Genomic DNA, 56,749 nt, shown 5'->3' on the forward strand with positions numbered 1-56,749 from the left:
GAATACATTTATTATTATAACAACATTCGTATTCAAACGAAACTAAACAACCAATCACCGATAAACTATCGGCAATTGGCTGTATAAAGGTGTTTTGATCCCTGTCTCAAAAACGGGGGTCAGTCCCATATAAAGGGGCTTTTTTGTTTTTCCTGATGGAGATTTCTCGCAGTAAAAATGATGAAACGGCTGTTTTGCGGGATTCATTAGCATGATCTGAACCGCTGAGGAATAGGATGATATAGAGGCTTTCTCATCAGTCTCACCATCTTTCAGTTTGATCTCATACACATGGGGCGGGAAGGGGTTCTTATTGAATGGGAAAAAGAAAAAATCGACTTAAAGCATGGCTGACAAGAACACTTGAAATCCCTCCAGACGTCATGATGGATCTTCCCCGTATTACGATGGTTGGCAGACTCCACATTTACATAGAGAACCATAAAGGGCTTTTGCTTTTCAGTGATCAAGAGGTAAGGCTGATGCTCAAACAAGGACAATGCATTATTTCAGGGAAAGATTTTGTGATTAAAACGATTTTGCCAGAAGAGATCTTATTAGAAGGGAAAATCGATGAGGTCCGTTATATTGATTCTTAACTGACGGAGGGGAGAAGTGTGAAGAATAAATGGTTCGCCTATTTTATTGGTAGAGTGGAAGTGGAGATCAAGGGAAACGGCATTGAGCGGCTCATCAATGAGTGCACGAGACAGGGGATCACAATGTTTCAAGTGAGCCGCCGTCAAGACAGCGTGCGCTTATTTATTCGCTTATCAGATGTACATGCCTTCAGAAAAGTACAAAGACATCATGAAGTGACATGTTCATTTCATCAAAAGAAGGGATTTCCGTTTCTTCTCCTATGGTCAAGGAAGAATATTGGGTTTACCCTTGGGATTGTGTGTTTTCTAGCGACGATATTGGCGCTTTCAAACATGGTGTGGAAAATTGATATTAAAGGAGCCAATCCAGAAACTGAACATCAGATGAGAAAGCATTTAGACGAGATTGGAGTGCAAAAAGGCCGTTTTCAGTTTCTAATGGGAACACCTGAGAAAATTCAAAAATCACTGACCGCCAATATTCAAAGCATTACATGGGTCGGCGTTGAACTAAACGGTACAACATTTCAAATGAAAGTTGTGGAAAAAAATGAGCCGGAAGAAGAGAAATATACGAGTCCTCAGCACATCGTTGCCAAGAAGAAGGCTGTCATCACGAGAATGTATGTGGAAAAAGGGGAGCCGCTTGCCGCGGTTGACGAACATGTGAAGAAAGGGCAGATGCTCGTCTCTGGTCTCATCGGCAGCGAAGACCAGCAAAAAACGGTGGGTGCTAGAGCGAAAATTTATGGTGAAACGTGGTACCGTTCTGAAGTTTCTGTCCCTCTTCGAACATCTTTTGATGTCTTTACGGGTAAAATGAAGACAAAGCACAAGCTCTCCGCATTTGGAGGTTCAATGCCATTTTGGGGCATTTCCTTTAAAAAGGATGATTTTAAGCAGCCAAAAACAGAAACAGAAGTTCACCCACTACATTTCTTAAACTTCCAGCTCCCATTTTCCTATGAAAAAGAAATGACACGCGAAAGTGAAAAAATAAATCGGACATACACAAATAAAGAAGCGGTTCAAGCAGGGATTAAAATGGGTAAAAAAGAATTAGAAGAGAAGCTAGGTCAAACAGGAGAGGTGAAAAGTGAAAAAGTTTTGCACGAGACAACAGGGAATGGTAAAGTTAAGTTAATCATCCTTTACCAAGTAATAGAAGATATTGTTCAACCAACACCTATTGTTCAGGGAGACTAGAGAATGACAGAACATTTACTTGAAATTCAACAAAAATTAGATAGCCCAAACGAAGCGATTGCTTTATTTGGAAATCAAGATGCTTATCTGAAACTGATGGAAAACGAGCTGAATGTCTCCATTATTACGCGCGGAGAAAAAGTGTATGTTTCTGGTCAGGAAGCATCAAGAGATACAGCGAGCCGTCTGATTACATCTCTCTTACATCTCATCCGAAAAGGAATTGAGATTTCTGAACGGGATGTCGTCTATGCCATTAAAATGGCGCAAAAAGACAAGCTCAATTATTTTGAAAATATGTATGAAGATGAAATTACGAAAAATGCTAAAGGGAAGTCAATCAGGGTAAAAACCATTGGCCAGCGGGAATATGCTGCGGCGATGAAAAAAGATGATCTGGTCTTTGGAATTGGACCAGCTGGAACAGGGAAGACGTATTTGGCAGTCGTCAATGCGGTACATGCACTGAAAAATGGACATGTGAAACGGATTATCCTGACAAGACCAGCTGTTGAAGCAGGAGAGAGTCTTGGCTTTTTACCAGGTGATCTAAAGGAAAAAGTAGATCCTTATTTAAGACCACTATATGATGCCTTGCATGATGTGCTTGGCAGTGATCATACGGAACGTTTAATCGAGCGCGGCGTGATTGAAATAGCGCCTCTTGCCTACATGAGAGGGCGGACACTCGATGATGCATTTGTTATTTTAGATGAAGCGCAGAATACGACGCCTGCCCAAATGAAAATGTTTTTGACGAGACTTGGGTTTGGCTCTAAAATGGTCATTACAGGAGATATTACACAGATTGATCTGCCGAAGGGCATGCAGTCTGGCCTTGCAGCTGCAAAGGACATGCTTGCAGAGATCAAGGGCATTTCATTTATTGAGCTAGACCAGACAGATGTGGTCAGACACCCGCTTGTGGCGAAGATCATCGGAGCATACGAAAAGCAAAAATGAACTTAGTGACCCGATCGTCTTCATCGGGTCATTTTGTTTCGATCGTGGTTTAAAGTAAAAAAGGAGGTACTTTCCTTGAGAAAGAATCAGAAAGACAGTAAGCGCAAAAGACTGCTGTCTAAAAAAGAACCTCAGAAAATGGAGCGCTCACGTTATTTAAATGTTTTGCTATACGCTGGTTTAGCAGCCATTCTATTCGTGGTGCTCTTCTTCCATGTAAAGCCTGAATCGCTCGACTTAGATTTATTTTCAGTGAGCGAACAGACCATCTATTCTCCATCAACCGTCGATGATCAAGAAGCGACAGAAGAAAAGAAGCAAGAAGCAACAGATCAAGTAGAGGATCAATATACACTCAAAAAAGCGTATTCTGACAATCGTGTTGACCTCATCTCCTCCCTTTTTGAAGCCATTAAAGAAGAGAAGAAAGCAGCTGATGAAAAAGAGAATCCGCCATCAGATAAAGAAATGGTCAAGCGTGTCAAAGAAAAACTCACATCAGATATGCAGGAGGCTGTTTCAGACCAATCCATCAAAGCACTGCTTCAGGCAAGTGACGAAAATCTCTCTTTTACTAAGGATTCCATCATCACAGTGGTGAATTCACTGATGAGTAAAGAAATCACAGCAGCGAAATTACAAGATGAGAAAAAACAAGTGAAAACAGAGCTTGAAAATAATTCAATTCCATCAAAATACTTAAATGCAGCAAAAGAAATCGGTGAATTTGCGATCATTCCAAACTATGTATTTGATCCAGTGGCTACAGAGAAGAAAAGACAAGAAGCAGCTGATAATATTCAGCCGGTTCAGATTAAGCAAGGGCAAATTTTAGTCGAAGAAGGAGAACTTATCGACCGGGAAGTGTATCGTAAATTAGAACTGACAGGCCTCTTAAACAGCTCCAATTTGATTAAGCCTGTAAGCGGTCTTATGATATTGATTGGTCTGTTTTTAGCAGCGATTATTCATTCACTTGAAACGAGGAAAAAATCGCTTGTTCATAAGAATAAGTCGTTGCTGCTCTACTCGCTTATTTTCACCATTATTTTAGTCATCATGGAAGTATTCAGTCTCTTCCAGGAAACGAAGTATACGACAATAGGTTATGTGGTACCAGTGGCACTTGGCACGATGCTGATCAAGCTGCTTATCAATGAGCGGCTAGCGATCTTCTCTGGCCTTGTATTTGCTCTTTGCGGCAGTATGATGTTTAATCAAGGGGTAACCGGCGTCTTTAACTATGTGATCTGTGCTTATTACCTTGTGAACGGGATGGCGGGCATTTTATTTTTGAGAAAGCATAATGCACGTTCAAAAATATTGCAGGCAGGGCTTTGGGTCGCTTTGGTGAATGTCCTTGTGGTTCTATCCATTACGCTGATCCAAAACTCCTCACCATCAGGGCTTGAAATCGGTGTGAACCTCATGATGGCGTTTGTGTCAGGGTTTGCATCATCTATTTTGGTCATCGGGTTAATGCCTGTGTTTGAGAGTATGTTCGGCATCCTTTCAACAATGAAGCTGATTGAATTATCAAACCCAAATCATCCGCTGCTCAAAAAGATTTTAACAGAGACACCAGGTACATATCATCATAGTGTCATGGTGGCAAATTTAGCGGATGCTGCATGTGAAGCAGTTGGCGCAAACGGTCTTTTAGCAAGGGTCGGCGCTTATTATCATGACATTGGGAAAACGAAAAGACCGCAATACTTTATCGAAAACCAAATGAACATTGATAATCCGCATGACAAGCTTTCTCCTCAGCTAAGTAAAAATATCATTATTGCCCATACGACAGATGGAGCTGATATGCTGAGAGAAAAGAAGTTTCCTGAAGAGCTTGTCGATATTGCAGAACAGCATCACGGGAAGTCACTGTTAAAGTTCTTTTACTATAAGGCAAAAGAGCGTGATGATCAGGTGACAGAGGAAGAATTCCGTTATCCTGGTCCAAAACCGCAATCAAAAGAAGCGGCAATTATTTCTGTAGCGGACAGCGTTGAAGCGGCAGTACGATCGATGCATAATCCAAATCCAGAGCGAATCGAAAAGCTCGTCAAAGGCATTATTTCAGATAAAATGCAGGATGGGCAATTTAGTGAATGTGATCTGACATTTAAAGAATTAAATATTATTGGTCAAACGATTTGTACAACATTAAAGGGGATTTTTCATTCTCGGATTGAATATCCAGATGCCCCGAAGCAGAAGGTGAAGTAAATGACATTGTTAATCGATTTAATAGATGAAACAGGACAAGTATCAAAAGAGCAGCTTGAAGAAGTGGAAAAGCTTCTTCAGTTCGCTGCAGATGCCCTTGAGGTCAAAGATCAAGCGGAGGTATCAGTGACGATCGTCTCGAATGAAGAGATTCATCAAATCAATAAAGAATACCGCGGGAAAGACGCACCAACGGATGTCATCTCCTTTGCACTTGAGGAAGAAGGAGAAGGGGAAATTGAAATCATTGGTGCTGATGATATTCCGCCTGTACTCGGCGACATCATCATTAGTGTGGACCGTACGAAAGAGCAGGCAGAGGAATATGGACATTCCTTTATGAGAGAGCTTGGATTCCTCACCATTCATGGGTTCCTTCATTTGCTCGGGTTTGATCATATGACAGAAGAAGATGAAAAAGAAATGTTCGCCAAACAGACAAAGATCTTGGATGATTATGGCCTTTCAAGATCTTCGTAAGAAAAGAAGGCCGCTTGCCCGTTTTTTTCGGAGTTTTTATTATGCATTTAGAGGAATATGGCGAACTTTCTTGAATGAACGGAATTTTCGATTTCACACAGTCGCAGCCATCATCGTGGTGATCTGCGGCTTTTGGTTTCACATTGAACCATACGAATGGATGATCGTTTTGCTTTTATGCGGGGGGATGTTTGCGCTTGAACTTGTCAATACAGCCATTGAACATACAGTGGACCTGATGACAGAAGAGAAGCACCCTCTTGCAGAGAGAGCGAAGGACGCTGCAGCAGGCGCTGTTTGCGTTTACGCCGCGATTTCGGTTATGATTGGGGTGATCATCTTCTTACCGAAGATCATGCAATAGAACAATATTACTATTTATTAACATTTTTAGAAATGGGCGTGAAAATGTCACGTGAATTATGTAAAATATAAATGTGACAGTGGGTCCATTTCTTCTGAAAGTGGGAACTAGGAATGAACAAACAAGAGTTGATTTCAGAAGCAGTTAAAGCAAGAGATTTTGCATATGTACCCTATTCAAAATTCAAAGTCGGTGCAGCATTATTGTCGAATGATGGAAAAGTGTATGGCGGCTGCAACATTGAAAATGCAGCATATGGCATGTGTAATTGTGCGGAAAGAACAGCACTTTTTAAAGCCTATTCAGAAGGCATCACATCGTTTCAAATGCTAGCGGTAGTGGCTGATACAGACCGGCCTGTTTCGCCGTGCGGCGCATGCAGACAGGTCATTTCAGAGCTGTGTGCACCTGATATGCCAGTGATTCTAACGAACTTAAAAGGACATATATACGAAACAACAGTAAACGAACTATTGCCAGGCGCATTTTCACCGGAGGATTTAAATGACTAACGAAAGCTTCAAATCAGGATTTGTATCAATTATTGGAAGACCAAATGTAGGAAAATCAACCTTTCTTAATCGTGTGATTGGACAAAAGATCGCCATCATGAGTGATAAGCCCCAAACGACACGAAACAAAGTGCAAGGTGTCTTGACAACAAACACGTCACAAACGATCTTTATCGATACACCAGGGATTCATAAACCTAAGCATAAGCTTGGTGACTTTATGATGAGAGTGGCTACAAATACACTGAAGGAAGTCGACCTGATCTTGTTTATGATCAATGCACAGGAAGGCTATGGCAAGGGTGATGAATTCATCATTGAACGACTCAAGCAAACATCTACACCGGTATTCCTAGTTGTCAATAAAATCGACCAAATTCACCCAGATGAGCTGTTCCTTTTAATTGATGAATACCGCACACGTTATCCATTTAAGGAAATTGTGCCAATTTCAGCTCTTGAAGGAAACAACATTGACACGCTTCTTCAGCAGATTGAAGGTTATCTTCCTGAGGGCCCTCAATTTTATCCGGCAGATCAAGTAACAGATCATCCAGAGCGGTTTATTATTTCTGAATTAATTCGTGAAAAAGTGCTGCATTTAACGAGAGAAGAGATCCCGCACAGTATTGCAGTTGCGATCGAATCCATTAAGCCAGATGAAAATGGCAAGATCCATGTTGCGGCGACCATTGTCGTAGAACGTGATTCACAAAAAGGGATCGTCATTGGTAAACGAGGCAGCTTATTAAAAGAAGTGGGACAAAAAGCGCGCAGAGATATTGAAGCACTTCTTGGTTCAAAAGTGTATCTGGAGCTTTGGGTAAAGGTTCAGAAGGACTGGCGTAATAAATCCACTCACCTTCGTGACTTCGGATTTAGAGAAGACGAATATTAAAAAATCGCTGCTGTTGTCATAAAATCTGACAATGGTGCGGTTCGATTAGTAAAAATTGTTTATCATGAAATGGAGGTAGCTTGGTCAAGATAAAATTAATATGTTGGATGTAGCGTTGCTGCTTCTAATAAAGAAAGGTGGGGTTTTTATGTTGAATTTTACATGGAACGTATTTTCACAAACAGGAAGCGTTGACACGTATCTGCTTTTCAAAGAGTTAGAAAAGGAGAACCTGGAAAGACCCGATGTACTTGAAGAAGAGATAGCACGATTTGATTTTCCAATCTTATAATTCTTGACCCCCTCCAATGCTCGGAGTGTAGACAAATGCTCATTAAAAGTGAAGGAATCGTCCTTAGAACAACAGATTATGGCGAAACAAACAAAATTGTCACGCTGCTCACTAGAGAACATGGGAAAATTGGCGTGATGGCAAGAGGTGCAAAAAAATCAAACAGCCGCCTGTCAGCCATAAGCCAGCCGTTTTTATACGGAACCTTTCTGATCCAATCATCAACAGGACTTGGAACGCTCCAGCAAGGCGAAATGATTGAAAGTATGCGAACCATTCGGGAGGATTTATTTTTGACCGCATATGCCGCATATATGACAGAGTTACTCGATAAAGGCACAGAAGAAAAAAAGCCAAACCCTTATTTGTTTGAGCTCCTGCTTCAATCTCTGCGTCATCTGAATGAAGGCACAGATGCTGATATTATCTTATTTATCGTAGAGGTCAAAATGTTATCAGTAATGGGAATGAAGCCTGAACTTGATCAATGTGTCCATTGTGGTCAAAAAGAAGGGCAGTTTCATTTCTCTATTAGAGATAACGGCTTCATTTGCCAAAATTGCTTTTCTAAAGATCCGTATAAACTGCCCTTATCCCCAGCAGCTGCAAGGCTGCTCCGTTTATTTCATTATTTTGATTTATCAAGGCTCGGTCAGGTTGATGTGAAACCGCAGACGAAACAAGAAATTCGTCAAGTGCTCGATCACTACTATGAAGAGTATTCAGGCCTTTATTTGAAATCAAAAAAATTCATGAATCAGATGGAATCCATGAAAAAGCTAATGGGCGGGGAAAACAAAAGTTGACATCTCCCATGACTTTTTGTAAGATCATCTAAGATAAAATATGTTGCATTGACAGAAAGAAGTACTTACGCAGAATTCATTAAAAGCGACCTTAGGGCGGTGTGAGCTAAGGATGGAGGCGTAACGAAAGGCATTCTTGAGCAACGTAAAACAAAGCGGCTGGATGCTACGACACCAGCAAATAGGGTGGAACCGCGGGAAAAACTCTCGTCCCTATGTTTGCAAGGAGCCTTGCGAGCATAGAGACGGGAGTTTTTGTGTTCTTTTGCGGGGTTCTCATCCCCACCCGCCATATCATAGCGGATGGTGTAGAAAAGATGGAGGTGCGATCATTGAATATTCAAGACATGATTTTGACGCTGCAAAAGCATTGGTCAAATGAAGGCTGCGTATTAATGCAGGCGTATGACACAGAAAAAGGTGCCGGAACGATGAGTCCATACACGTTCCTGCGAAGCATTGGCCCAGAGCCGTGGAAAGTAGCATATGTAGAGCCTTCAAGACGCCCGGCTGATGGCAGATATGGAGAAAACCCAAATAGATTGTATCAGCATCATCAATTTCAAGTGATCATTAAGCCGTCACCTGACAATATTCAAGAACTGTATCTTGAATCATTGAAAGCACTTGGTATTGACCCGCTGAAACATGATATTCGTTTTGTGGAAGACAACTGGGAAAACCCATCTCTAGGCTGTGCAGGACTTGGCTGGGAAGTATGGCTTGATGGGATGGAAATTACACAATTCACGTATTTCCAGCAAGTCGGCGGCTTAGAATGTAAGCCTGTTTCCGTTGAAATCACATACGGTATTGAACGTCTTGCTTCCTACATCCAGGACAAAGAAAATGTCTTCGATCTTGAATGGACAGACGGATTTACGGTCAGAGATTTATTCTTAATGGCTGAATATGAGCACTCTGTTTATACATTTGAAACATCTAATACTGACATGCTGTTTGAGTTATTTACGACCTATGAGAAGGAAGCGCATAGCCAAATGGACAAAGGGCTTGTTCACCCAGCATACGATTATGTGCTCAAATGCTCTCATACGTTTAACCTGCTCGATGCAAAAGGCGCGATTTCTGTTACCGAGCGAACTGGCTATATCGGAAGAGTGCGCCAGTTAGCCAGAAAAGTAGCCAAAACATATTATGAAGAACGAGAAAAATTGGGATTCCCTATGCTAAAAGAGGAGGCGGCTTCTCATGAATAAACAAGATGTATTACTCGAAATTGGCTTAGAAGAGATGCCGGCTCGTTTCATGCCGGAAAGCACAAAGCAGCTAGGTGAGAAAGTAAAAGCATGGTTTGAAACGCAAAATATTTCATTTGAAGATGTTGCTTTATTCAACTCACCAAGACGTCTTGCTGTACTCGTGAAAGGTGTCGCAGAAAAACAAGAAGACATCAAAGAAGAAGCAAAAGGCCCAGCTAAAAAGATTGCGAAAGATGCTGAAGGCAATTGGACAAAAGCAGCAGAAGGCTTTGCCCGCGGACAAGGTGCCTCAACAGCTGATCTCTATTTTAAAGAGATCAAAGGAGTGGACTACGTTCATGTCCAAAAGTTTCAAGAAGGAAAGCAAGTCAAAGACCTTCTGCCAGCGTTAGGTGAGATCGCCGCCTCATTAAGTTTTCCAAAGAACATGAGATGGGGAAGTAAAGATTTACGCTATATCCGTCCGATTAAATGGATTGTTTGTTTATTTGGAGAGGAGATTGTACCTGTTGAAATTGCTGGGGTGAAAAGCGGCCGTGAGACAAGAGGACACCGTTTCCTTGGTAGGGCAGCCACCATCGACTCGCCTGCTTCTTATGAGCAAACATTGCGCGATCAATTTGTCATTGCAGATTCAGATAAAAGAAAACAATCCATTACTAAGCAGCTAAATGCTCTATCTTCAGAAAAAGGCTGGGTCATTCCTGTTGATCCTGAGCTTCTAGAAGAAGTCAACGATCTTGTAGAATATCCAACGGTGCTTTCTGGTTCCTTTGAAGAAGAATTCCTTGCATTGCCGGAAGAAGTATTAGTGACCACAATGAAAGAGCATCAGCGCTACTTCCCTGTGAAAAATGAGCAAGGGGAATTATTGCCGCACTTTATTACGGTCAGAAATGGAAACAGTGAGGCGCTTGAAAATGTCGCAAGAGGGAACGAAAAAGTACTTCGTGCACGTTTATCAGATGCTGCATTCTTCTATAAAGAAGACGAAAAACTAGTCATTGATGACAATATTAAGAAGCTTGATAAAGTTGTATTCCATGAGAAACTTGGCACAATTGGCGACAAGCTAAAGAGAGTGACAGACATTGCGACCCGTCTAGCAGCGCATGTCGGTGCAGATGACGAAACGACAAAACGAGTGGCAAGAGCAGCAAGTATTTCGAAGTTTGATCTTGTGACTCAAATGGTCTATGAATTCCCAGAATTACAAGGAATCATGGGCGAGAAATATGCAAAAGCACTTGGCGAACATGAAGAAGTGGCAAAGAGCATCAACGAGCACTATATGCCGCGCTTTGCCGGTGATGAGGCGCCCTCCACTTTGATTGGTGCGATTGTGGCAGTAGCAGATAAGCTGGATTCTATTTGTTCCTTCTTCTCAATTGATGTCATTCCAACAGGCTCTCAAGACCCTTATGGACTGAGAAGACAAGCGAGCGGTATCGTTCAAATCCTGCTCGATCGTCATTGGAATATTTCATTTAAAGAGCTTTTGGCACTTGCTCAAGTAGAAGCAGAACATGAAGCTGCTCTGATTGAATTTTTGACACACCGTTTAAAATATGTCCTCCAAGCAGAGCATATCCGTCATGATGTTGTGGATGCAGTGCTGGATGTTGAAAATATTGAACCTTATGCAGTCGTGAAAAAAGCAGCTGTTCTTGAAGAGAGCGTGAAACAAGAAAGCTTCAAAGAAACGGCAGAAGCATTAGGACGCGTCATTTCAATCAGTAAAAAAGGGGAAGATGCAGAGATTCAGCCTGAGCTGTTTGAAAATGAGCATGAGCAAAAGCTATATGAGGCGTATCAACAAGTAGAGACAGCTGTCAAGGAACATGTAGCAGCAGGGCAATACAGCGCAGCACTTGAGGCGCTAGATACGTTAAAAACACCGATTGTTCATTATTTCGATCACACAATGGTACATGCGGATGATGAAAAGCTGAAGCGAAATCGTTTGGCGCAAATGGTCAAACTAGCCAAAGTCATTCAATCATTTGCGAATATGAACAATTTAATTGTAAAATAAATACCTAAGAACGGTTGCCTTTTTCGAAGGGCAATCGTTTTTTACTCATTTAATTCACGGTTTTTGAGTGGATTTTTGTTTCATTCGGACAAAGATGCGCTATAATATGATGAGTTATGAAAATGATATACATAAAGTAAAGATTCGCTCTCTCTATTTAAAGGTGGTGAGTACAATCGAGTTAAATAAACGGCAAGAGCAGATTTTACAGATTGTCAAAGAGAATGGTCCGATCACTGGAGAGCATATCGCCGATCGGCTGAACTTAACTAGGGCGACCCTCAGACCGGATTTAGCCATATTAACGATGTCAGGCTTTTTAGAAGCAAGACCAAGGGTCGGCTACTTTTTCACAGGAAAAACAGGCACGCAGCTTCTAGCAGATAAGCTGAAAAAACTTCAAGTAAAAGATTTTCAATCCATTCCAGTGGTGATACATGAGAATGTTTCAGTTTATGATGCGATTTGTACGATGTTTTTAGAGGATGTGGGCACATTATTCGTTGTGGATGATCACTCTATTTTAACAGGCGTGTTGTCAAGGAAAGACCTCCTTCGCGCAAGTATTGGAAAACAGGAGCTTCCATCTATCCCTGTCCATATTATTATGACAAGAATGCCGAACATCACCGTTTGCCGCAAGGAAGATTTCATTATGGATGTGGCGAAGCACTTGATTGAAAAGCAGATAGATGCACTTCCTGTTATAAAAGATACGGATAAAGGCTTTGAAGTGGTCGGCAGAATTACGAAAACAAACATGACGAAAATACTTGTTAGCTTATCGGAGAATGAAATAATCTAATTACAGAAGACTGCGAGGGGATGTTATGAGTAATCGCGTAATTTTTGTGGTATCAGATTCAGTAGGAGAAACGGCAGAGCTCGTGGTCAAAGCGGCACTTAGCCAATTTGATGGCGGCTCATCAGACCATTCAAATATTAGAAGAATTCCGTATGTAGAGGATGTCGGTACGATTAAAGAAGTCATTTCACTGGCGAAAGCAGATAACGGAATCGTCTGCTTTACTCTTGTTGTGCCAGAAATGCGCCAATTCTTAATTGAAGAGGCAGAAGCAAACGGAGTCGTTTATTATGACATCATCGGACCACTCATCGATAAAATGGAGACTGCTTATGGAAATGAAGCGAAACATGAGCCGGGGCGTGTACGTCAATTAGATGAGGACTATTTTAAAAAGGTTGAAGCCATTGAGTTCGCAGTGAAGTATGATGACGGCAGAGACCCAAGAGGCATTCTAAAGGCTGATATTGTGCTCATCGGTGTATCACGCACATCTAAGACACCACTATCTCAATACTTGGCGCATAAACGGCTGAAGGTAGCGAACGTTCCAATTGTTCCTGAAGTAGATCCGCCAGAGGAGTTATTTTCAGTTGATCCAAAAAAATGCATCGGTCTAAAAATCAGTCCAGACAAACTAAATCATATTCGTAAAGAGCGTTTGAAATCTCTAGGTTTAAATGATCGCGCAATTTATGCGAACATTGAGCGGATTAAAGAAGAACTAGAGTATTTTGAAAAAGTGGTGGACCGCATTAACTGTCAAGTCGTTGATGTATCGAATAAAGCAGTTGAGGAAACGGCAAATGTCATTCATCAAATGCTGACCAAAAGAGGTTCCGAATAAACTCAGGATGCTCCTCCTGGGTTTTTCCTATGGTGGGAAACGGGTAAACAAAAACAATGGCATATTTGCTGCATTTGTATTATAATAAAAAATTGTGATAAAATGATTGATTTTAGGTTTAAGTTAAGTCAAGAACGAATAAACTAATATTGGCAGAAGTCAAGTGATTCTGAACATAACTTTTCGACAAAATGAGTTTTACTGTTGTTTGCTATATGGGGGGAAAGTATGGTCTTTTTGCTTCTCTAAAGCAGGAATAAGGTGGAGGGATGGAGAATTAGTCACCTGAATGAACATAAACAAGAGAGGACGATTTATGTCGATGCAGATGCTTGTCCTGTAAAAGACGAAATCCTTTCTGTCGCATCTCAATTTCAAGTACCTGTGACGTTCATTGCTTCATATGAGCATTTTCAAACCAAAAGATCTCCACTTGAAGATTGGCGGTTTGTAGATACACATAAGGAAGCAGCGGATTTAGTCATTGCGAACTCAGCTGCCGCGCATGATATTGTCGTCACCCAAGACATTGGTCTTGCCTCCTTACTGCTTCCAAGACAGGTCATTGTACTGTCTGAAAGAGGACGGATGTACACAAACGAAACAATTGATTTTGATTTGGAACGCAGACATGTTTCCAGTAAACAGCGAAGAAAAGGTGTATATGGAAAAGGTCCCAAAAAGCTTTTAGAAGAGGATAAAAAGCGATTTATTGCGCAGCTACAAAAAATCCTGTCGAATCATGAAGGATTTTTGAATTAAAAGGCGAATAATGTACGACGGAGTGTTATAGGATGAGCAAACGTATACCAGATGAACTTTTGGAGCAAATCCAAAAAAACGCAGACATTGTCGAAGTGATTGGAGAATACGTACAGCTTAGAAAGCAAGGTCGAAATTACTTCGGTCTTTGTCCATTCCATGGTGAAAATACTCCTTCATTCTCTGTTTCAGCAGATAAGCAAATCTTCCATTGTTTTGGCTGTGGTGCAGGAGGTAATGTATTTTCGTTCCTCAGACAAATGGAAGGCTACTCATTTATTGAAGCCGTTTCACATGTTGCTGATAAGTACCATATTGATTTGCCTGATCATGTAGCAAATGCTCAGGTCAGCTCCTCACAGCAAGAGGACACTGCAGATCATAAAATGATTGAAGCGCATGAGCTTCTTAAGAAATTTTACCACCATTTGCTGGTAAATACAAAGGAAGGTCAAAACGCACTCGATTATTTACGGGCGAGAGGCTTTACGGATGAAACAATTGCCAAGTTTGAGATCGGATATGCTCTTGACTCTTGGGATTTCGTGACCAAGTTTTTAGAAAAACGAGGGTTTGATCCTGTGATGATGGAGAAGGCTGGTCTTTTGATTCAACGTGAAAACGGAACAGGCTTTTTTGACCGCTTTAGGGATCGTGTGATGTTTCCCATTCATGATCATCATGGGACAGTCGTCGCTTTTTCCGGAAGATCGCTTGGTGATCAGCAGCCTAAGTATATGAATAGTCCTGAAACGCCACTTTTTCATAAAAGTAAGCTGCTTTATCACTTTCATGACGCGCGTATGCATATACGAAAACGCGAACGGGCGGTTCTTTTCGAAGGATTTGCTGACGTCATTTCAGCTGTCACATCAGGTGTCGGCGAAAGTGTTGCAACAATGGGTACGTCTCTAACAGAAGAGCACGTAAAACTTCTCAGACGTAACGTAGAAGAGATCATTCTTTGCTATGACTCTGACACGGCCGGTTATGAAGCCACCATGAAAGCATCAGATTTGCTTGGAAAAAGAGGATGTAAAGTTCGCGTTGCCATGATACCAGATGGACTTGATCCAGATGATTACATTCGTAAATATGGCGGCGAGAAATTTAGGAATGACATCATAGATGCAAGTGTGACATTAATGACTTTTAAGATGAACTTTTTCCGTAGAGGAAAGAATTTATCTGATGAAGGAGACCGGCTTACTTATATGAAGCAGGTACTCCGAGAAATTAGCCGGTTAAACGGTTCCTTGGAACAAGAGATTTACATGAAACAGATTGCTGGAGAGTTCTCGATCTCACTTGATTCATTAAAAGAACAACTGGAGCTGTTTGAAAAACAGCAGCGGCAAGAAGCCAAAAGCACACAGGAAGAAAGCGGGCTTGAAAAACGGCGTGCACATCTGTCAACACAGGTAAGAAGAAAGCGTCTGCGGCCAGCATATGAAAATGCAGAGCGAATGCTGCTTGCTCATATGTTAAAAAGTGATGACGTGATCCGAAAAGTACTTGACAGAGTAGGTATTGAATTTAATATAGATTCTCACAGGGCGCTGGCCACGTACATTTATGCTTTGTATGAAGAAGGCAAAGAACCAACGCCGCAGCATCTGATGAACCGTATAGAAGATGATATTATCAATCAGCTTCTGACGGATATATTCATGATTCAAGTTGGAGACGAACTAAGTGAAGCTGAATTAAGTGATTATGTAAAAAAAGTGTTGAATCATCGGAATTTGTCAATGATAAAGGAAAAAGAACTAGAACGTGCAGAAGCGGAGAGGCAAAAAGATTTCTTCAAAGCGGCAACACTTGCAAAAGAAATTATTCAGTTGAACCGTTCGCTGAAGTAATACGTCTAATATTTATGACAAGACTTACGGCTGGCAATGAATCCTTTACGGGAGGAGCATAAGACCGCAAGCATCTTGCCTTCATCATTATTTATTTTATTCCTATTTGCTCATCTGTTTGATAAAGAGAGAAAAGCAGAGCGAAAGCAAATCGCAAGTTACTTTAGAATTCGTTGCAAGCTTTGGAAGGAGGGATCCATAATGGCTGATAAACAAGCCCACGAAACCGAAACTGAATTAACCTTTGAACAGGTGAGAGATAAGCTCACTGAAACGGGTAAAAAACGGGGCGTTTTAACATACGAAGAAATTGCAGAGCGTATGTCTAGCTTTGAAATTGAATCAGACCAAATGGATGAATACTATGAATACTTAGGCGAACAGGGTGTAGAGCTCATCAGTGAAAACGAAGAGACAGAAGACCCAAATGTTCAGCAGCTGGCTAAAGCAGAAGAGGAATTTGACCTGAATGATTTAAGCGTACCACCAGGTGTCAAAATTAATGATCCTGTTCGTATGTATTTAAAAGAAATCGGACGCGTCAATTTGTTATCTGCTAAAGAAGAAATTACGTATGCTCAAAAGATCGAAGAAGGCGATGAGGAATCAAAAAGAAGATTAGCGGAAGCAAACCTTCGTCTCGTTGTCAGCATCGCGAAACGCTACGTCGGTCGTGGTATGCTGTTCCTTGACTTGATTCAAGAAGGAAACATGGGTCTTATGAAGGCAGTTGAGAAGTTTGATTACCGCAAAGGATACAAATTCTCAACATATGCAACCTGGTGGATTAGACAGGCGATCACGCGTGCGATTGCCGATCAGGCCAGAACAATCAGGATCCCGGTTCATATGGTGGAAACCATTAATAAATTGATCCGTGTTCAAAGACAGCTTCTGCAAGACCTAGGCAGAGAACCAACGCCAGAGGAAATTGCTGAAGACATGGATTTAACTCCAGAAAAGGTAAGAGAAATTCTTAAAATTGCGCAAGAGCCTGTATCTTTAGAAACACCTATTGGTGAAGAAGATGACTCGCATCTTGGTGATTTTATTGAAGACCAAGAGGCGACATCTCCATCTGACCATGCTGCATACGAATTGTTAAAAGAGCAGCTTGAAGATGTATTAGACACGCTAACGGACCGTGAAGAAAATGTACTGAGACTACGCTTCGGACTAGATGACGGAAGAACACGTACGTTAGAAGAGGTTGGAAAGGTGTTCGGCGTCACAAGAGAGCGTATCCGCCAAATTGAAGCGAAAGCTCTGCGTAAATTAAGACACCCAAGCAGAAGTAAACGATTAAAAGACTTCTTAGAGTAGAAACTGGACGGATCTTGAAAGAGATCCGTTCTTTCTTCATCAAAAATGAAAACGCTTTTTTCAATCTGATTATATTTTACTGAATAACAAATGAATTTGCAACGTTCTTAGAGAAAAGATGTATAAAAAATACATCAAAATGTGCTGAAGGCTTCATTTCTCATCTTGCATCATTTTTGTCTAATCTGTGAACTTGACCAAAGTTTTGTATCATAATTCGTTTACTTTTTGTAAAATTAAAGTAGAATTAGAATTGTTTGCATAGTCTCAAAGGGGTTTTCACAAAGGGGAGGATGAAAGAAATGAAACGGAATCCACTTATACCATTCTTATTGATTGCCATTTTAGGTATTGGACTCACTTTTTTCTTATCAATGAAGGGGTTGAAAGATGAAGACAAAATCGCCTCTGGAGGCGAGGAGCAAAAACAAGAAGAGACAGCGAATGCGACGCCGGAAGAATTGTATAAGCAAAACTGTCTGAGCTGTCACGGGGAAAACTATGAAGGCGGCGCAGGTCCTGCATTAAAAGGCGTTGGAGACAAGCTTGAAGTGGCAGACATCAAGAAGAAAATTCAAGAAGGCGGCAACGGGATGCCAGGCGGGCTGATCCCGAATGAAAAGCTCGATGAAATGTCGGAATGGGTATCCAAAATTAAATAATGTTACGCAAAAAGCTCTTTTTCATCAGAAGAGCTTTTTTCATTTGAAAACGACTTTTAAAAAGTCCATAATTTATATAAGATAGACAAGTATGAACATTAAAGAAAAGTAGTGATACGTATGAATGAAATGAATTTATCAAAACGATTAAAAAGAGTCGCAGACTTTTTACCGCATGAGGCCGTCTTTGCTGATATCGGCTCAGATCATGCCTATTTGCCATGCTATGCGATCCTGCATCAAAAAGCAGTAAAAGCCATTGCTGGTGAAATTACTGAGGGACCGCTTCAATCGGCGAAGCAGCAAGTACATAGACTTGAATTAGATGACCAGATCTCGGTCAGAAAAGGCAATGGCCTTGAAGTTATTGAAAAGGGCGAAGTGAATGCTATCACGATTGCAGGTATGGGCGGAGCACTCATCGCAAGCATTTTAAATGATGGCAAGCATAAGCTCGCAGGCCATGAGAGGCTCATTCTTCAGCCAAATATCCATGCTCACCACATTCGTTTATGGCTCTATCAAGAGGGGTATGAATTGATGGATGAAGTCATTTTAGAAGAGGATGGCAAAATATACGAAATCATGATCGCAGAAAAAGGCGACAAAGATAAAGCCTATGAAGGGATGTCGATTGAAACAGGCATGCTAGTTGGTCCGTTTCTTGCGAAAGAGCAAAACGACGTCTTCCGGCGCAAGTGGATGCAAGAGCTTCAGCATATGGAGAAAATAGAAAGTCAAATTCAGCAGGCAGCGCGGGCAGAAGAGAATAAGGAGCGCCTTGAAGAGCTGCATGTAAAAATAAAGATTCTAAAGGAGGTTTTGACTGTTGGCTAAAACAGTAAACGGACATGAAATCATCCAATTATTTGAACAATTTTCACCAAAGGCATATGCCGTAGAAGGTGACAAAATCGGTCTCCAGATTGGGACGTTAAATAAAAAGGTAAACAATGTCATGATCACCTTGGATGTATTAGAGAATGTGGTAGATGAGGCGATCGAAAGAAATGTGGATCTCATTATTGCTCACCATCCACCGATCTTCCGTCCGTTAAAACATGTAGCGACAGATCAGCCAGCTGGACGGATCATTGAGAAATGCATCAAACATGATATTGCGGTATATGTGGCACATACGAATTTAGATGTGGCTGATGGAGGAGTCAATGACTTGCTTGCGGAGGCTTTAGAGCTTGAAGAAACAAGTGTGTTAGTCCCGACATATGAAGATCAAATCAAACAGCTTGCCCTGTATGTCCCGCAGGAATTTGAAGAAGCCATCCGTACAGCTTTAGGAAATGCAGGCGCAGGCCATATTGGCAACTACAGCCATTGCGCGTTTTCAAATGAGGGGACAGGCAGCTTTTTGCCATCAGAAGATGCGGATCCGTTCATTGGTGAGAGCGGTCAATTGGAATTTGTCAAAGAAGTGCGGATTGAAACCATTTTCCCGGCAAGTATAGAAAAACAAGTGATTCGTGAAATGATCAAAGCACATCCTTATGAAGAAGTCGCTTATAGTGTACACACGACAGATCTTCCTCCTATTCAAAAAGGCCTTGGCCGTATAGGGGAGCTAAGAGAGCCTATGACCCTTGGAGATTTTACACGATTTGTGAAGACAAAGCTGGATGTAAATGGTGCTCGCTTTGTAGGTGATCAGGACGCTGTTGTGAAAAAAGTGGCTGTGCTTGGCGGAGACGGAAATAAATACATTCATCAAGCGAAAAGAATGGGTGCTGATGTGTATGTGACAGGGGATCTTTATTTCCATGTCGCCCATGATGCCATGATGCTCGGGCTGAACGTAGTGGACCCAGGGCATTATGCAGAAAAGATTATGAAAGAGGGCGTAAAGGCGAAGCTTCAATCGCTATGTTCAGATAAAAAGTATGATGTACAGCTCTTTGTTTCTGAATCGAACACAAATCCATTTCAATTTATGTAAACAAAAAAACGTCAGAGCTGCTATGCTCTGACGTTTTCTTTATTTCTTTGTTTTCACGCGCGGTAGTATTTTCGAAAGAGGAACCGACCGTTCAATCTTCCAAGTTGCTTCATCATCCGGCTCGTAGTTTTCTAAGAAACGTATGACTTCCTTTGTAATAGGTGTTGGTGTTGAAGCACCAGCAGTAACGGCAACGGTATTTACGCCTTGCAGCCACTCCAGCTTGAGCTCACTTAGGTCACCAATACGGTAAGCCTGCGTTCCAGCAATCTCCATGGACACTTGTGCCAGACGGTTGGAGTTATTACTTTTTGGATCGCCGACAACAATGGTAAGATCAGCTTGGCCAGCTTGCTCGGAAACAGCTTCCTGACGTACCTGTGTCGCAAGACAAATTTCTTGATGGTACTCGACATGAGGGTATTTCTCTTTAATCAGCTCCATTAGATCGTGAACATCCCACTGAGACATCGTCGTCTGATTGGTGATGAGCAGTTTATCTGATGTTAAATCGAGCGCCTCAATGTCGGCTTCTGTTTCGACAAGATGCACCTTGTCAGGAGCTACTCCGACAGCTCCCTCTGGCTCAGGATGACCCTTTTTCCCAATATAAATAATGTCATATCCATCGGCTGTTTTCTCTGAAATGAGTTCATGTGTTTTCGTTACATCGGGACAGGTTGCATCAATGGTGATAAGGCCTTTTTCTTCTGCAATTTGACGAACCTCAGGTGAAACGCCGTGAGCGGTGAAAATGACTGTTCCGCTTTCAACCTGCTTTAAAATGTCCATGCGGTTTGGTCCGTCCAGTGTGTAGATCCCATCTTCTTCGAAGGCATCTGTCACGTGCTTGTTGTGCACAATCATACCTAATATATAAATTGGGCGTGGCAAGTTTTTATCAAGTGCGGCATTTTTAGCAATGACCATTGCATCCACAACGCCATAGCAATAGCCACGCGGCGAAATTTTAATTACATTCATTTATTCGTCCTCCTGTAGGGAAGTGCTTCTAGAGAAGAACAATATAAAAAGCCGTAAAAAACGGCTTTTTATCATTCTCTAGCTTCCATTATAGCCAAAGTAAGCGCATATATCAAAGATTGTTATACGCAGTGAACACTTCGCCGTTAAAAGATCACTAGACATATAGTTTTGGAACAGAACTGCCAGGTCTTTTTTTCGGTTTTGCTTCAGGAGCAGATGATGTGTGAGGAGCTGCTTTTTTGACCAGGATGTCCTCTGGTTCTTTGTTTTCTTCTATTTCATCATCTCGTGCTGCTTCTTCTTGCGGCACTTCTGTTTCCTCGCCGATCTCTTTAGGTTCTTCATCTTCGCCTGTTTCATCATCCGCACTGCCGAGCTGACTGTACAGCTTAATCATCGCAGGCAGATTTCTTACTAAAGGACCGTATTGCTGAATCATTGGCGTAAATTGCTGCGCCATACCGAGCACTTTTTGTACATTTCCTAACATGCTTGAGAGGGTCGCAGGATTTGTGAAGCTCTGGATTCCTTGTAATCCCGCACCACCTCCAGAGACCCCTGCTCCCCCTGCGCCAGGAAGAAATTTAGCGAGCATGCCTTTCATTCCTGTGCCGCCGCCTAGTGCACGGCTTTCGCCTCCTGGCATTCCGCCCATTCCGCGTATACCGCCTCCCTGTACAGACGGGGAGCGAGGTATCATTTGCTGAAATTGATTGCCTTGCCCTTGAAAAGGCTGTTCGATAGGAGGCTGCTGCCCTCTTTGAAAAATCCCGGGTTGTCCGCCATTTCCAAGATGCCGGCGTGAGGGACGGTGCGGCTGAAAATCGCCCATAGGCTTTTGCCCTAACATACTTGTACCTCCCTTACTGCATTCTCTTTCTCTTCATAGGTTATGCAAGGAAGCATCAATTGGTTTCCTGTAAGAAAAGCGGACATGGTTTTTTTGCTGAAAATCAGCTATAATGAGGAGATGAGCAAAAAGGCATTGCCTTAAGGAGTGAAAACATGAACGAAACAAAATTTACGACATATGAATTAAAGCCTTTTATTATAGATGCTATTCATGAACTGGGCTTTTATGAGCCAACTGATATTCAAAAAAGAATCATCCCTGCTGTGTTAAAAGGAGAAAGCGTGATTGGTCAATCACAAACAGGAACAGGAAAAACTCACGCGTACTTATTGCCGCTTATTCATTCAATTGATCCAAGCAAAGAGCAAGTACAAGTTGTGATTACTGCACCTACAAGAGAATTAGCCAATCAAATTTTCAAAGAAGCCCAAACGATTTTAAAGAATGCCTCTCCAGAAGAAGAGATGAAAGCAAAGCTTTACATTGGCGGAACGGACAAGCAGAAATCCATTCAAAAGCTAAAAACCCAGCCGCATTTGGTCGTCGGTACACCTGGACGTATTGCTGACCTCATTCATGAGCAGGCGCTGAATGTTTACAAAGCGACATCTCTTGTCATTGATGAAGCGGATTTAATGCTGGATATGGGATTTTTAGAAGATGTGGACCGTATTGGTTCACAAATGCCAGAACAGCTGCAAATGCTTGTGTTCTCAGCAACTATTCCAGAAAAACTAAAGCCGTTCCTGAAAAAATATATGGACAATCCAAAATATGCCCATGTTGAACCAAAACGAATTACAGCTGAAAACATTCAGCATATTTTAGTCCCATCTAAACAGCGTGACAAGCTAAAATTGCTTCATGAAATGGTGACGAATGTACAGCCTTATTTAGGCATCATTTTTGCCAATACAAAAACAACCGTTGATGAAATCGCATCATTCCTACAAGAAAAAGGAATGAAAGTTGGAGTGCTTCATGGCGGATTAACGCCGCGCGAACGTAAAAAAGTAATGAAACAAATTGATGATTTAGAGTTCACTTATATTGTGGCATCTGATCTTGCAGCCCGCGGAATTGATATTAAAGGCGTCAGCCACGTGATCAACTATGAACTTCCATCTGATCTTGATTTTTATGTTCACCGTGTTGGTAGAACAGCTCGAGCTGGTTCATCTGGAATTGCGATGACTATTTATGAGCTTGCTGATGAGGATGCACTCATTCAAATCGAGAAAATGGGCGTTGTGTTTGAAAACAAAACCATTGTTCATGGCGAATGGCGAGATGCAGATGACCGCTTGAAGCGTCAAAGACGTAAAAAAGCACCTAATGAAATTGAAGAAAAAGCAAAGCGTCTTGTGAGAAAACCGAAAGCCGTCAAACCTGGATATAAAAAGAAAATGACACGTGAGATGGACAAAATCAAGAGACAGGAACGTAGAAAGTCAAAGCGTAATGGAAAGTAGGGGGAAACATTGTTGAAGATTGGTTCACATGTATCCATGAGCGGAAAACATATGCTTCTTGCAGCGAGTCAAGAAGCTGCCTCTTATGGTTCGAATACGTTTATGATTTATACAGGTGCACCGCAAAATACGCGCCGCAAAAAAATTGAAGACCTCAATATTGAAGTTGGACAAGCGCATATGAAAGAGCATGGTATGACAGATATCGTCGTACATGCACCGTATATTATTAATATTGGGAACACCGTCAATCCAGCGACATTTGAGCTTGGCGTGGACTTCCTTCGCTCTGAGATTGAACGTACAGAAGCGCTAGGTGCAGGGCAGATTGTTCTCCACCCAGGTGCACATGTCGGAGCAGGACCAGAAGCAGGAATCCAAAAAATCATTGAAGGTTTAAACGAAGTCATCGTAAAAGGGCAAAAGGTTCAAATTGCACTTGAAACAATGGCAGGCAAAGGATCAGAGTGCGGAAGAAGCTTTGAAGAGCTTGCCCAAATTATCGACGGAGTGACACATAACGAAGCACTTTCTGTCTGCTTTGATACGTGTCACACACACGATGCTGGTTACCCGATTGTGACTGACTTTGATGGGGTGTTAGAAGAATTTGATCGAATCGTCGGTATTGACCGAATCAAGGTTCTTCATATTAATGACAGTAAAAACGTACAAGGCGCAAGAAAAGACCGACATGAAAATATCGGCTTTGGTGAAATTGGCTTCGATGCACTGAACTATATTGTGCATCACCCGCAGCTTCAAGATGTGCCCAAAATCTTAGAAACGCCTTATGTAGGTGAAGATAAAAAGAACAAAAAACCACCTTACAAATTCGAAATTGCGATGCTGAAAGAAAAGCAATTTGACGAAGGCTTACTAGATAAAATTAAGGGTCAGTAAAAAAGCATACAACATCATGAGGTGCCGCTAAATGCGGCCCTTTTTTGCTTAACTTGTAAACTGATTAAACAGATCATTGACAGTCTGAGCTGTCTGTTTAGAAGTAATCGCTTCCACTTGCTTAAGAAGCCGGTTACGCTCTGCATCATTAAAAATATTGACGTTTTTCCCATTCATGAGTTTGGCCACCTCGGCAGCTTGGTTTGACGTTAAACTGACACCATACTGTTTCGCATACCTTAACAGATCATTTGCTGTGATCTGATTAAGCCGCTGCAGGACAATTTTTTGAATTAAAATCAATTCCATTCCTCCCCTCTGTAACAATGTATGGGCGAAAACGGAAAATGTGCAAAAAATTTTATTTTACCCTGTGAAATGATAAAATAGTAAAGTGAATAAAATGATTATTGAAAATTTAACATGTGTAGAAGGGAGAACGTATGGCAAATAGTAAACAGCATAGAAAGGAATCAGTGCCTCATTTTATTTTGAGAATTTTCCTGATTCTAGTAGGATCTGCATGCGCAGCAGTCAGCATTGAATTATTTTTAGTGCCAAACAATATTATTGATGGAGGCATCATCGGCATTTCGCTTATTTTGGATTATCTCTTTACAGATAACCCATTCATCAATTTTGCGACGATTGTTGTCATTTTAAATATTCCATTTATGATATCAGGATACAAACATATTGGGAAAACGTTTCTCATTTCCACTGTGATTGGGATTGTCAGCTTAGCCGTGATTGAATCTTCACTCCATCATGTAGAGGCATTTACAAATCAGCCGATCTTAGCCACTGTATTTGGCGGGCTATTACTTGGTTTTGGTGTTGGACTTGTCATCCGTAATGGAGGCTCAATGGATGGAACAGAGATCTTAGGAATTCTTCTGACGAAAAAAATTCCTTTCTCCGTCGGTGAGTTTGTCATGATCGTCAATGTGTTCATTTTTATTTGGGCAGGCTTTGTCTTCGGACCAGAGCAGGCTATGTATTCTGTCATGACATATTATTTGGCAATGAAAACAATTGATGCTGTCATTCAAGGGCTTGATGAAACAAAAGCTGTCATTATCGTGTCAGATTATTATGATGAAATTTCAGATGCGATTCTTCATCGACTTGGCAGGGGAACGACAAAGCTGAGAGGGAAAGGCGGTTATACAGATGAAGAAAAGGATGTCATCTACGCCGTTGTCACAAGACTTGAAATTACAAAGCTAAAATCCATTGTATTTGAAATTGATGGTCAAGCATTTATTACGATTATGGATACGCATGAAACAAAAGGCGGTAAGTTCAAAACAGCCATTCATTAGCTTTTATTTTACTTTTTAATCTTTCTTTTATATAATGAAATATATGTATGGACAGAGAAAATGGCAAAAGCCATTTTCTTTTTGTTGTATAAATCGTAATCATTCTTTTTATATTGATTAAAGGTGGAAAGATTCATGGCAAAGCCAATTATTGAAATGAAGGATATTTCGTACTCGTATGGACAGCGAAATGTCATTGATCACATTCATTTAACAGTAGAGGAAGGGAACTTTCTAGCACTTGTTGGACCGAATGGATCTGGTAAAACAACCTTATTAAAATGCCTGCTTGGGCTCATTAAACCACAGCAAGGTGAATTAAAGCTATTTGGCACGCCTGCGTCAAAATTTAGAGACTGGGATCAAATTGGATTTGTTTCTCAAAAGGCGAATAGTTTTAATACGGGTTTCCCTGCTTCTGTTTACGAGGTCGTTGCAAGTGGATTGACGGCGAAAATTGGTTTATTCAAACGAATGAGCAAGCAGGACAAATGGCAAGTTGAGGATGCCATTCGCTCAGTTGGCATACAAGATTTAAAGCACCAAAACATCGGTGAACTTTCAGGCGGTCAGCAGCAACGTGCTTTTATTGCCCGTGCGCTCGTCAGTCAGCCAAAGCTGCTCATTTTAGATGAACCGACGGTTGGGGTAGACCAGCGGACAGTAGAAGGCTTTTATCAGCTGCTTGAAACATTGAACAAAGAAAAAGGAATGTCTTTAATTCTCGTCACACATGACGTTGGCACCGTTTCTGATAAAGTCACCCATGTGGCTTGCTTAAATCAGACACTTCATTTCCACGGGGATGCAGAAACGTTTGATTCAATGGATGATCAAGCGTTATCTCAATTTTACGGACATGACATTCAAGTGATTCATCACGATCATCACCATCATGGGGGACATGAATAATGCTATTTCCATTTTTTCATTATGAATTTTTACAAAATGCGTTTATCGCAGGAATGCTGATCGGCTTTATTGCGCCCTTACTTGGTGTATTTATCGTCGTGAGAAGGCTCTCGCTGATTGCAGATGCCCTCAGTCACGTATCACTTGCCGGTATTGCAGCAAGCTTATTTCTTGATAAAAAGTTTGGCCTCTTGACAGGGGTGAGCCCGCTGTACTTAGGGATGGCGTTTTCTGTTGCCGGTTCATTGTTTATTGAACGTCTGCGCTCCGTGTATAAGCATTATCAGGAGCTTGCGATTCCTATTATTTTATCAGGTGGTATCGGGATTTCCGTCATCTTTATTTCACTAGCGAATGGCTTTAATACCGATTTGTTTAGTTATTTGTTCGGAAGTGTCAGTGCGGTTTCGAGATTAGATCTTTGGATTATTGTTGGGATTTCACTCGTTGTTGTGTTAGTTGTCGTGCTTTTATATAAAGAATTGTTTTTACTTTCTTTTGATGAAGAGCATGCAAAGGCTTCTGGTATTTCAGCGAAATGGATTCATTTTATTTTTATCTTAGTCGTCGCACTTGTCATTGCGGCATCAATGCGTATCGTAGGCACACTGCTTGTCTCCGCGCTCATGACACTTCCTGTTGCGGCAAGTATCCGCATTGCCAAAGGATTTAAACAGGCGATCTTCCTTTCGATCTTGTTCGGTGAATTGTCTGTATTGGCCGGATTAATCTTAAGCTATTATCTAGATTTAGCGCCAGGCGGAACCATTGTGATGCTGTCCATTTTGATTTTAATCGGATGTATTAGTATTGGAAAATTCAGAAGGGGGAATCATCATGAACGTACAAGAAGCGCTTGATTTATTAAAGGAAAAAGGCTACAAATATACAAGCAAACGTGAAGATATGCTTCAATTGTTTTCTGATTCTGATAAATATTTGACCGCTAAAAATGTGCTGACGGCACTAAGTGAAGACTACCCGGGTCTTAGCTTTGATACGATATATCGAAACTTATCGCTATATGAAGACTTAGGTATATTAGAAACAACGGAATTGTCAGGGGAGAAGCTTTTTCGTTTTAAATGCTCATTTTCTCATCACCACCATCACTTTATTTGTCTTGCATGCGGTAAAACAAAGGAGATCGATGCCTGTCCTATGGACAAGCTAGACGCCGATTTAGAGGATTATCACATTAGCGGACATAAATTCGAAATCTACGGAACGTGTCCTTCCTGCGAACCGAAGGAAGTTCACTCATGAAAAAGCCAGCCGCAGAGCTGGCTTTTTCTTTTGTCTTTTTGAAAACGTTTTACAAAGGGCGGCTGTTTCATTAAAATGAGAACAAGGTACGATGCAGCAATTTGCGTCTTTTGGAGTAAAGGGAGGGGTCAAAAGTGGCGTATTATGTCGTGTTCGATGTAGGCGGGACGAGAACAAAACATGGATTAATGGATCAGGATGGGGAGCTGGTCACGAGCGGTGACTATCAAACGAACTGCCGGCAGCTTGAACCGTTTTTAGAAGCTATGGCGGATGTGGTCAAGCAATATCAAAGAACGTCGGATGTCAGCGGAATAGCTATTAGTCTTCCGGGTTTTGTGGACAGTGAAACAGGTTATACAGAATTTGCAGGAGCCATCATCGCCTTAAATGGCCAAAATGTAAAAACACTGCTAGAAGAGAAAACATCTCTTCGTGTTGAAGTTGAAAATGATGCGAATTGTGCAGCTCTTGCAGAAAAATATAGTGGCCATGCGAAAGATTGTGACAGCTTTATTTGTATGACGATTGGGACAGGTGTTGGCGGTGGTCTTTTCGCTGGCGGTCAGCTTGTGCGCGGGGCTTCCTTCCGCGGCGGTGAATTTGGCATGATGCTGACAGAGACAGAAAATGGACAATTTACAACACTCAACAGCAGTGCTTCAACGGCTGGATTAATTCGCAGCTATAAAGAAAAGCAAGGAATTCCGCAAAGTACTCAAATAGACGGTCAAGAAATTTTTGAAAAGGCAAAGCACGATCCGTCCATTGAGAAGCTGGTGGATCAGTGGTATAAGCGAATCGCCATTGGCATTTACAATGTAGCAACTGTTCTTAATCCAGAGAAAATCCTCATAGGCGGCGGCGTAAGTGCAAGACCGGATTTACTATCAAGCATTGAGAAACATTTACATACACTGCATGCATGGAAGAATATTCAGGTGAAGCTGGAAACGTGCTACTACTTGAATCAGGCAGGCATGAAGGGAGCACTGTACCATTTTCTCATGAAAGAAGGTCAGCTTGTTCCATCAAAAAAGCCGATACATTAAACGTATCGGTTTCAGCATGTAGACAAACCCTTGCATTCTTTGTCCACAATCAAAAGCCGATATATTAAAGTATCGGCTTTTCTACATTAATAAGCAGTTTCCAAACGCTGCTCGTATTGTTTGATCCATTGAGATGCTTCCTGCCAGTTGTTGACGCGTATAATCCTGTCGTCAAGGGGCATTTGATTATAAGGGGAGTTAAAAAGAATAACCGGAATGTCAGCCTCTTTTGCAATCATCGTAGCATTCCCATGATGATCCTCGAAAAACACATCAATCTTGTGCTTTTGAACAGCTTCGAGCTTATGATGACCGCCAACCAGCTCAATGTCATCATAGTGCACGTGGTGTTTGTGAAACCACTCGTAGGTGATATCCGCGTGATGCTGCCTTCTTGCTGTAATATAAATCAGCCTGTGTTGATGTTTCATTTGATCAAGAATCTCTTTTGCATCCTTAGCAGGCTTTGCCTGTTTATATATAAGAGGCTCATGCTCATTCATCCAGCCCCAAAATTCTTCTTGAGAAATATTTAAAAGCTTCGTCAAATCATATTCTGTCATATCATCTAGTGTCATGGCACATTGAAACGACTTATTTAAATAGGGAACAAAGGTGTCCTGCGCCGTCACTGTGCCATCTATATCAATTCCTAAACGTAACATGCCCACACTCCTCATTTTTATACTCTTAAAGTGTAACATAATCAATTCACAATTCCAGCAAGTTTTAGCAAACATGAAACAGACATTTTTGCTCATACTAAAAAAGCTCCTTTCTATTAACCAAAAGGGGGAATTGATCATGGAAAGAGACGAAGATTTCAGAAGAAATAATCGTGAAATCGACACAAACTTTAGTAATGATGATGGCTATCTAGAGGAAACAGCTGCTGAAATTGCAGAGCCATATCAGGCTTCAAGAGATCGAGTAGACAGACGAGAACGTGACCAAGCAGGTGACGATTCAGGCAGTAAGGGGATAGGCTATACAGCACTCGCAATTGCGATTATCTCACTATTTGTCTTGCCGGTGCTATTAGGAGTAGCGGCAATCGTCGTTGGTTATATTGCAAGAAGAAAAGGAGCACATGCGCTTGGCGCATGGTCAATCGGGATCGGAATTGTTTCCGTCATCCTTGGCATATTTATCACCCCGTTCTTTTAACAAGAACAGGAAAACGCCTGACAGTGACGTCAGGCGTTTTTTGTTATGCGTTCGCTTTTTCTTTTTCAGCTTCCATTTTTGCATAATGCTCTTCAGCGATTTTATCGATTTCTTTTTTCAGTTCTTCAACCATTGTTTCTTCTGGCACTTTACGAACAATTTCACCTTTACGGAACAATAGGCCTTCGCCTCTAGCTCCAGCAATTCCGATATCAGCTTCGCGCGCTTCACCTGGACCGTTTACAGCGCAACCAAGAACAGCTACTTTAATCGGTGCTTTAATCGTGGAGATATATTCTTCGACTTCATTTGCAATGCTTATGAGGTCGATTTCAATTCGGCCGCAAGTTGGGCAAGAGATCAGTGTGGCTGCATTTGCTGCAAGACCAAATGATTTCAACAGTTCACGTGCTACTTTTACTTCCTCAACTGGATCAGCACTTAATGAAATGCGGAGTGTATTCCCAATCCCCATATTCAAAATAGCGCCGAGACCAGCTGCACTTTTGACTGTACCTGCAAATAATGTACCTGATTCAGTAATCCCAAGGTGAAGAGGGTAATCAAACGCTTTTGCCGCTTTTTCGTACGCCTCAATTGCTAGGTTAACATCAGATGCTTTCATGCTGACGATGATATCATGAAAATCTAGATCTTCTAGAATTTTAATGTGGTGCAGTGCACTTTCGACCATACCATCTGCTGTTGGGTAGCCGTATTTATCAAGAATTTTTTTCTCTAATGAACCGGCGTTTACCCCAATACGGATTGGAATGCCTTTTTCTTTTGCTGCTTTCACAACAGCTTCGACTTTTTCTCGTCTTCCGATGTTCCCTGGGTTGATTCGAATTTTGTCTGCACCTGCTTCAATGGCTTTCAGTGCAAGCTTGTAGTCAAAATGAATATCGACAACAAGCGGGATGTTGATTTGTTTTTTAATATCCGCAATCGCATTTGCTGCACGCTCGTCTGGGCATGCGACACGCACGATTTGACAGCCTGCTTCTTCAAGACGCTTAATTTCAGCTACTGTCGCTTCGACATCATGTGTTTTGGTTGTTGCCATACTTTGGATGACAACTTCATTATTTCCACCTATAGTTAAAGGTCCCACTTTGACGGGACGCGTTTTAGTACGATGTGTGACTTCACTCACTTGTCAATCGCTCCTTAGTGTACAAGCAATCATTTGCCATGTACGTCTTGTTTTACAGTTCATATTGTAACAGTCTCTTTGTATGAATGACAAGGAATTAACGTTTTATCTCTTATACACCGGAAACTTATATGTGCTGCCTGCCCGAATTTCGTTTGCTTTGACGCCTTGATTCAGCTCTTCAAAATCTTCAATGACTTCATCAAGTGGCTTGCTTGTATGGACGATAGAGACGACGGTTTCACCTTGTTTCACAGTCACATTCTTATATGCTTTTTTCTCAGGTGTTTGAAAGGCATTTGCAGGGACAGCTGGACCTTCTTCAACAGGGATGGTGCCATTTTTTAAATCAAAAAAGATAATAAAAAGGACAAACAAACTGATTAGCAAAAAAATAATACGCCGCATTTCACTCACCGCTTTTAAGAGTTTACTTCAGTCTATGCATGTCCTGAAATGATAGAACCAAAATGAGGAGAAAAGCTGGAAAGCGTGGTTCTAGTTAGTTCTAGTGAGTCTTGTAATGAATTGAAAAAACACTTTGTTTTACGCTTGGCGGTGCTTTTTTCAAGCTTCTATGACCATTATGATAAAATAAAAGAAGGGGGAGTTTATGAAGAAACTAAGTCAGCATATATATGTGAGAACGCTAACAGAAAATGATGCACAATCACTATTCACACTTGAACTTGAGAATCGCTCATATTTTCAGCAATTTACACCTTTGGTCAAAGATGATTTTTTCACGTTATCTCGTCAAATTGAACGAATTCAGCGCAGTGTGGAAAGATGTGCACGGGATGAAGCTTACATGCATGGTATTTTCTTAAATGAAACAGATGCCTTAATTGGGACGATCTCATTAAGTTCTGTCGTAAGAGGCCCGATAGAAGGAGCTTGGCTGGGGTATGTACTTGATGAAAAGCATGGCGGGAAAGGGTATATGACAGAAGCCATTCGTTTAATCATCGATTATGCCTTTGATGAACTGCACCTTCATCGTATTGAGGCTGGAGTAAAGCCGGGTAATATAGGTTCCATTCGTGTGCTTGAAAAGACAGGTTTTGAAAATGAGGGACTGAATCGTAAAAAAGTAAAGATTAATGGCGTATGGGAGGATCATTATTTGTTTGCGATGATTCATCCAGATGAATCATAGAGCATGAACATACATAAAAAGCTCCTCCAAGTTGGGGGAGCTTTCATTTACTCATTAACTTTTGACAAGTGGTTTATGTTTAGCGGGTATTTCCTTTACGACAAGGTATAAGAAGATAAAGTTAATGACCCAATTTAATAAAAATGAATTCGCAACAGGCGTGTTTAATGCACTCATGATGGCGAAAAAGACCGTTGTTAATGTGAGTGAATAAGCAGAGAGTTTCCAAAGCATTTGGAAAGACAGCTCTTTTTGCTGCATGCGTTTAATAAATGTACCAAGCATCGCAAGGAAAGTTGCGCTAATGAACATGAGAGCCGCAGTTGATAGATACAGCAGCACACAGATGACTGGGATAATAATCGCTTGATTCTGATTTGTGACGCGGGCAAGTTCGTCTTTTGTCAGCGTCCCACCAAGCAGCTGATACGGGATATCTGTCATTTGGCCATCAATGGCAATCACTGCTTTTTCTTTTAATAATGCGATGGCTGTTTGCTTTGATTCAAGCTCACTTGCTTTTATTTTTTCAGCAGGATCAAAAATGATCGTAATGCCGTTTTCTTCTTTTTCTATCGGTTCACTTTGATCCGCTTGAAGCTTTCCTTTTTCGATTGAGAAATCAGGTAAATCTTTTTTGATCACATGCTGAAATCCTGACATCGCATTCGAGATCTCCTGACTCATATGATAACCCTGAGGAACTGCTGCGATGATCGAAAGGATAAAAATGAATAAAATCGCTTTGCCAATCCCTGTAAACCGTGCTTTAGCAATATCTTTTGGAGAATAAATGCCTTTTAACAATAGTTTAAATACGTTCAATCAATTCACTTCCTACATTCTTTTCTATTTCTCATATTGTATCAATGTCTATCTATCAAGTACAAGTATGGCCTTCATCGCTGGTTAAGATAGATGGAATGAGGCATAATGTATACAGCATATAAAAAGGAGGCGGCAGTGACTTGGACGTGCTGTATTGGATTCTGGTTATCTGTGCATTTATCATTGCGTTTGTTGGACTTGTTTATCCAATTATCCCTAGCGTGGTCTTTATGGTTCTCGGATTTATTCTATATGGTTTCTTTTTCAGCTTCGAGCCGCTTACACTGACGTTCTGGCTCATTCAAGCCGTGTTTACCGCGGTATTATTTGCGGCAGATTATGTCTCAAACCTCATTGGGGTCAAGCGTTTTGGCGGCAGTCGTGCAGCTATTTGGGGAAGCACCATTGGGTTATTAGTCGGTCCTTTTGTGATTCCCGTTGCAGGAATTATCATTGGTCCATTTATCGGAAGTGTCATTGCAGAGCTCCTTGTTCATCAAAAAGATGTGAAGACGAGTGTGAAAGTGGGATTAGGCTCATTAATCGGGTTTATATCAGGTGTATTTGCCAAAGGATTGATTCAAGCGCTGATGCTGGGCATCTTTTTATTTTATGTCCTTCGCTAAATAGAAAAAGGGAGTTTAAAACTTTTTCTAAAGGGCTAAATACAAAATAAACACTGAAATGTTTCAGATCATGAGCAATAACATTGAAACAAGCCAATTCTTTTGATACTCTTTGAGTAGGTTGAATTGCTTGCTTACGACCTAAGGAAGCATTTCAGTACATACATTTCTAAGGAGGAATTTAACCATGGCTTTTAAACTTCCAGAATTACCATATGCTTACGATGCATTAGAACCACATATCGACAAGGAAACAATGACGATTCACCACACAAAACACCACAACACATACGTAACAAACTTAAACAAAGCAATCGAAGGTGTATCAGCTCTTGAAGATCAATCAATCGAAGAGCTAGTGGCTAACCTAAACTCTGTGCCTGAAAACATCCGTACAGCTGTACGTAACAATGGCGGAGGACATGCTAACCACTCATTATTCTGGACGCTTCTTTCACCAAACGGTGGCGGCGCACCAACTGGTGAACTTGCAGATGCAATCGAAAAAGAATTAGGCGGATTTGAAAAATTCAAATCTGATTTCGCTGCAGCAGCTGCAGGACGCTTTGGTTCTGGTTGGGCATGGCTTGTTGTGAACAATGGCAAACTTGAAATCACAAGCACGCCAAACCAAGATTCTCCTTTAACTGAAGGAAAAACACCAATTCTAGGACTTGACGTTTGGGAGCATGCTTACTACCTAAACTACCAAAACCGTCGTCCTGATTACATTTCAGCTTTCTGGAATGTTGTGAACTGGGATGAAGTGGCTCGCCTTTACAGCGAAGCTAAATAAATCATTCGATTTGAAAAGACCTGCTCTTTAGAGAAGCAGGTCTTTTTATATTTTCCCTCCTTTTTTTACATATCTGCCTTTTGATGAGACAGACTATTGTGTAGAAAAGGAGAATGAAATATATGAGCAGATTAAAGAAAATGTTCGGGGACATGGATGTTACAAGAGATTTAATGCTCCTCCTCACGATTGGCGGATTATACGCACTTGCCATTGCGCTTTCTAATACGTTTGTAAACGTGTATTTATGGAAACAGTCTGGGAAATTCACGGATCTTGCGATTTACAATCTGGCTATTGTTGTGCTTCAGCCCATTACATTTTTATTCGCAGGCCGGCTCGCTAAAAAAATAGACCGGGCGTTTGTCCTTCGTTTCGGCGTTATCTTTTTAGCCGCTTTTTACTTAATTGTCTTAATGGCAGGAGAGCAAGCGGCCGCGCGGCTTGTTTTATTAGGGAGTGTCCTTGGGATCGGCTATGGTTTTTACTGGCTTGCTTTTAACGTACTTACCTTTGAGATCACTGAGCCTGAAACAAGAGATTTCTTTAATGGGTTTCTCGGAGTGCTGTCATCTACTGCTGGCATGATCGGTCCTCTCATTGCGGGGATTGTCATTTCTCAATTAACGGATGATACAGGCTATACGGTGATTTTCACGTTATCGCTTTTTTTGTTTTCCCTCGCGGTTGTGATGAGCTTTTTCCTCAAGAGAAGGCAGTCAAAAGGGAAATTTATCATCAAGCAAATATGGAAAGAACGCCATGCCGACGAGAATTGGCGTAAGATTACAACAGCTCACTTTTTTCAAGGGCTTCGTGAAGGGGTCTTTGTCTTCTTAATCAGTGTCTTTGTGTTTATTGCAACAAACAGTGAGCTTGCTCTCGGGACGTTTGGTTTAGTGAACTCCGGTGTTGCCTTTTTCGCTTATTTCTTCGCTACACGTTTGATTAAGAAAAAGTGGCGAAAGAAAGCCATTATGCTTGGCGGGCTGATTTTATACGGCGCCTTGTTCTTAATCGTCTTTCACTTGTCCTATGTATCACTTCTCATGTATGCGGTAGCCATTGCGATAGGATACCCGCTTCTGCTTGTTCCATATGTATCCTTAACATACGATGTCATCGGTCATGCAAGGTATGCAAGGAAAGCCCGAATTGAATATATTGTGGTCAGAGAGCTGTTTTTAAATGCTGGCCGTATTTGTTCCATTGTGTTGTTTCTTCTGTCTGTCACCTTACTAGGTGATGAGCTCGGAATTCCTGCTTCTCTTGTTGTGCTTGGAGCGGGACACACACTCATTTATTATTTTGTAAAAGATATTCATTTAAAAGAAAAAACAGCTGATATGAAAGAGACTGACGGTCAAAAGCCAGTTTCTCACACGAACCTTATTAAGGGAGAAAGGTAAAATTTCTTACCAATGGAACATCAAATTTCTAGATAAATAATAGAAAAACCGCTAAAATGATGATGGCACCTTTTATACACAAAAAGGGGTGCCATTTCTTTCTTGATAGAAAAGGTGATGTGATGAGAAACAAGAAAAACAAAAAAGACGCAAAGGAAGGGCGCAAAACACTTCCACTCCGGCTGAATTTACTATTTTTAGCTGCGTTTATTATTTTTACCGGTGTTGTTGTGAGACTCGGATTTGTACAAATTGTCAATGGAGAAGATTATAAAAAGCAGGCAGAAAAACAAGAAGATGTGAATGTCAGCTCATCTGCTCCGCGCGGAAAAATTTACGATCGAAACTATAATACGATTGTCAGCAATAAAGCGCTAAATGCCATTACATATACGAGAACCTCGACAACTTCACAAGAAGAGCGGCTCAAAGTGGCAACAAAATTAGCGGATATGATTCATGTGAGTACGAAAAAAATCACAGATCGTGACAAAAAAGATTTCTGGATCTTAACGCATCCGAATGAAGCGAAAAAGCTTGTTCAAAAGGAATCGGAATTAAAGGGTGACGATAAGGTCTCTGATGATAAACTATATGAGCTACAACTAAAACGCATCACGGACAAGGAATTAAATCAACTGACGAAAAAAGACTTGCAAGTGCTTGCGATTAAAAGACAAATGGATGCAGGCTATGCACTTACGCCTCAATTCATTAAAAATGAAGATGTGAAGCCAAGCGAAATTGCTTACGTCTCTGAGCATTTGGACGAGCTGCCAGGTGTGGATGTCACGACAGACTGGTCACGCAGCTACCCGTATAAAGGACTGCTCCGCAGTATGCTCGGCAGTGTATCCTCAAGTGATGAAGGGCTTCCGCAGTCACTTCTTGAACATTATTTATCGCTCGGCTACAGCCGAAATGACCGTGTAGGAAAAAGCTATCTAGAATATCAATATGAAGATGTCCTGCAAGGCCAAAAGGAAAAAGAACAGAGCACAACTGATAAAGAGGGCAATGTGACAAGCTCTAAAGTGCTAACAGAAGGAAAGAGCGGGAAAGATCTTGTGCTCACCATTGATATTCAGCTGCAAAAAGCGGTTGAAAAAATCGTTGAAAAGAATTTGAGAAGTGCGAAACAAAGAGGCGGAACAGAGCTTCTTGATCGCGCGTTTGTTGTCATGATGGACCCGAGAAATGGAGAGGTTCTCTCAGTTGCGGGGAAACAGATTTCAAACAAAAACGGAAAATACAAATTTGATGACTACGCATTAGGAACGATGACATCATCTTATGCGATGGGCTCAGCTGTCAAAGGGGCAACTGTACTGACGGGATATAAAACAGGCGTGCTTCACATAGGAAGTACCCAGTACGATGAACCGCTGTATATCGCGCAGTCACCGCCCAAGAAATCCTATCAAAATATGGGACTCATTAATGATTTAACGGCACTCGAGCGTTCATCTAACGTGTATATGTTTAAAACAGCGATTGCCGTTGGAAAAGGGGAGTATCGTAAGAACCAGCCGCTCCCAATCGATCCGAAAGCTTTTGATACATTCCGCTATAATTTCAGTAAATTTGGTCTTGGGGTCAAAACAGGGATTGACCTGCCAAACGAAGCGACAGGCTACCGGGGAACGTCTACACAATCTGGTCTCCTGCTTGACTATGCAATTGGACAGTATGATACGTTTACACCGCTGCAAATGGCGCAATACGTTTCAACAGTTGCCAATGGCGGATATCGTTTACGTCCGCAGCTTGTTAAAGAAGTGAGAGAGCCAGATCCGCAGCGCGGCATTGGTGCTGTGACAGAATCCGTCAAACCGGACGTATTGAATAAGCTAGACATGACGAGTGATGAGATCAAGCGTGTTCAGCAAGGCTTCAAGCTTGTTATGCAGAACCCACGAGGGACAGCCTATTCGAACTTTGGCAACAAAAAATACAACCCGGCTGGCAAAACAGGGACCGCTCAATCATTCTATGACGGCCCAATTAAAAGCAAACGCGGCACACCGACGTATAACACCACTCTTGTTGCGTATGCGCCTGCTGATAATCCAGAAGTGGCCATTTCCGTCGTTGTACCGTGGGTGTATCAAGACTACAATCAGCGCTATCCAATTACAAATGATATCGGTGAACAAGTACTAGACAAGTACTTTGAGCTGAAATCAAAACAGGAAAGCAATGATACACAAGCGAAGAACAAAAATAAAATTGAAAATGAAGCAGAAACAAATGACTAGACCTTTTCTAGGTAAAAACGCTCACTTTTTGTGGGCGTTTTTTTACGTTTTCTTCAAATTTTTCGAGATAAATTGACAAAATGCATAAAAAACATCGCAAGAATTCTACAAAACTTCGACATTTACAAAACCTTAACATTTCATTTAAACGAAATTAATAAAGAACCTTTAATGTATTACTCGTAGGACAAATTATTCAGGGGGTATTCTTGAAATGAAAAAGAACAAATTATGGCTGCTTACTTTCCTTACTATCGCATTGTTAGCATTCGTCACAGCATGCGGAAACAGCAGCTCAAGCGGAGATTCAAAAGACAGTAAAGGAAATGCTTCAAACAAAGATGAGGCATCAGGTTCCATTACCATCTCAGGATCATCTGCGATGCAGCCTTTAGTTCTTGCGGCAGCAGAAAAATTCATGGATAAACATCCAAAAGCCGATATTCAAGTGCAAGCCGGCGGTTCAGGAACTGGACTTTCTCAAGTGTCAGAAGGATCTGTACAAATTGGTAACTCAGATGTATTCGCAGAAGAGAAAGATGGAATCGACGCAAAAGCTTTAACAGACCACAAAGTAGCAGTTGTTGGAATGGCCGCAGCTGTAAACCCTGAAGTGGGTGTCAAAGACATCACAAAGGACGAATTGAAAAAAATCTTCACTGGTAAAATCAAAAACTGGAAAGAGCTTGGCGGGAAAGATCAAAAAATCACTCTTGTGAACAGACCTGACTCTTCAGGAACTCGTGCAACATTTGTGAAGTATGCACTTGATGGTGCAACACCTGCAGAAGGAATCACAGAAGATTCTTCAAACACAGTGAAAAAACTGATTGCAGAAACACCAGGTGCGATTGGATACCTAGCATTCTCTTATTTAACAGATGACAAAATTACACCGCTTAGCATTGATGGTGTGAAACCGGAAGAAAGCAATGTAGAAAGCGGTAAATATACAATTTGGGCTTACGAGCATTCTTATACAAAAGGTGAGCCGGATGGTCTAGCAAAACAATTCTTAGATTACCTCATGAGTGATGAAGTACAAAAAGAAATCGTCAAAGACCAAGGCTACATCTCAGTTTCTAATATGAAAGTAGAAAGAGACGCAACAGGCAAACAAACAGATAAGTAAGAGGTCTTGAATTGCTGATGAAGGAAAAGTGGAGCTTTTCACTTTTCCTTTTATGACATTCATAGGAGTGTAGAAAAAGATGAAGCAGATAGAACATACAGAAGCGAGCGATCGACTGATCAGCTCGAAGAAAAATAGGCAAATGGATGAAGTAAGAGGAAGTATTTTGGTGAGATTCTGCGCATTCTTAATGATTGCTGTATCAATCGCCATTACCATCTTCCTTGGCATTAAGGGTTTACAATCTTTCATCGTAAATGGTGTAAGCCCAATTGAGTTCTTAACCAGTATCAATTGGAACCCAACAGCAGAAAACCCGCAGTACGGTGCATTTCCGTTTATCTTTGGATCAATCGCCGTCACGCTCCTATCGGCACTCATTGCAGCGCCGCTAGGCATCGCAGGCGCCATCTTTATGACAGAAATTGCACCTGCTTGGGGACGTAAAATCCTCCAGCCAGTCATTGAATTGCTTGTAGGGATTCCATCCGTTGTTTACGGATTCATAGGTCTTACAGTATTGGTGCCGTTTATCGGACATTTCAAGTCAAGCGGCTCAGGACATAGCGTGCTAGCAGGAACGATTGTCCTGTCTATTATGATCCTACCAACCGTTACATCCATTGCGACTGATGCAATGGCTTCACTACCAAAAAGTTTACGTGAGGGATCGTATGCACTAGGCGCAACAAGATGGCAAACGATTAGACGTGTGCTTGTCCCGGCAGCTCTGCCAACATTAATGACAGCGGTCGTGCTCGGCATGGCTAGAGCATTTGGAGAAGCCCTTGCTGTACAGATGGTCATTGGAAACACGCGTAATTTACCAGAGAGCATTATGGATACAGCTGGTACATTAACAACCATTATTACGTTAAACATGGGTCACACAACGTATGGAAGTGTTGAGAACAATACACTTTGGTCAATGGGACTTGTCCTTCTAGTTGTATCATTTATGTTCATACTCATTATCAGATACTTGTCGTCTAGGAGGAAGATTTAATGAATAGCAAAATGACCGATCGTTTTGCCACATTTATATTTGGATTATGTGCTGCCATTATTACGGCGATTCTCGTTGGTTTGTTTTCTTATATCATTTTCAACGGTGCAAAAGAATTAAATTTCGATTTTTTGACAACCCGCTCAAGTGCGATTGGCTCTGGCGGCGGCATCAGGGATCAGCTGTTTAACTCGTTTTATATTTTGTTTATTACGATGCTGATCACAGTCCCGCTTGGCGTCGGCGGCGGAGTGTATATGGCAGAGTATGCACCTCAAAACAAAGTCACAGATTTTATTCGTACATGTATTGAAGTGCTGTCTTCACTTCCGTCTATCGTCATTGGGATGTTTGGTTTACTCATGTTTGTGAATTTAACAGGCTGGGGCTATACGATCATTGGAGGAGCTCTTGCGCTCACTGTGTTTAACCTGCCGGTGATGGTCAGGGTGACAGAAGATGCGCTGCGCTCTGTACCGAAGGATCAAAAGGAAGCATCACTTGCGCTTGGTGTAACGAAGTGGCACACAGTCAAAACGGTCCTTATTCCAGGTGCGCTTCCGTCTATAATCACCGGTGCGATTTTAGCATCAGGAAGAGTCTTTGGTGAGGCGGCTGCTCTTCTTTTTACAGCAGGTCTCTCAACACCGCGCCTTGATTTCACAAACTGGAGTCCTTTTTCTGATACGTCACCGCTGAATGTTTTTAGACCGGCTGAAACATTAGCCGTTCATATATGGAACGTCAATACACAAGGAATCATTCCAGATGCAGAAGCCATTGCAAATGGTGCATCAGCCGTACTTGTGCTTTCAGTCTTATTGTTCAACTTAGCAGCTAGATGGCTTGGTTCATTTATTCATAAAAAGCTTACGTCAAAATAATGTGAGAGAGGTGTGAAGGGGATATGGTTCAAATGCTGGCAGAAAAAAAAGAGATTGCAGCGAAAAAGGCTCCACTTCAAGCGGAACAGATTTTACAGGTGCAGGATTTAAGCATTTATTATGGTGAAAAAAGAGCGGTCAATCACATTTCATTCGAGATCGAGAAGAATGCGATTACCGCATTAATCGGCCCATCTGGCTGCGGTAAGTCTACCTTTTTACGCAGCATTAACCGCATGAACGACTTAATTCCAGGTGCGAGAAGTGAAGGGGCGATCATGTACGAAGGGTTAAATATTTTGGATGACCGCATTAATGTGGTGAATTTAAGAAGAGAAATCGGCATGGTCTTCCAAAAGCCAAATCCATTTCCTAAATCGATCTACAATAACATCACCCATGCGTTAAAGTATGCCGGGGAAAAAAGAAAATCTGTGCTTGATGATGCGGTTGAGGAAAGCTTAACAAAGGCGGCGCTATGGGATGAGGTCAAAGATCGTTTGCACAGATCTGCTTTGTCATTGTCAGGCGGTCAGCAGCAGCGCCTTTGTATTGCACGTACACTTGCGATGAAACCTAGTGTTCTGCTATTAGATGAACCGGCTTCTGCCCTAGACCCCATCTCAAATGCGAAAATTGAAGAACTATTAGGGGAATTGAAAAATGATTATTCAATCGTCATTGTGACACACAACATGCAGCAAGCGCTCCGTGTATCAGATCGTACGGCCTTTTTCTTAAACGGAGATCTAGTAGAATATGATGCCACAGAACGTATCTTTACACGTCCTGCGCAGCAAAAAACAGAAGACTATATCAATGGTCGATTTGGATAAGGCGGGTGGATTTGATGAATGCAGTAGCAACTGAAACAGCAAAAAAAGAAGTGTTTCGTGTGAATGATATGAACCTTTGGTATGGACAGCATCATGCATTGAAGCATATTGACTTAGCGATTAGAGAGCATGAAGTCACAGCGATTATCGGCCCATCCGGCTGCGGAAAGTCAACCTTTATTAAAACGTTAAATCTTATGGTCAAAACAGTGCCAGGTGTGAAAATCACCGGGGATATGATGTATAACGGTGACAACATTTTAAAAGGCCGTGTCGATTTAGTGGAGCTGCGTAAAAATGTCGGGATGGTGTTTCAAAAAGGGAATCCATTCCCTCAGTCTATCTTTGATAATGTCGTATACGGACCAAGAATTCACGGAGTAAAGAGCAAGCAGCAATTGAAAGAAATCGCTGAAAAAGCGCTTCGAGATGTTGCCCTTTGGGATGAAGTGAAAGATCGATTAAGTGCGCCCGCTCTAGGTCTTTCTGGCGGTCAGCAGCAGCGTCTTTGTATCGCAAGAGCCATTGCCACAAGCCCAGACATCTTATTAATGGATGAACCAACATCAGCGCTTGATCCTGTCTCAACATTAAAGATTGAAGAATTGATTATGAAATTGAAAGAGAAATATACAATTGCCATTGTGACGCATAACATGCAGCAAGCGGCTAGGGTATCAGACCGAACGGCATTCTTCTTAATGGGGGAGCTTGTTGAGGTTAATGATACGAATGTGATGTTTTCTGAGCCAAACGATCAAAGAACGAATGATTATATATCTGGTCGATTTGGATAAGAAAAGCCCCCTGGAGGTCAGTGCCGCCAGGGGGCTTTTGTTGTTATTTTGTTAAGGCTTTGACAATCTGTTTGAACGTCATCCCTGTTTTTAAATTGAACTTGCCTGCACGAATTTCTTTATGGTAGCCGGCGTCAATTACGTAATCATTAAAATCTTTAGACGAGTTGATGATGCCGTCCTTTTCAAGCATGTCTGAAACATCACTTGTACTCATACCGTTTTTAATCACGAATTTGATCGATTTGCCTTTAGGCTTTTGTTTATCACTCTTAGAATCGCCGTCTTCATTTGCCTTCAGCGCTTTTTCTTTATAGTCAAGAAGCTGCTGGTACGTTTCACGGCTGACAGTGACTTCTTTTTTGGAGTCTAAATAGTTTTTCACGTCAGTGTCTGTTACTTTCTGTGCGAGGGTTTCTTTTGTTGTTGTATCAGCTGCTGCCTCGTCTTTCCCAGTGAGAAAAAAGACAATCGCAAGAACCCCAGTTGCAAGAATCATACCTGCTGCAAACGTTTGGATGCTTTTTTTCGTCATACAAGCACCCTCTCGTTGTCTTTAATGATCATGTTGACATCTTCTACAGATACATGCTCAGCGCGCGCAATGGCCTCAGGAGACATGCCATTTTGGTGCTTTGAAATGATCTGTCTTGCGATGGATGGATCAATTTCTGAATGCTTGCGAACGACGATGTTTGTTTCAAGTAATTCTTCTTCAAGCACTTTCATTTTCTTTTTCAGTTTATAGATTTCTTGCATTGCAGATAGTTGAAGTGTTTCAAGTTCCTGCTCGACTTCTTTAATCGGCTCTCTTTGAAAATATGAGAATGCGATCAGTACAATACTGACAACAAGCAATCCGATAATTGCAATTTCCATGTTTCATCACCTTTTATTCATATTTTTATGCTGAAAGCCATAAAAGGCTTTCAAGATTGTTTCAGACAGTTTTCGACCCTTCTTTTTTATACCATAAAAAAGCTAGTTTCAAAAGGAATTGCTGAAGAAAATCACCTTTTTTTCATCTTTTTTCTTTTTATATGTAAAACGGGTATGAAACCTTGCTTCGCTGTCAAAATAAATGAAAGAGGCGGGGAGAAGAGGGGTCTCATGTATACAGTACGACAAAGGATAAGGTTTTATAGGGGAGCAGACGATTTTTCATGACATAACCATGCGATATGTAAGTGAATGCACTCAAAATGAAATTGGTGAAAAAACATTCTAGCATTCCTAAGCTAGAAGTGGTATTATAGTTAGGTCTGAATGTGAATTGATTTTAGTTTGGAGGGAAAAATATGCGCGTAAATATTACTCTAGCTTGCACTGAATGCGGTGAGCGTAACTATATTACTAAAAAGAATAAGCGAAACAATCCAGATCGCGTTGAATTCAAAAAGTATTGCTCACGTGATAAAAAACAAACTTTACATCGTGAAACAAAGTAAGCAGCAGGGAATTTTCCTGCTGTTTTTTTATGATGGGAGATGATCTTTATGAAAAAGGAGCTTCGCCTTCAAACATTAGCCAAGCTGGATCAGATAAGCGCTGAAGAGTTTGAGCGCAGCACGGCTTTACTTCATGAGTACTTATTGCAGCTGCCAGCATGGAAACAGGCGAAAACGATCGCTTTGACGATGTCTAGAGGAAAAGAGATACCGACAATGCCTCTGATTGAAAAAGCGTGGGAAGAAGGAAAAACAGTATGTATCCCTACCTGTTTTCCGAAAACAAAAGAGATGATGTTTTATGAATATACACCGCAAACAAAGATGACATCCAGCTACTTTGGGCTATTGGAACCAGACCCTCAAGTATCAACAGCTGTACATAAAGAAACCATTGATTTAATCATTGTGCCTGGGGTATGCTTCGATCAAAAAGGCTACCGGATTGGATTTGGGGGCGGCTATTATGACCGCTACTTAGCTGACTACCACGGCGTAACCATTGCCCTTTGTCTGTCGTTACAGCAAATCGAGCATGTGCCGGCTGAAGCACACGACATACCGGTGTCTATGATTGTCAGTGAAAAAGGTACGTTATATCAAAAGTAAAAGTCCGCTGATTGTCCAAAGAACGGGCTTTTTGTGTTGAGATCGTTTCATCAGAGTTGCAGGTACGGTAGGGTGAAACGCAATATGATTTCACATTGATTAAAAACCAGCATGTAATGGCATTTTGCTAGGAGGTCCGTTTTGAAAAAATTTCGTGGAAAGAAAAGATACTTCCGTAATATGTGGGAGGAAGTGAATAATGACGTTTCTTATGATCAATCAGAGTGTGAAGAGGTCTATTATATTCAATCAAAAGAACAAGGGATTAGATTGTGAAAGCCGGCTAATGAAAAGAACCATTGTAAGCGATAAAAATGATCGTTCATGCATAAACAAATCCTATTTAAGCCACGATACGAACATAGGAGGGAATATGATGAATAAAATGATTTGGAGCATTGTGTTCACATTGTTTGCATTCGTTCTCGTGCAAAATCGTTATCGGCTGATGAATTTGATCTTAGGTCAAAATCAAGTGCGTCACTTTTTTATTAAGTGGCTGATGAAAATCCCATATTTTCGGACGAAATTTATTCGCCAAGCATTCTAATCCCGCAGAAGCCGGGATTTTTTTGTTCAGAAATGCGGATAAGAACGATTCTTGTTATAATAATGTAAAAAATGGAGCGCGAATGAATGAATGTCATAGATAGTCTATTTTGGCGAGTTGTTGATGAATTAAGGCAAAAAGGGTACGAGATGATTCAAAGTCCGTATCCAGAAGATGAAATATTTTTTGAAGCACCAAGAAACTCAGGGTATGATCTCATCCGTCTATATAGAAAAGATGTGAATTTTAGACAGGAGATTGTTCGAGATATCGAAGAGCAGACGTATCGGGTGAATCAGCTGAGAGAGGCGATGCGTAAACGGTCTCTTCATCTCTTGCAGCTCCAATTTACAGCTGACGATCCTGTAGATGATTGGGAAGACTTAAACGGTCAGCCGCAGAAAAAACAAAAGGTGACGGTTACACCTGTATTACTGAACGCAGACACTCTTCAGCACGATGTAAACGAGCTGCAAAAATGGCTGAACACCTCGGTAACATTGGATGTAGAAGAGGCGAAGAGAGACACAGCTGAGGATGTCATGCAGCTTAAAATGAATGTACTTCAAGCATTTAATGATCAGGAAAAGCAGCGTGAACGAGAACGGGCCGTTTTTCAAAATGGCAGACCGATTTTCACCTACTTGCTCATCGCTGTTCAAGTGGTGATGTTTCTTTTGCTTGAACTATCTGGCGGAAGTACCAATACCGCGACTTTAACAGCGTTTGGTGCTAAAAATAATGGGCTGATCTTAGATGGAGAATGGTGGCGCCTCATTACACCAATGTTTTTGCACATTGGCTTGACGCACTTACTCTTTAATACATTTGCTCTTTGGTCTGTCGGAGCGGCTGTTGAGAGAATTTATGGCTCAGGGAGATTTTTGCTCATCTATTTCATTTCCGGCATTTTTGGCTCCATTGCGAGCTTTGTCTTTAATACGGCCATCGCAGCCGGTGCATCAGGTGCGATCTTTGGCTGCTTAGGTGCGCTATTATATTTAGCAATTTCTAACCGCAAGCTATTCTTTCGAACGATGGGGACAAATATTATTGTGATCATCCTAATCAATTTAGGGATAGGCTTCACCGTATCAGGTATTGATAACGCAGGGCACCTTGGCGGTCTGGTTGGCGGTTTTTTAGCCGCTTTAGCTGTCCGGCTCCCTAAACAGGTGCAGCCTGTCAAAATGTTTGTTGCTAGTGTTGTTTTGCTGTTGATTGGCAGTTTTGGACTGTATACAGGGTTTCATTCAGACGATCAAAAGGAAGCGGCGGCAGTAAGTGAGGCGGCAAGTCTATTTGATGAGAAGAACTATAACGAAGCAAGTAAACGGTTAGAGGAACATGTACACCAAAAGGATGCATCAGCTGATGCTCTCCATATATATGCACTATCTGAAGCGCAGCTCGGCCACCTTGACAAAGCGATTGAATTTTTACAAAAGTCGCTTAAAAAAGATCCTGATGATCCAAATAAACTGTATCATTTATCGTTGTTGTACGTAGAAAAAGGAGAGACAGCGAAAGCGGAGGATCTAATCGAGAAAGGGTTAGACCAAGATCCAAAAAATGATCAATTTTTAAAACTGAAACAATATATTGAAAGCACGCAAACACATTGAATGACTTGACTGAAAGCGCATTTATGAATACGCTTATCCTATCTGTTGATGAGAAGAAATGGTGGAAATAATGAAAACGTTATATGATGTACAGCAGCTGCTCATGAGATTTGGAAATTATGTGTATTTCGGAGATCGTGAAGTGGAATTAGAATTTATGGCAGATGAACTGAAGGAAATGTATACATCGGGCATTATTGACCGGACCGAATGGTCAAACGCAATGACTATTCTTCAAATGGAACTAGCCAAATTAAATCGAAAAACAATGTGAAGGTGGAGGGCATATGATAGGGGATTGGTTTGTAGGAGTTGATCTTGGCGGTACGACAATTAAGCTTGCGTTCATTAATCTATATGGTGAAATTCAGCATAAGTGGGAGATTCCTACGGATAAATCAGGGCAGACGATCACAGTCGATATTGCCAAATCAATTGACCACAAACTGGTCGAAATCAGTATGCCAAAATCAGCGCTTATTGGGATTGGAATGGGTGCACCTGGGCCTGTAGATAAAGTATCTGGGATTGTCTATAAAACAACGAATCTCGGCTGGACAAACTATCCACTCAAAGATCACCTGGAGGCAGAGACAGGACTTCCATCTGTCATAGAAAATGATGCGAATATTGCTGCACTCGGTGAAATGTGGAAGGGGGCAGGAGATGGCGCAAAAAATATCCTGATGGTCACACTTGGCACGGGTGTTGGCGGCGGTATTATTGTAAATGGTGAAGTTGTTCAAGGTGAGACTGGGGCTGGCGGAGAAATTGGCCATATTTGTGCCGTTCCATTCCAAGGAGCACCGTGTAACTGCGGAAGAACAGGCTGTATTGAAACCATTGCTTCTGCGACTGGCATCGTTCGGCTTGCAAAGGATAAATTAGAAACGGAGCAGCATACATCTTCACTTGGCACGCTCACTTCGCTGTCTGCAAAGGATGTGTTTAGGGCCGCTGAAAGTGGAGATGATCTTGCCATACGTGTCGTAGAAGAAGTGACGACTCATCTTGGACTAGTCTTAGCGAATCTTGCCAGTGCGTTAAACCCAACAAAAATCGTCATTGGCGGCGGTGTTTCAAAAGCAGGGGAGCTTCTTCGCAGTAAAGTAGAGCGCGTTGTTAAACATCACGCATTTCCGCCTTGCGCTGATGATGTCGAAGTCGTGATTGCTTCACTCGGAAACGATGCAGGAGTCATCGGTGGTGCATGGATGGCAAAAAACAAATGGCTGTCTTAAACAAAAAAGTCATCATGATGTCATTTTTATTAAAAAAAGCGATAGATGGGCATGAAATGAAATGTTTAGCATATTCATAAGTTTGTCATGAGGAAAAAGACATTGATTTTCCAGCACATACAGGATAAGATATAGTTTAGTTATTTTTGAAGAAGCACCAATAATTAGGGTATTCCCTAACTTGAGTGCATGCTTAGAGCATAAGGAGGTTACAATGCGAAAGAAAAGATTAAAGGCGATTTCATTTTTACTGATTGCGACATTGTTAATGTGGGTCAAAACCTATGTTATCTATAAATCTAGCTTTAATATTAAAATAGAAAATTTCATGCAGGAGTTTATCCTGTTTATTAATCCACTTAGCTTTCTCTTGTTTATCTTCGGTATCGGTTTATTTATGAAAGAAAAAAATCGCAATCGATATATCATCGTGATGAGTTTTATCCTGACATTCATTTTGTTAGCTAACATTGTGTTTTATCGATTCTATAGTGACTTTCTAACCATCCCCGTCCTATTTCAAACAAACAATATGGGTGACCTCGGGTCAAGTATTACCTCTTTAATTGAACCAGTCGATTTTCTGATGTTCGTTGATATTATGATTTTAATGTGGCTCTATAAAAAGCAGCCTTCCTTTAGAACGGATGTCACCATTTCACGAAAAGAACGAGCAGCTTATTATTTATTTGTGGCAGCCACTTTCTTCTTTAACCTTGGTTTGGCTGAAACAGAAAGACCAGAACTGCTCACTCGCTCATTTGACCGTGAGATGCTGGTGAAAAATATTAGCTTATATAATTTCCATATTTATGATGGAGTGTTGCAATCGAAGCAGTCTGCTCAACGAGCCCTTGCCGACAGCAATAGCTTAACGGAAATTGAAAACTATGTAAGCGCAAATCAAACCGACCGTAATGAAAAAACGTTTGGTCAAGCGAAAGGGCGAAATGTCATTCTTGTCTCCCTAGAGTCTACTCAGAGCTTTGTGGTCAATGAAAAATTAAATGGGAAAGAAATTACCCCATTTTTAAACAAACTAATCAAGAAAAGCTACAACTTTACTAATTTCTATCATCAAACAGGTCAAGGGAAAACATCGGACTCAGAGTTTATTGTTGATAACTCTCTCTATCCACTTGGAAGAGGGGCTGTGTTCTTCACAAACCCAAGCAATGAGTATACAGCCACACCTGAGTTGTTAAAGGATGAGGGGTATCACTCTTCTGTTATTCATGCGAATAACAAAAGTTTCTGGAATCGTGACCTGATCTACGGTAGCTTTGGCTACGATAAGTTTTTTGATATTAAATCATTTGATGTGAATGAAGAGAACTCAGTTGGCTGGGGCTTGAAAGATGGTCCGTTCTTTGAACAGTCAGCGGAATTGATGAAATCGATCCCGCAGCCTTTCTATACGAGATTGATTACATTAACGAATCACTTTCCATTTGATCTAGATGAAGAAGATAAGCTCATTGATGAATATGATTCTAAGAGCAAAACGTTAAACAAGTTCTTTCCTACAGTGCGTTATCAAGATGAGGCGCTGAAGATTTTCTTTGAAAAGATGAAGGAAACAGGTTTGTACGAAAATTCCATCTTTGTTTTATATGGGGATCACTATGGAATTTCAGAAAACCATAACGAAGCAATGGGACAATTTTTAAATAAAGAGATTACGCCATTTGAAGAAGTGCAGCTTCAAAAAGTCCCGTTTGTTGTACACATTCCAGGGATCACAGATCAACATCCAAAAGAAATTGATACGGTAGGCGGTCAAGTCGATATCCGTCCAACTATACTCAATCTTTTAGGAATTGATACAAGTAAACAGATTCAATTTGGTCATGATCTTTTATCAAAAGATAAGAATGACTTTACCGTGCTTCGTGATGGCAGCTTTATTACGAAGGACAGTGTTTTCACAGATGGAGTTTGCTACAATAAAGAAATGGGTGAGCCAAGAGATGATGAGACCGTTTGTCAGTCTTATGAAGAGAAGGCAAAGCAAGAGCTCCAATTCTCTGATCAAATCATCTACGGTGATCTCCTTAGATTTTATGACCGGAACAGCCCGGACCATTCTCCATCCAAAAAAGAAGATGAAACGAAGCTGAAAAAGGCGTCCTAACATATGAGAAAACCTCTGCTATTTTTAGATGCAGAGGTTTTCTTTTTTTGTCTGCCGGCTCATATAGTATGAGAGGAGGGATGTAAATGAAGACAACGTCGTTTGGGAAAATTGAATGGCAGCTGGATGAAGCGGGAAAGGATAATGTGGCAAAACAGTTAGGGATAGGGAATGCGGCTTTTCATTTATCCAATCAAACAAGCACTGATCACCTTCTTTTACCGGGATATAGACTTCCGGAAGGCATCCATTCATTTTCTTCCATAGGTGAGCTGCAGAAATTTATTGCGCCTTACAGGCTGCAGCAATCCGATGATTGGATCAATGGAACCTTTGAATATGATAGTGCTCAATTAGAAGAAGAGCTGAGCCGCTTGAAAGCCGCATTTCCTTTTCTTCAAATCAGCATAATAGGTCATTCAGTGCTTGATACACCAATTTATGAAATCCGAACAGAGCCTGTTCAGCATTTACATTCTATTCATTTGAATGCCTCTTTTCATGCAAATGAATGGATCACGACGTCTGTTTTAATAAAATGGCTGAAATCGCTGTGTTTGGCTGTATCTGATCCTGTGCAAGCAAGACATCATGAAGCCGTTCATATTCTGCGAACCACAGCTCTCTCCATCGTGCCAATGGTGAATCCAGATGGCGTAGACCTCGTTCGGAATGGACCTGAGTCACTAGGTCTCAGCAGTGAAGAATTCACATCGCTACATGGTGGATATGCTGATTATCAGGAGTGGAAAGCAAATATACGAGGTGTGGATTTGAACAATCAATTTCCTGCTTATTGGGAGATCGAATACTATCGTCATCAGCCTAAGGCACCGGCCTATCGGGATTTTCCAGGGCGCGAGCCGTTAACAGAACCAGAAGCGAAAGCGATGGCAAATCTAGCGTTACGAAAACGCTTTGACCGGCTGATCGCTCTCCATACACAAGGAGAAGAGATATACTGGGGCTTTCTTGGCCACGAACCTGCCATCTCAAAAGAAACGGTCAAACGATTCGAGCAAGTAAGCGGCTATAAACCGGTTCAATATCTTGACAGCTATGCAGGCTATCGCGATTGGTTTATTTATCAATTTCACAATGAGGGCTATACAGTCGAGCTTGGATTAGGGAAAAATCCTCTTTCCATGAATCAATTTGATTCCATCTATGAGAAAACAAAGCGGCTGTTATGGGAAGCATGTAAGTGTTAAAAAGCACCTGTCAGGTGCTTTTTACATTTGAACGTGAATCAATTTCTTATTGTCAATAAAAATAATGTTAGAGCAATTGACGGAGGCCGCCTTGTGAGCTATTGTGAAAAGTACGGATGTAAAAAAAAGGATATGTTTTAGGGAGATGTCGAACATTGAGTGCTCAAAGCCTGTGGAAAAGGAATTTCACTTACTTATTTATTTCTAAAATGTGCAAAATAACAGCGGATAGTTTATCTTTCAACACCATCTTGTGGCTTTTAGTACTAGGCGGGAAAGGGGCAATTGGAACAGCTTTTTTTATTGCGGTCAGCTTTGTTCCGCAAGCCATTGTTGGGCCGCTGATTACCCCAATGATGAAGCCGCATCAATTGAAATTTTGGATGTGTTTTGCTGATTTAACAAGAGGAGCGATAATCCTTGTGATCGTGGTCAGTTACTTTTATGATTTCACGCCATTAGCACTTGTGATTGGCTGTATGCTGCTTCATTCGGCGACTGGTGGCTCCTACGAACCGGCGTCCGTATCAATTATTCCAAAACTTGTCCATGAGGACCTCATACAAAAAGCGAATGCAACCATCCAATCAGCAAGTCATGTGGTCAGGCTTGTGACGGTAACGATTTGTGGTGTCATGATTGCATTTGTAGGGGTAGGATATACAATGCTTGTGATCATTCCTCTTTATCTCTTGTCCGCTTTATTGGTATTAATCATTACATATGAAACAGAAGTCATCATCGATAAAGCCAAAAAAGGGTTATCATACGGCAAAAGATTAATTCGGGGATTTTCACTTGTTAAAAGTCATCATATTTTGTTTCCATTGGCGATTTTTTGTGTCTGTTCAAACTTCGCTGCAGCACCATGGGAAGCATTGTCTGTTATTTATTTAACAGAGGATTTAAATAGTGGACCAGTTATCTATTCATTTATTAAAGTCACAACGGCACTAGGTGCCTTCTTGATGGGATTTGTTTTGACAAAGGTAAAAGTGAACCGGTATGGGCTGCTGTTTATAGGTGCCGGGATCGTTGATGGAATCTCGTTCTTCATCACAGGCATGAACGCATTTTTACCACTTGTGTTTATATCAGCCTTTGCTTTAGGGGCTGCCATTAGTGCAGTCAACGTGCCTGAACATACAATGATTCAATTGTCAGTAAAAGCAGAGGATCAGCCGCAAGTGTATGCGATTATCAACATGATCTCCTTCTTCATGATTCCGTTAGGCGCTCTCATTGGCGGCTATATGGCGACACTATTTGGGTCTGGGTATGTCATTGCGGCTGGCGGCATCATTGAAGCTGTGTCAGGGATATGCCTGCTTCTATTCACAAAGATTGGGAAGGTAGAGAGGGCGGATTTGACGATAGAACGAGACAAACCTTCTTTAAATGCAACGTGAGCATGGCATGGTTGATTGTGAATAGGTTACAATGAGGACGAGAAAACATGAGGATTCAATGGAAAGGGGCAAGAAACATGGCCATAGCAGATGTGACCATCATTCCAATAGGTACTGAAACACCAAGTGTCAGTGCTTATGTAGCAGATGTACAAAGAATTTTAGAAGGCTTTCAAAAAGAAGGGAAAATTAATTATCAATTAACACCAATGAATACGTTAATTGAAGGTGAATTATCTGTTTTATTTGAAGTCATTCAGCGCATTCATGAAGCACCTTTTGAAAAGGGATTGCACCGCGTAGCCACCAATATCCGCATTGATGACAGGCGGGATCAAACCACAACGCTTACAAGTAAAATAGAAAGCGTGAATAAGCACTTGAATCAATAAAAAAAGCCTGCTATTTGCAGGCTTTTAATGTGCGGTTGGATAACCGCTATAGATGATGGTCATGACAGTAAACCATCCAAAAACCAAAAATGTCGCGCCAGCAAAAGCGATGGCAAGTACGTTCACTTTTTTAAGTGAGCGATAGATCCCGAGTGCAGCTAATATCGTGACTAGACCAAAAATAATGACGAGCATCATGTGAAAGTCCCCCTTTGTCATCAATCCCCTTGATTTCCTTTCTTTTCATTTTAACCGTTTTCATAAAGCTTGTCGAGTAGATTCCAGTTGACGATTGTTTGAATTTTTATTGTGTAGCCTTCATAATAAAAAAGAATGAATAAAGTAGGTGATGAAAATGAATTGGAGAAGAATGCCACTAGGCTATGTACAAGCGAATGCGTATATTTGGAAAAATGAGCACGGAGAATGCTTAATCTTTGATCCAGGCGGTGAAGCACAAAAGCTGATTTCCTATATAAAAGAAAAACAGCTCACACCGCTTGCTGTCTTACTGACACATGCTCATTTTGATCATATCGGTGCGGCAGATGAGGTGCGTGCAGAGTGGGGAGTGCCACTCTATGTACACGAGAATGAAAAGGAATGGCTGACGAACGCTGAATTAAACGGTTCAGCTCGATTGATTGGGAATGGAATTACGGTCAAAGAAGCAGAAAAATTAATTACGTCAGAAGGAACTCTTCAAATTGGATCGTTTACATTAGAGATGTTCCATACACCTGGGCATTCACCAGGCAGTGTGTCTTACTATTCGGCGGAAGAAGGATTTGTGATTTCTGGTGACACGTTATTCGAAGGTGGCATCGGGAGAACAGATTTAGTAGGGGGCAGTCAAGAAGTGCTGCTTCAATCGATTCATAACAAATTGTTGTCATTACCAGAATCAACTCTTGTTTTAAGTGGACATGGCGGTGAAACCACTGTACTCACAGAGCAGGAGCACAATCCGTTTATCAATGGTTTTTCTCTTTAAACACAGGTATGAAAAAAGCATCTCTTTTTAAAGAGACGCTTTTTTCAATTAATGTCCGGTACCGGGAACCATGATGAAGATCGAATAATATGTAAATCCGGCAAAGAAAATCGTCAAGTACGCTCCGAAAATGTAAATATACATTCTTTCGGATAAATTCAAGTAGGATAAAAATACAAAAAGAACGGTTTGACCGAAGAACAGCAGCGATGCATCTTTCATATGCCCTAAATAGAACATGACAGCAAAAATACCCGTCCAAAAGCCAAGCACGCGGAACATGCGATTCATTTCTTTCCCTCCCCTTAAAAAACCCCTTTGATTCATATTATAGCTGATCACCACTTGTTATGTAAACATTTACATTTTTGACAACGTGTGAACATTTATTTTACAAACAGAAAAATTTTTTTGAAAAAGTGATCAAAACGTGTTTATGCCGAAATACATGAGGGTACTTACTCCATAAGAGAAAAGGTTAACGACCTAAGGAGGAAGACTAATGAGTGACATTACTTTTTATTCATACCCGAGCTGCACGTCTTGCCGCAAAACAAAACATTGGCTAAAGGCGAATCAAATTGATTTTAAAGAGCGTCACCTTTTCAGAGAAACGCCAACCCTAGATGAATTAAAAAAGATTCTTTCCTTAACAACAGAAGGAATGGATGAAATTTTAGCCACACGAAGCCAGGCTTTTAAAAGCTTAAATTTAAATATTAATGATTTAAAAGTAAACGAGGTTCTTCAGCTTCTCATTGAAAAACCAAAACTGCTCCGGAGGCCAATTATCATTGATGGAAATAAATTAGTAGTAGGCTATAATCCCGGAGAACTCATGAAAATATCAAAAAAGAAAGCGATTCATCAATCAGTTTCCTAATAAAAACGAAGATCAGCTGAAACATTCTTCAGCCGTCTTCGTTTTTGTGCTGAACTGGGCTAGCTGGGTTCGAACCAACGATCACGGAGTCAAAGTCCATTGCCTTACCACTTGGCTATAGCCCAATATCAAACGTGTAATGATATTGTTCACCATCTGCGGTCATTTATACATAAAAGTTGTATGTCACTAGTTTTAAGTGAAAAAGGAGCGGAAGAAGTAAATGAAAAATGAAAAATCTAAGCAATTATATGAATTTATCCTAAAAGAAGCCCCTGTCATGACCGAAGAATGGCTGAAAACAAGAACAGAAGAAGGCTCATTATATTCCAAACATGCTTTAGAGGAAACGGAAATGAAGCTGAAGGAACAGAACACAGCGTTTATTCAAACCATTGCAGCAACGCTTGTGACGCTGTCAGACAAAGTAGAAAATCATTTAAAAAAATGGTCTGTTGATATTGCACGTGATCGAGCCGTTCACGAGGTGCCTTTATATGAAATCATTGGACAATTTAAGATATTCCGTCAGATTTTCTGTTCGAGAATCGAGAAATTCATACTAGAAACCGAGCTTGAAGTGACGCTCCAAGATGTGTGCGGGTGGAATCAGCATTTTCATTCCACGTTTGATAATATGATCGAGCGTTTATCAGAAGAATACGACCGTGTGACACTGAGTCAGCTAAATGCACAAAGAGAGATGATTCAGGAACTGAGTGCTCCTGTTATTCCAGTTTCAAAGGAAATTGGGATTTTGCCGCTCATCGGAGAGATTGATACGTACCGGGCCAAAATTATTCTAGAATCCGTACTAGAACAGGCTTCTAGACTGCGTCTAACGCATTTGTTTATTGATATATCAGGCGTACCGGTCGTTGATACGATGGTTGCTTATCAGCTCTTTAAAGTGGTGGATAGTGCGAAGCTTCTAGGAATCGAGACGATTATTTCAGGCATCCGCCCAGAAATTGCTCAAACCGTCGTGAAATTGGGCATTGATTTCTCAAAAGTAAATACTGAACACAGCCTTGCAAAAGCTTTAGAAAAAAGAGGATTTCGTATTTTTGAAGAACAGCCGCAAGAAGCCACATGACCAAAAAACCTGCACTTGTAAAAGTCAGGTTTTTTTATATGCTCTTTTTTAAAAAACCACGTTTTCCATCGCAAGCTGATGATTTTTTCGCATGCTTAGTCGTTAAAATGATAAAATGCTCTTTTGTCAGACAGGTTCCTCCAACTTACAATATGGTCAGAGAAGGGAGTGAACCATTTGTATGGTATTGAATATTTGGGACAAGAGCTGCTAGAAGAAGCATGCCGCATGAGAGCATCTGATGTGCATATTGTTCCAAAAGAAAAGGAAGCGTCGGTATCTTTCCGCGTAGACTCAGATTTAATTCAGCAGCGAACCATTGATAAAAAAAGCGGCGAGCGGCTCATTGCTCATTTTAAATTTTTATCATCCATGGATATCGGGGAAAAAAGGAGGCCGCAAAATGGGTCACTAGCTGTGATGCTAAGAAGCGGCCAGGTGTTTATTCGGATGTCTACCTTACCAACTGTAAATGATGAGAGTTTAGTGATTAGAATATTGCCGCAGGATCATG

General features: G+C 41.2%; 65 protein-coding genes and 1 tRNA gene (1 of these 66 cut by a window edge). 54 read left to right on the plus strand and 12 right to left on the minus strand.

The features are described 5' to 3' along the window. The 21 genes from C6Y02_RS19165 to C6Y02_RS07310 all read left to right on the plus strand — a co-directional run. Positions 1 to 87: IS3 family transposase (locus C6Y02_RS19165; protein WP_133257282.1), on the plus strand; the 87-nt coding region annotated here is incomplete at its 5' end. A 230-nt stretch (positions 88 to 317) separates the two neighbouring features. After that, entirely contained in the window at positions 318 to 599 is a 282-nt protein-coding gene (yqfC, locus tag C6Y02_RS07215; protein WP_012010618.1) for a sporulation protein YqfC, read from the plus strand. 18 nt (positions 600 to 617) lie between these two features. After that, a complete protein-coding gene (gene yqfD / locus C6Y02_RS07220; protein ID WP_106030980.1) occupies positions 618 to 1,808 on the plus strand; it encodes a sporulation protein YqfD in 1,191 nt (396 codons plus the stop codon). 3 nt (positions 1,809 to 1,811) lie between these two features. Next, positions 1,812 to 2,771 (plus strand): PhoH family protein, encoded by a 960-nt coding sequence (locus C6Y02_RS07225; protein WP_034661351.1) that lies wholly within the window; start codon positions 1,812 to 1,814, stop codon positions 2,769 to 2,771. Between the two features lie 114 nt (positions 2,772 to 2,885). Then, complete coding sequence (locus tag C6Y02_RS07230; protein ID WP_370876313.1) at positions 2,886 to 4,997, plus strand: HD family phosphohydrolase; 2,112 nt, start codon at positions 2,886 to 2,888, stop codon at positions 4,995 to 4,997. After that, the gene (gene ybeY, locus C6Y02_RS07235) at positions 4,998 to 5,477 is read left to right on the plus strand and encodes an rRNA maturation RNase YbeY (protein WP_012010615.1); all 480 of its coding nucleotides are present in this window, start codon (positions 4,998 to 5,000) and stop codon (positions 5,475 to 5,477) included. It begins immediately after the preceding gene. Continuing rightward, positions 5,455 to 5,841, plus strand: a complete 387-nt coding sequence (locus tag C6Y02_RS07240) for a diacylglycerol kinase family protein (protein ID WP_106030981.1) — start codon at positions 5,455 to 5,457, stop codon at positions 5,839 to 5,841. The genes ybeY and C6Y02_RS07240 overlap by 23 nt, the downstream gene beginning before the upstream one ends. 113 nt (positions 5,842 to 5,954) lie before the next feature. Next, positions 5,955 to 6,353, plus strand: a complete 399-nt coding sequence (locus tag C6Y02_RS07245; protein ID WP_034661347.1) for a cytidine deaminase — start codon at positions 5,955 to 5,957, stop codon at positions 6,351 to 6,353. Further along, positions 6,346 to 7,251, plus strand: coding sequence for a GTPase Era (gene era / locus C6Y02_RS07250; protein ID WP_060596663.1), 906 nt, complete (start codon positions 6,346 to 6,348; stop codon positions 7,249 to 7,251). The genes C6Y02_RS07245 and era overlap by 8 nt, the downstream gene beginning before the upstream one ends. A gap of 148 nt (positions 7,252 to 7,399) precedes the next feature. Beyond that, positions 7,400 to 7,543 carry a YqzL family protein gene (locus C6Y02_RS07255; protein WP_003217288.1) on the plus strand — a complete coding sequence of 48 codons (144 nt, stop codon included), beginning with the start codon at positions 7,400 to 7,402 and terminating at the stop codon, positions 7,541 to 7,543. 35 nt (positions 7,544 to 7,578) lie between these two features. Then, positions 7,579 to 8,349: a DNA repair protein RecO gene (gene recO, locus C6Y02_RS07260; RefSeq protein WP_034661344.1), complete on the plus strand. Its 771-nt coding sequence runs from the start codon at positions 7,579 to 7,581 to the stop codon at positions 8,347 to 8,349. Between the two features lie 332 nt (positions 8,350 to 8,681). Beyond that, complete coding sequence (gene glyQ, locus C6Y02_RS07265; RefSeq protein ID WP_012010611.1) at positions 8,682 to 9,569, plus strand: glycine--tRNA ligase subunit alpha; 888 nt, start codon at positions 8,682 to 8,684, stop codon at positions 9,567 to 9,569. Next, complete coding sequence (gene glyS, locus C6Y02_RS07270; RefSeq protein ID WP_106030982.1) at positions 9,562 to 11,607, plus strand: glycine--tRNA ligase subunit beta; 2,046 nt, start codon at positions 9,562 to 9,564, stop codon at positions 11,605 to 11,607. The genes glyQ and glyS overlap by 8 nt, the downstream gene beginning before the upstream one ends. A gap of 166 nt (positions 11,608 to 11,773) precedes the next feature. After that, the gene (gene ccpN, locus C6Y02_RS07275) at positions 11,774 to 12,412 is read left to right on the plus strand and encodes a transcriptional regulator CcpN (protein WP_024423017.1); all 639 of its coding nucleotides are present in this window, start codon (positions 11,774 to 11,776) and stop codon (positions 12,410 to 12,412) included. Between the two features lie 25 nt (positions 12,413 to 12,437). Further along, positions 12,438 to 13,259, plus strand: a complete 822-nt coding sequence (locus C6Y02_RS07280) for a pyruvate, water dikinase regulatory protein (protein WP_008342399.1) — start codon at positions 12,438 to 12,440, stop codon at positions 13,257 to 13,259. A 261-nt stretch (positions 13,260 to 13,520) separates the two neighbouring features. Further along, a complete protein-coding gene (locus C6Y02_RS07285; protein ID WP_060596665.1) occupies positions 13,521 to 14,021 on the plus strand; it encodes a YaiI/YqxD family protein in 501 nt (166 codons plus the stop codon). Positions 14,022 to 14,053: 32 nt separating this feature from the next. Then, positions 14,054 to 15,883: a DNA primase gene (gene dnaG / locus C6Y02_RS07290; RefSeq protein WP_106030983.1), complete on the plus strand. Its 1,830-nt coding sequence runs from the start codon at positions 14,054 to 14,056 to the stop codon at positions 15,881 to 15,883. Positions 15,884 to 16,084: 201 nt separating this feature from the next. Then, positions 16,085 to 17,206 carry an RNA polymerase sigma factor RpoD gene (rpoD, locus tag C6Y02_RS07295; RefSeq protein WP_008342392.1) on the plus strand — a complete coding sequence of 374 codons (1,122 nt, stop codon included), beginning with the start codon at positions 16,085 to 16,087 and terminating at the stop codon, positions 17,204 to 17,206. A 302-nt stretch (positions 17,207 to 17,508) separates the two neighbouring features. Next, positions 17,509 to 17,868, plus strand: a complete 360-nt coding sequence (gene cccA, locus C6Y02_RS07300; protein WP_003217503.1) for a cytochrome c550 — start codon at positions 17,509 to 17,511, stop codon at positions 17,866 to 17,868. A gap of 120 nt (positions 17,869 to 17,988) precedes the next feature. Next, positions 17,989 to 18,705 carry a tRNA (adenine(22)-N(1))-methyltransferase gene (locus C6Y02_RS07305; protein ID WP_106030984.1) on the plus strand — a complete coding sequence of 239 codons (717 nt, stop codon included), beginning with the start codon at positions 17,989 to 17,991 and terminating at the stop codon, positions 18,703 to 18,705. After that, positions 18,698 to 19,819 carry a Nif3-like dinuclear metal center hexameric protein gene (locus C6Y02_RS07310; RefSeq protein WP_060596667.1) on the plus strand — a complete coding sequence of 374 codons (1,122 nt, stop codon included), beginning with the start codon at positions 18,698 to 18,700 and terminating at the stop codon, positions 19,817 to 19,819. Before C6Y02_RS07305 ends, C6Y02_RS07310 begins: the two co-directional genes overlap by 8 nt. Positions 19,820 to 19,858: 39 nt before the next feature. On the opposite strand, the gene C6Y02_RS07315 is transcribed toward C6Y02_RS07310, so the two are convergent. Together C6Y02_RS07315 and vrrA are read right to left on the minus strand one after the other, a co-directional pair. Continuing rightward, positions 19,859 to 20,803 (minus strand): 4-hydroxy-3-methylbut-2-enyl diphosphate reductase, encoded by a 945-nt coding sequence (locus C6Y02_RS07315; protein ID WP_034661333.1) that lies wholly within the window; start codon positions 20,801 to 20,803, stop codon positions 19,859 to 19,861. A 157-nt stretch (positions 20,804 to 20,960) separates the two neighbouring features. Beyond that, positions 20,961 to 21,656 (minus strand): VrrA/YqfQ family protein, encoded by a 696-nt coding sequence (gene vrrA, locus C6Y02_RS07320; protein ID WP_066030649.1) that lies wholly within the window; start codon positions 21,654 to 21,656, stop codon positions 20,961 to 20,963. Between the two features lie 155 nt (positions 21,657 to 21,811). Here vrrA and C6Y02_RS07325 point away from each other — a divergent pair, with 155 nt between their 5' ends. Further along, positions 21,812 to 23,131: a DEAD/DEAH box helicase gene (locus C6Y02_RS07325; protein ID WP_060596668.1), complete on the plus strand. Its 1,320-nt coding sequence runs from the start codon at positions 21,812 to 21,814 to the stop codon at positions 23,129 to 23,131. A gap of 9 nt (positions 23,132 to 23,140) precedes the next feature. Next, the gene (locus C6Y02_RS07330; RefSeq protein ID WP_106030985.1) at positions 23,141 to 24,034 is read left to right on the plus strand and encodes a deoxyribonuclease IV; all 894 of its coding nucleotides are present in this window, start codon (positions 23,141 to 23,143) and stop codon (positions 24,032 to 24,034) included. A 48-nt stretch (positions 24,035 to 24,082) separates the two neighbouring features. Here C6Y02_RS07330 and C6Y02_RS07335 read toward each other — a convergent pair whose 3' ends face one another. Next, positions 24,083 to 24,337, minus strand: a complete 255-nt coding sequence (locus tag C6Y02_RS07335) for a DUF2624 domain-containing protein (protein WP_060596669.1) — start codon at positions 24,335 to 24,337, stop codon at positions 24,083 to 24,085. 140 nt (positions 24,338 to 24,477) lie between these two features. On the opposite strand from C6Y02_RS07335, the gene C6Y02_RS07340 reads away from it, so the two are divergent. The 5 genes from C6Y02_RS07340 to C6Y02_RS07360 all read left to right on the plus strand — a co-directional run bounded on the left by C6Y02_RS07340 (position 24,478) and on the right by C6Y02_RS07360 (position 28,589). After that, positions 24,478 to 25,359, plus strand: a complete 882-nt coding sequence (locus tag C6Y02_RS07340) for a YitT family protein (protein ID WP_106030986.1) — start codon at positions 24,478 to 24,480, stop codon at positions 25,357 to 25,359. A gap of 135 nt (positions 25,360 to 25,494) precedes the next feature. After that, positions 25,495 to 26,271, plus strand: a complete 777-nt coding sequence (locus C6Y02_RS07345; RefSeq protein ID WP_095285396.1) for a metal ABC transporter ATP-binding protein — start codon at positions 25,495 to 25,497, stop codon at positions 26,269 to 26,271. Then, positions 26,271 to 27,131, plus strand: coding sequence for a metal ABC transporter permease (locus C6Y02_RS07350; protein ID WP_060596671.1), 861 nt, complete (start codon positions 26,271 to 26,273; stop codon positions 27,129 to 27,131). Before C6Y02_RS07345 ends, C6Y02_RS07350 begins: the two co-directional genes overlap by 1 nt. After that, on the plus strand, positions 27,109 to 27,537 hold the full coding sequence (gene zur, locus C6Y02_RS07355; RefSeq protein WP_012010595.1) for a zinc uptake transcriptional repressor Zur: 429 nt from the start codon (positions 27,109 to 27,111) through the stop codon (positions 27,535 to 27,537). The genes C6Y02_RS07350 and zur overlap by 23 nt, the downstream gene beginning before the upstream one ends. A 134-nt stretch (positions 27,538 to 27,671) precedes the next feature. Continuing rightward, positions 27,672 to 28,589, plus strand: coding sequence for an ROK family protein (locus C6Y02_RS07360; protein ID WP_060596672.1), 918 nt, complete (start codon positions 27,672 to 27,674; stop codon positions 28,587 to 28,589). A gap of 86 nt (positions 28,590 to 28,675) precedes the next feature. Here C6Y02_RS07360 and C6Y02_RS07365 read toward each other — a convergent pair whose 3' ends face one another. Further along, a complete protein-coding gene (locus tag C6Y02_RS07365) occupies positions 28,676 to 29,254 on the minus strand; it encodes a 5' nucleotidase, NT5C type (RefSeq protein ID WP_060596673.1) in 579 nt (192 codons plus the stop codon). Positions 29,255 to 29,393: 139 nt separating this feature from the next. Between C6Y02_RS07365 and C6Y02_RS07370 the strand changes: the two genes are divergently transcribed. Next, positions 29,394 to 29,756, plus strand: a complete 363-nt coding sequence (locus C6Y02_RS07370) for a DUF308 domain-containing protein (RefSeq protein ID WP_106030987.1) — start codon at positions 29,394 to 29,396, stop codon at positions 29,754 to 29,756. A 43-nt stretch (positions 29,757 to 29,799) separates the two neighbouring features. On the opposite strand, the gene ispG is transcribed toward C6Y02_RS07370, so the two are convergent. Together ispG and C6Y02_RS07380 are read right to left on the minus strand one after the other, a co-directional pair. Then, entirely contained in the window at positions 29,800 to 30,912 is a 1,113-nt protein-coding gene (gene ispG, locus C6Y02_RS07375) for a flavodoxin-dependent (E)-4-hydroxy-3-methylbut-2-enyl-diphosphate synthase (RefSeq protein WP_106030988.1), read from the minus strand. A 105-nt stretch (positions 30,913 to 31,017) separates the two neighbouring features. Beyond that, on the minus strand, positions 31,018 to 31,320 hold the full coding sequence (locus C6Y02_RS07380; RefSeq protein ID WP_003217371.1) for a hypothetical protein: 303 nt from the start codon (positions 31,318 to 31,320) through the stop codon (positions 31,018 to 31,020). Positions 31,321 to 31,525: 205 nt separating this feature from the next. On the opposite strand from C6Y02_RS07380, the gene C6Y02_RS07385 reads away from it, so the two are divergent. Further along, complete coding sequence (locus tag C6Y02_RS07385; RefSeq protein WP_060596677.1) at positions 31,526 to 32,071, plus strand: GNAT family N-acetyltransferase; 546 nt, start codon at positions 31,526 to 31,528, stop codon at positions 32,069 to 32,071. Between the two features lie 54 nt (positions 32,072 to 32,125). Here C6Y02_RS07385 and C6Y02_RS07390 read toward each other — a convergent pair whose 3' ends face one another. Further along, entirely contained in the window at positions 32,126 to 32,896 is a 771-nt protein-coding gene (locus C6Y02_RS07390; protein WP_060596678.1) for a DUF1189 domain-containing protein, read from the minus strand. Positions 32,897 to 33,039: 143 nt separating this feature from the next. Between C6Y02_RS07390 and C6Y02_RS07395 the strand changes: the two genes are divergently transcribed. The 9 genes from C6Y02_RS07395 to pstB (C6Y02_RS07435) all read left to right on the plus strand — a co-directional run bounded on the left by C6Y02_RS07395 (position 33,040) and on the right by pstB (C6Y02_RS07435) (position 42,643). After that, complete coding sequence (locus C6Y02_RS07395) at positions 33,040 to 33,525, plus strand: DUF456 domain-containing protein (RefSeq protein WP_060596679.1); 486 nt, start codon at positions 33,040 to 33,042, stop codon at positions 33,523 to 33,525. A gap of 187 nt (positions 33,526 to 33,712) precedes the next feature. Next, positions 33,713 to 34,321: a superoxide dismutase SodA gene (sodA, locus tag C6Y02_RS07400; protein ID WP_007501264.1), complete on the plus strand. Its 609-nt coding sequence runs from the start codon at positions 33,713 to 33,715 to the stop codon at positions 34,319 to 34,321. Positions 34,322 to 34,443: 122 nt separating this feature from the next. After that, positions 34,444 to 35,730, plus strand: coding sequence for an MFS transporter (locus C6Y02_RS07405; protein WP_060596680.1), 1,287 nt, complete (start codon positions 34,444 to 34,446; stop codon positions 35,728 to 35,730). Positions 35,731 to 35,852: 122 nt separating this feature from the next. Then, positions 35,853 to 37,988, plus strand: a complete 2,136-nt coding sequence (locus C6Y02_RS07410) for a peptidoglycan D,D-transpeptidase FtsI family protein (RefSeq protein ID WP_060596704.1) — start codon at positions 35,853 to 35,855, stop codon at positions 37,986 to 37,988. A gap of 214 nt (positions 37,989 to 38,202) precedes the next feature. Next, entirely contained in the window at positions 38,203 to 39,120 is a 918-nt protein-coding gene (locus C6Y02_RS07415; RefSeq protein ID WP_034661310.1) for a phosphate ABC transporter substrate-binding protein, read from the plus strand. Between the two features lie 79 nt (positions 39,121 to 39,199). Next, entirely contained in the window at positions 39,200 to 40,126 is a 927-nt protein-coding gene (pstC, locus tag C6Y02_RS07420) for a phosphate ABC transporter permease subunit PstC (RefSeq protein ID WP_060596681.1), read from the plus strand. Continuing rightward, complete coding sequence (gene pstA / locus C6Y02_RS07425) at positions 40,126 to 41,010, plus strand: phosphate ABC transporter permease PstA (RefSeq protein ID WP_003217489.1); 885 nt, start codon at positions 40,126 to 40,128, stop codon at positions 41,008 to 41,010. Before pstC ends, pstA begins: the two co-directional genes overlap by 1 nt. Before the next feature lie 23 nt (positions 41,011 to 41,033). Beyond that, positions 41,034 to 41,846: a phosphate ABC transporter ATP-binding protein PstB gene (gene pstB / locus C6Y02_RS07430; protein WP_034661308.1), complete on the plus strand. Its 813-nt coding sequence runs from the start codon at positions 41,034 to 41,036 to the stop codon at positions 41,844 to 41,846. 14 nt (positions 41,847 to 41,860) lie between these two features. Continuing rightward, the gene (gene pstB / locus C6Y02_RS07435) at positions 41,861 to 42,643 is read left to right on the plus strand and encodes a phosphate ABC transporter ATP-binding protein PstB (RefSeq protein ID WP_066030657.1); all 783 of its coding nucleotides are present in this window, start codon (positions 41,861 to 41,863) and stop codon (positions 42,641 to 42,643) included. Positions 42,644 to 42,686: 43 nt separating this feature from the next. On the opposite strand, the gene C6Y02_RS07440 is transcribed toward pstB (C6Y02_RS07435), so the two are convergent. Both C6Y02_RS07440 and C6Y02_RS07445 read right to left on the minus strand, forming a co-directional pair. Further along, complete coding sequence (locus C6Y02_RS07440) at positions 42,687 to 43,178, minus strand: endolytic transglycosylase MltG (RefSeq protein WP_034661306.1); 492 nt, start codon at positions 43,176 to 43,178, stop codon at positions 42,687 to 42,689. Then, the gene (locus C6Y02_RS07445) at positions 43,175 to 43,522 is read right to left on the minus strand and encodes a hypothetical protein (RefSeq protein WP_003217285.1); all 348 of its coding nucleotides are present in this window, start codon (positions 43,520 to 43,522) and stop codon (positions 43,175 to 43,177) included. The genes C6Y02_RS07440 and C6Y02_RS07445 overlap by 4 nt, the downstream gene beginning before the upstream one ends. A 419-nt stretch (positions 43,523 to 43,941) precedes the next feature. Here C6Y02_RS07445 and rpmG point away from each other — a divergent pair, with 419 nt between their 5' ends. The 11 genes from rpmG (at position 43,942) to C6Y02_RS07495 (ending at position 53,262) form a co-directional block, all read left to right on the plus strand. Beyond that, a complete protein-coding gene (gene rpmG, locus C6Y02_RS07455) occupies positions 43,942 to 44,091 on the plus strand; it encodes a 50S ribosomal protein L33 (protein ID WP_008360061.1) in 150 nt (49 codons plus the stop codon). Positions 44,092 to 44,139: 48 nt separating this feature from the next. Next, positions 44,140 to 44,700 (plus strand): 5-formyltetrahydrofolate cyclo-ligase, encoded by a 561-nt coding sequence (locus tag C6Y02_RS07460; protein WP_106030990.1) that lies wholly within the window; start codon positions 44,140 to 44,142, stop codon positions 44,698 to 44,700. Positions 44,701 to 44,841: 141 nt separating this feature from the next. Further along, positions 44,842 to 44,976: a hypothetical protein gene (locus C6Y02_RS19605; protein ID WP_258182066.1), complete on the plus strand. Its 135-nt coding sequence runs from the start codon at positions 44,842 to 44,844 to the stop codon at positions 44,974 to 44,976. Between the two features lie 100 nt (positions 44,977 to 45,076). Then, complete coding sequence (locus tag C6Y02_RS19310) at positions 45,077 to 45,250, plus strand: hypothetical protein (protein ID WP_017367602.1); 174 nt, start codon at positions 45,077 to 45,079, stop codon at positions 45,248 to 45,250. Positions 45,251 to 45,336: 86 nt separating this feature from the next. Then, complete coding sequence (locus C6Y02_RS07465; RefSeq protein ID WP_106030991.1) at positions 45,337 to 46,875, plus strand: rhomboid family protein; 1,539 nt, start codon at positions 45,337 to 45,339, stop codon at positions 46,873 to 46,875. Positions 46,876 to 46,945: 70 nt separating this feature from the next. Further along, positions 46,946 to 47,149, plus strand: coding sequence for a YqgQ family protein (locus C6Y02_RS07470; RefSeq protein WP_008342322.1), 204 nt, complete (start codon positions 46,946 to 46,948; stop codon positions 47,147 to 47,149). 13 nt (positions 47,150 to 47,162) lie between these two features. Then, on the plus strand, positions 47,163 to 48,116 hold the full coding sequence (locus C6Y02_RS07475; RefSeq protein ID WP_106030992.1) for an ROK family glucokinase: 954 nt from the start codon (positions 47,163 to 47,165) through the stop codon (positions 48,114 to 48,116). 214 nt (positions 48,117 to 48,330) lie between these two features. Next, positions 48,331 to 50,250: an LTA synthase family protein gene (locus C6Y02_RS07480; protein ID WP_106030993.1), complete on the plus strand. Its 1,920-nt coding sequence runs from the start codon at positions 48,331 to 48,333 to the stop codon at positions 50,248 to 50,250. An 86-nt stretch (positions 50,251 to 50,336) separates the two neighbouring features. Continuing rightward, entirely contained in the window at positions 50,337 to 51,461 is a 1,125-nt protein-coding gene (locus C6Y02_RS07485; protein ID WP_106030994.1) for a M14 family metallopeptidase, read from the plus strand. A 155-nt stretch (positions 51,462 to 51,616) separates the two neighbouring features. After that, a complete protein-coding gene (locus C6Y02_RS07490) occupies positions 51,617 to 52,870 on the plus strand; it encodes an MFS transporter (protein WP_106030995.1) in 1,254 nt (417 codons plus the stop codon). Between the two features lie 77 nt (positions 52,871 to 52,947). Next, positions 52,948 to 53,262 (plus strand): MTH1187 family thiamine-binding protein, encoded by a 315-nt coding sequence (locus tag C6Y02_RS07495; RefSeq protein WP_034662003.1) that lies wholly within the window; start codon positions 52,948 to 52,950, stop codon positions 53,260 to 53,262. A 24-nt stretch (positions 53,263 to 53,286) separates the two neighbouring features. On the opposite strand, the gene C6Y02_RS07500 is transcribed toward C6Y02_RS07495, so the two are convergent. Then, positions 53,287 to 53,460 (minus strand): DUF2759 domain-containing protein, encoded by a 174-nt coding sequence (locus tag C6Y02_RS07500; RefSeq protein ID WP_003217333.1) that lies wholly within the window; start codon positions 53,458 to 53,460, stop codon positions 53,287 to 53,289. Positions 53,461 to 53,617: 157 nt separating this feature from the next. On the opposite strand from C6Y02_RS07500, the gene C6Y02_RS07510 reads away from it, so the two are divergent. Beyond that, entirely contained in the window at positions 53,618 to 54,256 is a 639-nt protein-coding gene (locus C6Y02_RS07510; RefSeq protein ID WP_106030996.1) for an MBL fold metallo-hydrolase, read from the plus strand. A gap of 48 nt (positions 54,257 to 54,304) precedes the next feature. Here the strand turns inward: C6Y02_RS07510 and C6Y02_RS07515 are convergent, their stop codons facing one another. Beyond that, on the minus strand, positions 54,305 to 54,547 hold the full coding sequence (locus C6Y02_RS07515; RefSeq protein ID WP_003217440.1) for a DUF2626 domain-containing protein: 243 nt from the start codon (positions 54,545 to 54,547) through the stop codon (positions 54,305 to 54,307). Positions 54,548 to 54,758: 211 nt separating this feature from the next. Here C6Y02_RS07515 and C6Y02_RS07520 point away from each other — a divergent pair, with 211 nt between their 5' ends. Further along, complete coding sequence (locus C6Y02_RS07520; protein ID WP_007501232.1) at positions 54,759 to 55,139, plus strand: Spx/MgsR family RNA polymerase-binding regulatory protein; 381 nt, start codon at positions 54,759 to 54,761, stop codon at positions 55,137 to 55,139. A 54-nt stretch (positions 55,140 to 55,193) separates the two neighbouring features. Here C6Y02_RS07520 and C6Y02_RS07525 read toward each other — a convergent pair. Beyond that, a tRNA-Gln gene (locus tag C6Y02_RS07525) sits at positions 55,194 to 55,264 on the minus strand. Between the two features lie 98 nt (positions 55,265 to 55,362). Here C6Y02_RS07525 and C6Y02_RS07530 point away from each other — a divergent pair. After that, positions 55,363 to 56,235, plus strand: a complete 873-nt coding sequence (locus C6Y02_RS07530; protein WP_106030997.1) for an STAS domain-containing protein — start codon at positions 55,363 to 55,365, stop codon at positions 56,233 to 56,235. 177 nt (positions 56,236 to 56,412) lie between these two features. Then, positions 56,413 to 56,749 carry the start of a competence type IV pilus ATPase ComGA gene (gene comGA, locus C6Y02_RS07540; protein WP_106030998.1) on the plus strand. The gene runs 734 nt beyond the window's last position, so 337 of the gene's 1,071 nt are visible here — the first part of the coding sequence; its start codon is at positions 56,413 to 56,415; the stop codon falls past the right edge of the window.

Origin of the sequence: Bacillus sp. NMCC4 (assembly GCF_002998555.1) — a bacterium.
GTDB lineage: Bacteria > Bacillota > Bacilli > Bacillales > Bacillaceae > Bacillus.

Excerpts from the sequence above, each read along its gene's own strand:
- C6Y02_RS07415 (WP_034661310.1), top strand. The coding sequence starts at position 38,203 with ATGAAAAAGAACAAATTATGGCTGCTTACTTTCCTTACTATCGCATTG.
- C6Y02_RS07345 (WP_095285396.1), top strand. The coding sequence starts at position 25,495 with ATGGCAAAGCCAATTATTGAAATGAAGGATATTTCGTACTCGTATGGA.
- C6Y02_RS07495 (WP_034662003.1), top strand. The coding sequence starts at position 52,948 with ATGGCCATAGCAGATGTGACCATCATTCCAATAGGTACTGAAACACCA.
- yqfC (WP_012010618.1), top strand. The coding sequence starts at position 318 with ATGGGAAAAAGAAAAAATCGACTTAAAGCATGGCTGACAAGAACACTT.
- C6Y02_RS07510 (WP_106030996.1), top strand. The coding sequence starts at position 53,618 with ATGAATTGGAGAAGAATGCCACTAGGCTATGTACAAGCGAATGCGTAT.
- C6Y02_RS07305 (WP_106030984.1), top strand. The coding sequence starts at position 17,989 with ATGAATGAAATGAATTTATCAAAACGATTAAAAAGAGTCGCAGACTTT.
- C6Y02_RS07405 (WP_060596680.1), top strand. The coding sequence starts at position 34,444 with ATGAGCAGATTAAAGAAAATGTTCGGGGACATGGATGTTACAAGAGAT.
- C6Y02_RS07245 (WP_034661347.1), top strand. The coding sequence starts at position 5,955 with ATGAACAAACAAGAGTTGATTTCAGAAGCAGTTAAAGCAAGAGATTTT.
- C6Y02_RS07530 (WP_106030997.1), top strand. The coding sequence starts at position 55,363 with ATGAAAAATGAAAAATCTAAGCAATTATATGAATTTATCCTAAAAGAA.
- recO (WP_034661344.1), top strand. The coding sequence starts at position 7,579 with ATGCTCATTAAAAGTGAAGGAATCGTCCTTAGAACAACAGATTATGGC.
- C6Y02_RS07385 (WP_060596677.1), top strand. The coding sequence starts at position 31,526 with ATGAAGAAACTAAGTCAGCATATATATGTGAGAACGCTAACAGAAAAT.
- glyS (WP_106030982.1), top strand. The coding sequence starts at position 9,562 with ATGAATAAACAAGATGTATTACTCGAAATTGGCTTAGAAGAGATGCCG.
- sodA (WP_007501264.1), top strand. The coding sequence starts at position 33,713 with ATGGCTTTTAAACTTCCAGAATTACCATATGCTTACGATGCATTAGAA.
- C6Y02_RS07340 (WP_106030986.1), top strand. The coding sequence starts at position 24,478 with ATGGCAAATAGTAAACAGCATAGAAAGGAATCAGTGCCTCATTTTATT.
- C6Y02_RS07460 (WP_106030990.1), top strand. The coding sequence starts at position 44,140 with ATGAAAAAGGAGCTTCGCCTTCAAACATTAGCCAAGCTGGATCAGATA.
- C6Y02_RS07475 (WP_106030992.1), top strand. The coding sequence starts at position 47,163 with ATGATAGGGGATTGGTTTGTAGGAGTTGATCTTGGCGGTACGACAATT.
- rpmG (WP_008360061.1), top strand. The coding sequence starts at position 43,942 with ATGCGCGTAAATATTACTCTAGCTTGCACTGAATGCGGTGAGCGTAAC.
- C6Y02_RS07350 (WP_060596671.1), top strand. The coding sequence starts at position 26,271 with ATGCTATTTCCATTTTTTCATTATGAATTTTTACAAAATGCGTTTATC.
- C6Y02_RS07515 (WP_003217440.1), bottom strand. The coding sequence starts at position 54,547 with ATGAATCGCATGTTCCGCGTGCTTGGCTTTTGGACGGGTATTTTTGCT.
- vrrA (WP_066030649.1), bottom strand. The coding sequence starts at position 21,656 with ATGTTAGGGCAAAAGCCTATGGGCGATTTTCAGCCGCACCGTCCCTCA.
- pstA (WP_003217489.1), top strand. The coding sequence starts at position 40,126 with ATGAATAGCAAAATGACCGATCGTTTTGCCACATTTATATTTGGATTA.
- pstB (WP_034661308.1), top strand. The coding sequence starts at position 41,034 with ATGGTTCAAATGCTGGCAGAAAAAAAAGAGATTGCAGCGAAAAAGGCT.
- C6Y02_RS19310 (WP_017367602.1), top strand. The coding sequence starts at position 45,077 with ATGAATAAAATGATTTGGAGCATTGTGTTCACATTGTTTGCATTCGTT.
- C6Y02_RS07470 (WP_008342322.1), top strand. The coding sequence starts at position 46,946 with ATGAAAACGTTATATGATGTACAGCAGCTGCTCATGAGATTTGGAAAT.
- era (WP_060596663.1), top strand. The coding sequence starts at position 6,346 with ATGACTAACGAAAGCTTCAAATCAGGATTTGTATCAATTATTGGAAGA.
- dnaG (WP_106030983.1), top strand. The coding sequence starts at position 14,054 with ATGAGCAAACGTATACCAGATGAACTTTTGGAGCAAATCCAAAAAAAC.
- C6Y02_RS07325 (WP_060596668.1), top strand. The coding sequence starts at position 21,812 with ATGAACGAAACAAAATTTACGACATATGAATTAAAGCCTTTTATTATA.
- C6Y02_RS07440 (WP_034661306.1), bottom strand. The coding sequence starts at position 43,178 with ATGACGAAAAAAAGCATCCAAACGTTTGCAGCAGGTATGATTCTTGCA.
- C6Y02_RS07480 (WP_106030993.1), top strand. The coding sequence starts at position 48,331 with ATGCGAAAGAAAAGATTAAAGGCGATTTCATTTTTACTGATTGCGACA.
- ybeY (WP_012010615.1), top strand. The coding sequence starts at position 4,998 with ATGACATTGTTAATCGATTTAATAGATGAAACAGGACAAGTATCAAAA.
- C6Y02_RS07280 (WP_008342399.1), top strand. The coding sequence starts at position 12,438 with ATGAGTAATCGCGTAATTTTTGTGGTATCAGATTCAGTAGGAGAAACG.
- C6Y02_RS07410 (WP_060596704.1), top strand. The coding sequence starts at position 35,853 with ATGAGAAACAAGAAAAACAAAAAAGACGCAAAGGAAGGGCGCAAAACA.
- C6Y02_RS07225 (WP_034661351.1), top strand. The coding sequence starts at position 1,812 with ATGACAGAACATTTACTTGAAATTCAACAAAAATTAGATAGCCCAAAC.
- zur (WP_012010595.1), top strand. The coding sequence starts at position 27,109 with ATGAACGTACAAGAAGCGCTTGATTTATTAAAGGAAAAAGGCTACAAA.
- rpoD (WP_008342392.1), top strand. The coding sequence starts at position 16,085 with ATGGCTGATAAACAAGCCCACGAAACCGAAACTGAATTAACCTTTGAA.
- C6Y02_RS07485 (WP_106030994.1), top strand. The coding sequence starts at position 50,337 with ATGAAGACAACGTCGTTTGGGAAAATTGAATGGCAGCTGGATGAAGCG.
- C6Y02_RS07380 (WP_003217371.1), bottom strand. The coding sequence starts at position 31,320 with ATGCGGCGTATTATTTTTTTGCTAATCAGTTTGTTTGTCCTTTTTATT.
- C6Y02_RS07255 (WP_003217288.1), top strand. The coding sequence starts at position 7,400 with ATGTTGAATTTTACATGGAACGTATTTTCACAAACAGGAAGCGTTGAC.
- pstC (WP_060596681.1), top strand. The coding sequence starts at position 39,200 with ATGAAGCAGATAGAACATACAGAAGCGAGCGATCGACTGATCAGCTCG.
- C6Y02_RS07315 (WP_034661333.1), bottom strand. The coding sequence starts at position 20,803 with ATGAATGTAATTAAAATTTCGCCGCGTGGCTATTGCTATGGCGTTGTG.
- C6Y02_RS07500 (WP_003217333.1), bottom strand. The coding sequence starts at position 53,460 with ATGATGCTCGTCATTATTTTTGGTCTAGTCACGATATTAGCTGCACTC.
- C6Y02_RS07365 (WP_060596673.1), bottom strand. The coding sequence starts at position 29,254 with ATGTTACGTTTAGGAATTGATATAGATGGCACAGTGACGGCGCAGGAC.
- C6Y02_RS07240 (WP_106030981.1), top strand. The coding sequence starts at position 5,455 with ATGGCCTTTCAAGATCTTCGTAAGAAAAGAAGGCCGCTTGCCCGTTTT.
- C6Y02_RS07445 (WP_003217285.1), bottom strand. The coding sequence starts at position 43,522 with ATGGAAATTGCAATTATCGGATTGCTTGTTGTCAGTATTGTACTGATC.
- cccA (WP_003217503.1), top strand. The coding sequence starts at position 17,509 with ATGAAACGGAATCCACTTATACCATTCTTATTGATTGCCATTTTAGGT.
- C6Y02_RS07370 (WP_106030987.1), top strand. The coding sequence starts at position 29,394 with ATGGAAAGAGACGAAGATTTCAGAAGAAATAATCGTGAAATCGACACA.
- C6Y02_RS07465 (WP_106030991.1), top strand. The coding sequence starts at position 45,337 with ATGAATGTCATAGATAGTCTATTTTGGCGAGTTGTTGATGAATTAAGG.
- C6Y02_RS07520 (WP_007501232.1), top strand. The coding sequence starts at position 54,759 with ATGAGTGACATTACTTTTTATTCATACCCGAGCTGCACGTCTTGCCGC.
- pstB (WP_066030657.1), top strand. The coding sequence starts at position 41,861 with ATGAATGCAGTAGCAACTGAAACAGCAAAAAAAGAAGTGTTTCGTGTG.